Origin of the sequence: Pseudomonas sp. NBRC 100443, assembly GCF_030268185.1 — a bacterium.
GTDB classification, from domain to species: Bacteria; Pseudomonadota; Gammaproteobacteria; order Pseudomonadales; family Pseudomonadaceae; genus Pseudomonas; species Pseudomonas citronellolis.
In genome coordinates this window covers 1-57,355 of sequence record NZ_BSQE01000032.1, presented here as the reverse complement: position 1 = coordinate 57,355, position 57,355 = coordinate 1, and the positions used below count along the sequence as shown (strand labels likewise).

Genomic DNA, 57,355 nt, shown 5'->3' with positions numbered 1-57,355 from the left:
CGCGCGCCTTCGACGTTCAGTTCGTAGACCAGTTCTTCCATGCCGTAGTCGGCCTGGGACACCTGGGTGGCGTTGAAGGTGTTGGTCTCGAGGATGTCGGCGCCGGCGTCCAGGTAGGCTTTCTCGATGGCCTGGATGACGTCCGGGCGGCTGAGCAGCAGCAGGTCGTTGTTGCCCTTCACGTCGCTCGGCCAGTCGGCGAAGCGGGTGCCGCGGTAGTCCTCTTCCTGCAGCTTGTAGCTCTGGATCATGGTGCCCATACCGCCGTCGAGGATCAGGATGCGCTCCTTCAGGGCTTTCTGCAGGGCTTGCTGGCGGGCGGCACGATCGGACATGGGAACTACCTGGAAACGGCTGTGGCAAAGGGTCGCTGATGATAGCAAACCTGCAGGGGATTTGAGCCGACCGGGCTTTTACATGAGCGCAGTTCATGTTGTACCGGCCATCGGTTGGCCGCAAAAGCCCGCGGAGCCGCTAGAATCCGCCTATTCACGAGGTATGGAGCCCCCGATGTCCTTGCGCGCATCCTTCGCGTTGACCATTGCGTTCATGCTGCTTTCAGCCGTTGCCCAGGCAGCCGGCATTTCCTACAGCAAGGACATACAGCCGATCTTCACCGACAAGTGCGTGGCCTGCCACGCCTGCTACGACTCGCCGTGCCAGCTCAACCTGAGCGCCGCCGAGGGCGCCCAGCGCGGCGCCAACAAGCTGCCGGTGTACGACGGCACCCGCACCAAGGCCCAGGAAACCACGCGCCTGTTCCTCGACGCACACGGCGCCGACGCCTGGCGGCGCAAGGACTTCTGGTCGGTGCTGGACGCCCGCGGCGGCCAGGCGGCGCTGATGCAGCGCATGCTCGATCTCGGCCAGGCCCACCCGCTGGTGCCCAACGCGAAGATCCCCGAGGGCCTGGACCTGTCGATCAACCGCAGCAACCAGTGCCCGACGCCGGACAGCATCGACGAGTTCGTGCAGAAGAACCCGCGCAGCGGCATGCCCTTCGCCGTCACCGGCCTCAGCGCCCAGCAGTACGCCACCCTGAAGCAATGGCTGGCCGAGGGCGCGCCGGTGGACGAGCAGGCCTGGCAGCCCGGCGCCGGCGAGGCGCGGCAGATCGCCGAGTGGGAGCGCTTCCTGAACCAGCCCGGCGCCCGCGAGAGCCTGGTTTCGCGCTGGCTCTACGAGCACCTGTTCCTCGCCCACCTGTACTTCGAAGAGCAGGGCGCGCCGGGGCACTTCTTCCAGTTGGTGCGCTCGCGCACGCCCAGCGGCCAGCCCATCGACCCCATCGCCACGCGGCGGCCCAACGACGACCCCGGCGCGGCCTTCTACTACCGCCTGTGGCCGATCCAGGGCGTGATCGTGCACAAGACGCACATCACCTACCCGCTGAGCCCCGCGAAGCTGGCGCATACCCGCGAGCTGTTCTTCGCCGGCGCCTGGGCGGCCGACAAGGTGCCCGGCTACGGCCTGCAGCACCGCGCCAACCCCTTCGAGACCTTCGCCGCCATCCCGGCGCGGGCGCGCTACCAGTTCATGCTGGACAACGCCGAGTACTTCGTCCGCACCTTCATCCGCGGCCCGGTGTGCCGCGGGCAGATCGCCACCGACGTGATCCGCGACAACTTCTGGGCGATCTTCCAGGACCCGGCCCACGACCTCTACGTCACCGATCCGGCGTACCGGGCCAAGGCCACGCCGCTGCTGGGCCTGCCCGGGCAGATCGACGACATGCCCCAGATGCTCCAGCAATGGACCAGCTACCGCGACAAGCGCAACGAATACGAGGCGCTGCGCCTGGACGCCTACGAAGAGGCCGCGGCGCCGACCTGGGCGGACATCTGGCGCGGCAACGACAACGCGCTGCTGTCGATCTTCCGCCAGTACGACAGCGCCTCGGTGCGCAAGGGCCTGATCGGCGGCGTCCCGCAGACGCTGTGGTGGATGGACTACCCGCTGCTGGAGCGCACCTACTACCAGCTGGTGGTCAACTTCGACGTCTACGGCAACGTCTCGCACCAGGCGCAGACGCGCCTGTACTTCGACCTGATCCGCAATGGCGCCGAGCAGAACTTCCTGCGCCTGATGCCGGTGGCCGCGCGCAAGCACCTGCTCGACGACTGGTACCAGAACAGCGGCCGGCTGAAGATGTGGCTGGACTACCAGAACCTCGACAACGACGCGCCCAGCGGCCTGGACCTGCCGGAGAAGGGCGCCAAGAACGCCTTCGCCGTGCAGTTGCTGAGCCGCTACGCCAGCCTCGATGCGCGGCCCGACCCGATCAACCTGTGCCAGGACGGCGGCTGCTACCGGCGCAACGTCCCACGCCCGCTGCAGGACGCCGAGCAGGCCTTCAGCCGCCTGGTCAGCCGCCCGGCGGCGGGGCTCAAGGTGATCGAGCAGTTCCCCGAGGCGACCATCCTGCGCGTCGAGCTGCCCGGCGGAAAACGCGAGATCTACACGGCGCTGCGTAACCGCGCGCACAGCAACGTCGCCTTCATGCTCGGCGAGTCGCTGCGCTACCAGCCGGGGCTGGACACCCTGACCATCTACCCGGGCGTGCTCTCCAGCTACCCGAACTTCATGTTCGACCTCAAGGCGGAGGAGGCCGGCGACTTCGTCTCGGCGCTGGAGCAGGTGCAGAGCCAGGAGAGTTTCGACAAGGTGGTGGAGCGCTGGGGCATCCGCCGCAGCAACCCGCAGTTCTGGCGCTACTTCCACGACCTCGACGCCTACCTGCGCGAGACCGAGCCGGTGGAGGCGGGCATACTCGACATGAATCGCTATGAAAATCTTTGAGGCGGCTGCAGGCGGCAGGCAAGAGCGCTTTGGAGCCTGCGGCCTGAAGCCTGAAGCCTGAAGCCTGAAGCCTGAAGCCTGAAGCCGCTACTTGCGAACTATTCCTACTAAATTGGTAGGGCTTTATCCGGGGCGGGCGAATGGCGTAAACTGCCCCTACGTTTGCGAGGAGTTGCCATGAGCGCCATCACCATTACCGAAGCTGCCCAGGATTACCTGGCCGAACTGCTGGTCAAGCAGGACACCCCCGGGATCGGCATTCGCATCTTCATCACCCAGCCGGGCACCCAGTACGCGGAAACCTGCATCGCCTACTGCAAGCCGGGCGAGCAGAAGCCGGAAGACACCCCGATCGGCCTGAAGGACTTCACCGCCTGGGTCGACGGCATCAGCGAGCCCTTCCTGGAAGACGCCGTGGTCGACTACGCCACCGACCGCATGGGCGGCCAACTGACCATCAAGGCGCCGAACGCCAAGGTGCCGATGGTCAACGAGGACAGCCCGATCACCGAACGCATCAACTACTACCTGCAGACCGAGATCAACCCCGGCCTGGCCAGCCATGGCGGCCAGGTGAGCCTGGTCGAGGTGGTCGAGGACAACATCGCCGTGCTGCGCTTCGGCGGCGGCTGCCAAGGCTGCGGCATGGTCGACATGACCCTCAAGGACGGCGTCGAGAAGACCCTGATCGAACGCATCCCGGAACTGAAGGGCGTGCGCGACGTCACCGACCACAGCAACAAGGAAAACGCCTACTACTGAGTGGTGGGTGTTTCGGCAAAACAGCCGCCCTTCGGGGCGGCTTTTTGTGGTTCTACCTGGAGCGGGCCCTGCCCGCGAAATCGCGCGCAGGGCGCGCTCCTACAATGGGAATGGCGCGGGTGGGGCAGCGTAGGAGCGGATCTCATCCTCGAATCGCGCCGGGATGGCCGGCTATCGCGGACAAGGTCCGCTCCTACGGAGAGGAATACCGTGGCTCCCGGCGACCTGTAGGAGCGGGCCCTGCCCGCGATTCGCGCGCAGGGCGCGCTCCTACAATGGGAATGGCGCGGGTGGGGCGGCGGATCTTATCCGCGAATCGCGCCGGGATGGCCGGCTATCGCGGACAAGGTCCGCTCCTACGGGGGGAGGAATACCGTGGCTCAGGCGCTGGCCGGCTGGCGTCGGCGCGCTGGCCAGAGCAACGCCAGGGCCAGCAGCAATACCGGCCACACCAGCAGGTTCACCGCGCTCCAGCCCAGGCTGGTGATCAGCGCGCCGGAGCTGAACGACATCAGCGCCGCCATTAGGCTGTTGCCTTGCTCCATCAGCCCCTGCGCCTGGCCGCGCTCGTCCGCGCCGTGGCCTTCGCCGAGCAGGGTGGTGCCGGCCACCAGCAGCAGGTTCCAGCCCATGCCCAGCAGCAGCGAGCTGGCCAGGAAGTGGCCGTGGTCCAGGCCGGCCAGGGTCACGGCTGCGCTGGCCGCCAGCAGGGCGATGCCGAGCAGGGCCACGCGGCGGCTGCCCAGGCGGTCCACCAGCGGGCCGGCGACGAAGGCCGGGAGGAACATGCCGAGGATGTGCCACTGGATCACGCTCGCCGAGCTTTCCAGGGACAGCCCGCAGAACTGCATGGCCAGCGGCGTGGCGTTCATGATCAGGATCATCAGCCCGTGGCCGGCGGCGGTGCAGGCCATGGCCGCGCGCACCAGCGGCCGGCCGAGCAGCGCGCGCATCGCTGCGATGCCGCCGTGCGGTGGGCGAGGCGCAGCGCCTTCGCGCAGGCGCGCCATCAGCAGCAGGCCGACGAGCGCCAACGCGGCGATGGCCAGGTAGGCGCCGACGAAGGGCGTGGGCAGCGCCTCGCGGGCCCACAGCGCCAGGCTCGGGGCGAGCAGGGCGGCCAGCACGCCGCCGCCGATCACGTAGGCGCTGGCGCGGCCCTTCTCGGCCTCGCCCACCGCCTCCAGGGCGGCGAAGCGGTAGTACATCGCCGAGGCCTGGTAGGCGCCGATGGGCAGGGCGCCCAGGCACAGCAGCCAGAACGAGCCCAGTTGCACGCCCAGGGCGCAGGTCAGCCCGCCGAGCACGCCGCCGGCGGCGCCGAGCATCAGCCCGGGGCGGCGGCCATGGCGCTGCATGAACAGCGATAGCGGCTGCACCGCCAGCAGGTTGCCCAGCACCAGCAGGGCCAGGGGCAGGGTGGCCAGGCCGTTGAGCGGCGCCAGTTGCGCGCCGATCAGCGAGGTCAGGGTGATGCCGATCAGCGAGCACGACCAGTACAGCGCCTGGCCGAGGAACAGCAGGCGCAGCGCGCCGTTGCGCAATAGCAGCATGTCCGCGCCCTCAGTTCCGGCAGCCGCCGGGCTTGAGCACCCGCTGCGTCGAGGCCGGGTGGCGCAGCAGCGCCTCGCTCGGGCGCCGTGGCCGTTGCAGCAGCTCGCCGGCGCAGTTCGGGCACTGGCCGCCGAGCACGCCTTCGGCGCAGTCGTGGCAGAAGGTGCATTCGAAGGTGCAGATGCGCGCGTCCGTGCTATCGGCCGGCAGGTCGCGGTCGCAACATTCGCAGTTGGGGCGCAGTTCGAGCATGGCGAAGTCCTTCTGGCTGGGGATCAGGCGTCGGTGAGCTGGCCGAAGCGTTCGGCATATTCCTGGGGGCTCACCGCCAGGTGCTTGTGGAAAGTGCGTCGCAGGTTCTCCGGGTGGCCGAAGCCGCACAGCCGGGCCACGGTGGCGATCGACGCCCGGGCGTCCTGCAGCAGGGCGCGGGCGGCCTCCAGGCGAACCTTCTCCACGTAGCGGCCGGGCGCCACGCCCAGCTCATTGATGAACACCCGCGACAGGGTGCGCGGGCTCATGCAGGCCTGTTCGGCCAGGGCCTCCAGCGACAGGTCGGCGCCGAGGTTGGCCGGGATCCACTCCAGCAACGCGGCCAGGCGCGGCGCGCGCACCGGCTCGGGCGTCAGCCAGGCGCTGAACTGCGCCTGGCCGCCGGGGCGCCTGAGGAACATCACCAGGCGCCGGGCCACGGCCAGGGCCAGCGGGCGGCCGAGGTCGGCCTCCACCAGCGCCAGGGCCAGGTCGATGCCGGCGGTGACTCCGGCGGAGGTGAACACGTGGTCGTCGCCGTCGCGGCGGCTGGGGTCGTAGGTGTGCAGGCGGTCGCCCTGCACGTGGACTGCGGGGTGGCATTCGCGCAGGGTGTCGACGTCGGCCCAGTGGGTGGTGGCGCTGCGCCCGTCGAGTACCCCGGCGGCGGCCAGCAGCAGGGCGCCGGAGCACACCGAGCCGAGGCGCCGCATCTGGCCTTCGGCGGCGCTTAGCCATGCCAGCAGCGCGGGGTTGGCGCACTGCGCCTCCACGCCCAGGCCGCCGGGTACCAGCAGGGTGTCGAGGCTGGCGGCGTCGGTATCGGCCCAGGCGGCGTCGGCGCAGATGCGCAGGCCGGCGGAGGTGGCTACGGGGCCTTCGTTTTCGCCCAGCACCAGCAGTTCGTAGGGCGCCGGTAGGCCCTGGCGCTGGCGCTCGACGTTGGCCGAGGCGAACACCTGCAGCGGGCCGGTGACGTCCAGGCTCATGACGTCGGGGTAGATCAGGCAGGCGATGCGGCGGATGGCGGGCATGGCGGGCGGCTCCGGGGTTTGCCGGGAGTGTGCGCCGGGAGGGGAGTGGCGGCAATGTCATGGATCCCACGGATCTTGCCAATCGCTCGGTGGCTTTTCGTAGGAGCGAGCTTGCTCGCGAACGAGGCTTCCAGGAACTCCGTCGCCAGGCCTGAGAGCGCCCTCTCCCTAACCCTCTCCCTGAAGGGAGAGGGGACCGTTCGGAGTGTGGGGATATTTCTGAGTCAGCCGGATGTTTTGGTATCCGGCTGAAACCACACATTCAGCCAGCATGGACTAGCCCCCTCTCCCTTCAGGGAGAGGGTTGGGGAGAGGGGACGGAGTTCAGCCGGGCTCCGAAATAACCGGGAAACTCTGTTCGCGAGCAAGCTCGCTCCTACAACAGCCCTCGCCCAAAACGCCCCGCCGGAAATAAAAAACGCCGTTTCCCTCCCCGAGGAAAACGGCGCTTTTCAAGCTCCGGGCCGCAAGGCCCTGGGCCTCACTCCGGCATATGCCATTCCTGCAGGTCATAGCCTTCGCGGTTCAGCTCTTCGCGGGCCTGGGTCAGCAGGTCGGCCAGGCGCGCCGGGTCGGAGTATTCGGTGCAGGGGATGCGCGTCAGGCCCAGCAGGCGGGTGCCGGTGCGGTCGAGGACGGACAGGTCGAGGCTGCCGTCGCCGCCGGACTGGTCGATCCAGGTGACGCAGTGGAAGGGTTGGAAGGCTCGTCCGGTGATCAGCAGAGCCTCGTTGAAACGAAGGGTCGCGTTCATGGTGGTTACACTCTCTGCGCAGGTCATCCATTGCTCTGTTAAGGGGACGGCGCTTCACTGATCCGTCCGATCTGTACAGCCCATTGACACCGCGAGCCGCGCAAAAAGTCACAACGCCTGTCGCTTTTGTGCACAAGGTTGTCGCATTGGAAACCGGAAAATTGCCGGCAATCTTCCGGGAAACCGCCGGTAAATGGCTCTGCCACGCGGCTTTCATCGAACTTGCGGGGTGCGCCGTTGCGTCGCAGGGGCTGCGTGCCCTTGGGCCGGCTTTTCCACGGCCAATTCGTGACAGCCGGGGCAGGGCGCCGCAAGATAGGGGCTTTGCATCCGCTTTTGCCTGAGGAGGTTTCATGGAGATTCGCTGCGACTTCGACAGCGGCAACATCCAGGTGCTGGATGCCAGCGACCCGCAGGACGTGCGCCTGGCCCTGCGCCCGGACCTGAACAGTCCGCACTTCCAGTGGTTTCACTTCTGCGCCGACGGCCTGACCCCGGGCCAGCGCTACACCTTCGACCTGACCAACGCCGGGCACTCCAGCTACACCGGCGGCTGGCCGGGCTACCGCGCGCTGGCTTCCTACGACCAGCGCGACTGGTTCCGTGTGGACAGCAGCTACGACGGCCAGTCCCTGCGCTTCAGCCTTGAGGCCGAGCAGCCCCGGGCCTGGTTCGCCTACTTCGAGCCCTACAGCCGCGAGCGCCACGCTGCGCTGGTGCGCCAGGCCATCGAGCAGGCCGGCGCCGAGCTGGTGGCCACCGGGCGCAGCATCGAGGGCCGCGACATCCCGTTGCTGCGCATCCGCCGCAACCCGCAGGCCACGCGCAAGCTGTGGCTGATCGCCCAGCAGCACCCCGGCGAGCACATGGCCGAATGGTTCATGGAGGGTCTGATCGAGCGCCTGCAGCAGAAGGATGCGGAACTCGACTACCTGCTGCAGCACGCCGAGCTGTACCTGGTGCCGAACATGAACCCCGACGGCGCCTTCCGCGGCCACCTGCGCACCAACGCCGCCGGCACCGACCTCAACCGCGCCTGGGCCTCGCCCAGCGCCGAGAGCAGCCCGGAAGTGCTGTTCGTCCAGGCGCACATGCGCCAGCAGGGCGTCGACCTGTTCCTCGACATCCACGGCGACGAGGAAATCCCCTACGTGTTCGCCGCCGGCTGCGAAGGCAACCCCGGCTACAGCGAGCGCCAGGCCTACCTCGAAACGGAGTTCCGCAAGCGCCTGGAGGAACGCGGCGAGTTCCAGAGCCTGCACGGCTACCCGCGCAGCGCGCCGGGCAAGGCCAACATGACGCTGGCCTGCAACCATGTCGGTGAAACCTACCAGTGCCTGGCGCTGACTCTGGAGATGCCGTTCAAGGACCACGACCTGGCCCCGGATGCCCGCACCGGCTGGAGCGGCGCGCGCGCCAAGCGTTTGGCCGGCGCGGTGCTCTCGACGCTGTCGAGCCTGGTGGAAGAACTGCGCTGACTGGAATCTTCGCCGCCGCGTGCCAGTCTAAAGCTGTGAGGAACTTGCATGCGGAGGTGTCCATGTACAGGACGCGCAAGCTGTTGACCCCCCAGGAGATCGAGGACCTGCAGGAACGCATGGAGGCCATGGAGGAACTGGACTTCCGCGAACGCCGCGAAGTCCGCAAGAACCGCACGGGCGACCATCGCCCGCGCCTGGCCGCAGCGCCGGCCTGACCGGCGCGCCGCGCACCCGGCCGCCGGCCGGGTGCGTATAGGGCGTCTGCCCTGGCAGCCGTGGCGGGGGCACGTGGCCGGGGAGGGCGGACACCCGCGCTGCCATTAAGTTGCCAGTACGCGGATTATTAATCTCGCTGTCATAAAGCGTACATATTCACGGCATTAAATCATCACGTCTTCTAACCAACCGGGGACTTCCCGGACTTCCTCCCATATTGAGGTATTGACGTGATGCTGCTCAGCAAAACCCGCTTGTCCGTCCTGCTGGCTTCCATGGCCCTGACCGGCCTGGCCCATGCCACTGATGTCACCGGCGCCGGCTCCAGCTTCGTTTACCCGGTGCTGTCGAAGTGGTCCCAGGAATACAGCAAGTCTTCCAGCAATCGCATCAACTACCAGTCCATCGGCTCCGGCGGCGGCATCGCCCAGATCAAGGCCGCCACCGTCGACTTCGGCGCCTCCGACGCCCCGCTGTCGGCCGACGACCTGAAAGCGGCCGGCCTGGGCCAGTTCCCCAGCGTGATCGGCGGCATCGTGCCGGTGGTCAACCTGGACGGCGTCGAGCCGGGCAAGCTGCACCTGGACGGTGAAACCCTGGCCAAGATCTTCCTCGGCAGCATCACCGACTGGAACGACCCGGCCATCGCCGCGCTGAACCCCGAGCTGAAGCTGCCGGCCACCAAGATCACCGTGGTGCGCCGTTCCGACGGTTCGGGCACCTCCTACAACTTCACCAACTACTTGTCCAAGGTCAGCCCGGAGTGGAAGGACAAGATCGGCTTCGGCACCACCGTACCCTGGCCGGTCGGCATGGGCGGCAAGGGCAACGAAGGCGTCTCCGCCTACGTCAAGCAGATCAAGAACTCCATCGGCTACGTCGAGTACGCCTACGCCCTGCAGAACAAGATGGCCTACGCCTCGCTGAAGAACGCCGCCGGCAAGTTCGTGCAGCCCAACACCAAGAGCTTCCAGGCTGCCGCCGACACCGCCGACTGGGCCAACGCCAAGGACTTCAACCTGCTGATGACCAACGCCCCGGGCGACACCGCGTGGCCGATCACCGCCACCACCTGGATCATCATGTACAAGCAACCGAAGAACGCGGAACAGGCCCAGGCCGCCTTCCACTTCTTCAAGTGGTCCCTGGAGAACGGCCAGCAGCAGGCCGCCGCCCTGGACTACGTGGCGCTGCCGGAGTCCCTGGTCAAGCGCATCGAAGGCTACTGGAAGTCGGACTTCGCCCGCTGATCGGGTGAATGACCAGGACCGCCGCCCGGAACCCCGTGCGGCGGTTCGCTTGCTTGGATGAACCGATGTCTACCGAATCCTCACCGTCCCTCGCCATGCCCAACCTGAAGGCCGCCGAAGCCGAAGACCGCGCCCAGCGCGACCAGCGCCACGACCGCTGGTTCCGCAACGCCATGTTCGGCTCCGCGCTGCTGGTGCTGTTGCTGCTCGCCGGCGTCGCCGGCTCCACCCTGTGGGGCGGCAGCCTGGCCTTCTCGCACTTCGGCCTGGACTTCCTCACCAGCACCGAATGGGATGCGGTGAACAACAAATTCGGCGCCCTGGTACCGATCTACGGGACCCTGGTCACCTCCTTCCTGGCGCTGCTGATCGCCGTACCGGTCAGCTTCGGCATCGCCATCTTCCTCACCGAGCTGGCGCCGCCGTGGCTGCGCATGCCGGTGGCCGCGGCCGTCGAGCTGCTGGCCGGGATCCCCTCGATCATCTACGGCATGTGGGGCCTGTTCGTCTTCGGCCCGTTCATGGCCCAGCACATCGCTCCCTGGCTGAACGACTACCTGGGCGCGCTGCCGCTGATCGGCGGCCTGTTCCAGGGCCCGCCGCTGGGCATCGGCATGCTCAGCGCCGGCATCGTCCTGGCGATCATGATCATCCCCTTCATCACCTCGGTGATGAACGAAGTGTTCAACAGCGTACCGACCACCCTGAAGGAATCGGCCTACGCCCTGGGCAACACCACCTGGGAAGTGGTCTGGGACATCGTCCTGCCTTACACCCGCTCGGCGGTGGTCGGCGGCATCTTCCTCGGCCTCGGCCGCGCCCTGGGCGAGACCATGGCGGTGACCTTCGTGCTGGGCAACTCGCAGCACTTCTCCGCCTCGCTGCTGATGCCCAGCAGCTCCATCGCCTCGGTGATCGCCAACGAGTTCAACGAGGCCTACACCGACCTGCACCGCTCCTCGCTGATCGCCCTGGGCTTCCTGCTCTTCGTGGTCACCTTCATCGTTCTCGCCGCCGCTCGCCTGATGCTGCTGCGCCTGGCCCAGAAGGAGGGCAAGTGACATGGCCGGCAACGAAAGCCTGTATCGCACCCGCGCGCTGAAGAACCGCGCCGCCATGCTGCTCAGCTGCGGCGCCACCCTGTTCGGCCTGATGTGGCTGGCGTGGATCCTGCTGACCACCATCAGCCACGGCATCGAGGCGCTGAACCTCAACCTGTTCACCAAGATGACGCCGCCGCCGGGAGCCGAGGGCGGCCTGGCCAACGCCTTCTACGGCAGCGTGCTGATGAGCGCGCTGGCGCTGCTGATCGGCACCCCCATCGGCCTGATGGCCGGCATCTGGCTGGCCGAATACGCCCGCCACACCCGCATGGGCACCGTGGTGCGCTTCATCAACGACATCCTGCTGTCGGCGCCGTCCATCGTCCTGGGCCTGTTCGTCTACACCAGCGTGATCCTGCCGCTGAACTACCTCACCGACCACCGCGTGGGCTTCTCCGCCATCGCCGGCGCCCTGGCCCTGGCCCTGCTGGTGATCCCGGTGGTGGTGCGGACCACCGACGAGATGCTTCAACTGCAGCCGACCACCATGCGCGAAGCCGCGCTGGCCCTGGGCGTGCCGCAATGGAAGCTGACCCTGCAGATCGTCCTGCGCGCCGCCCGCGCCGGGGTGATCACCGGCATCCTCCTGGCCCTGGCGCGCATCACCGGCGAAACCGCGCCGCTGCTGTTCACCGCCTTCGGCAACCAGTTCTGGAGCAGCGACCTGCTCAAGCCCATGGCCAGCGTGCCCGTCGTGGTCTTCCAGTACGCCATGAGCCCCTTCAGCGACTGGAACGCCCTGGCCTGGGCCGGCGCCCTGGTGCTGACCCTGTTCGTACTGCTGCTCAGCCTCACCTCCCGTCTCATCCTTCTGCGCAATAGGGCATCCTGATGACTGCCATGACCACCGCCATCGCCGCCGAACGCACCAAGATCCGCGTTCGCGACCTGGAGTTCTTCTACGGCGAGCACCGTTCGCTCAAGTCCATCAACATGGACATCCCGGAGAAGTGCATCACCGCCATCATCGGCCCGTCCGGCTGCGGCAAGTCGACCCTGCTGCGCATCTTCAACCGCATCTACTCCCTGTACCCGAAGCAGGAAGCGCGCGGCGAGGTGCTGCTCAACGGCGAGAACATCCTCGCCCCCGGTTACTCCATGAACCGCCTGCGCAGCCAGGTGGGCATGGTGTTCCAGAAGCCGGTGCCGTTCCCGATGACCATCTACGAGAACATCGCCTACGCGGTGCGCCACCATGAAAAGGTCAGCCGCCGCGAGATGGACGACCGCGTCGAGCAGGCACTGCGCGGCGCGGCCCTGTGGGACGAGGTGAAGGACAAGCTGAACGCTAGCGCCCAGGGCCTTTCCGGCGGCCAGCAGCAGCGCCTGTGCATCGCCCGCACCATCGCACTCAAGCCCCAGGTGCTGCTGCTCGACGAGCCGACCTCGGCGCTGGACCCGATCTCCACCGGGCGCATCGAGCAACTGATCACCGAGCTCAAGCAGGAGTTCACCGTGGTCATCGTCACCCACAACATGCAGCAGGCGGCGCGTTGCTCGGACTACACCGCCTTCATGTTCCTGGGCGACCTGATCGAGTTCGGCGACACCGACACCCTGTTCACCAAGCCGGCCAAGGAGCAGACCGAGGACTACATCACCGGTCGCTTCGGCTGAGCCCCAGCGCTCCCCCGACGCCCGCCACGGTGCACGCCGCGGCGGGCGTTTTCATTGCGGCGCCGGCAAAGCCTTGCCGCAGCCTGGCAGGCGTTTGCCTTTCGTAGCAGCGAGCTTGCTCGCGAACCGCACGGCAACGCTGCAACCGGGAACGCCCGTTCGCTAGCAAGCTCGCTCCTACAGGGGAGGGCGGCGCCGTCATGACCGCCGGCCGGCATCCTGGCGTGTTTCTTGCCCGATACAGGCTCCCCCCTTTGGCACGGGAGACCTGCCCATGAACATCATCGACGGCCTGAGCGGCATCGGCCTGGCGACCAAGCTGGTGCGCGGCGTGGTCGCCGGCGCCAGCGAGTTCGCCAGCTACCTGGCCAACGCCAGCAGCGCAAGCGCGACGACGAGCGGTACGAGCGAGGCGCCCTCCGGCGCGGTAGCATCCTCCGGCGGCGCCGCGCAGAGTGGCGGCGGCCCCCTGGACGAATTCCTCGCCTACATGAAGCTCAGCCCCGGCGAAAAGCTGCGGCACAGCGTCATGCAGGACATGGACGTCACCCAGGAACAGCTCGACGCCATGCCCGCCGAGGACCGCGAGCGCATCGAGAACGAAATAGCCCAGCGCATCAGGGAAAAGATCACGCAGCAGGCCGACTCCGGCAGCCAGCCGGTCGCACCCACTGCCACTCCGGTGGCCCTGAAGCAGATGTATGGCGTCGAACGAACCCAGCCCAGCCTCGACCTCCTCGGCTGACCCGCCCCGGCCGGCCCTCGCGCCGGCCTCAAGCCTTGTATCGGAACCGATACGGGACGCTACCCGATGCTGGCTGCATCGCTGAACTCCCTTGCCTAGACTGCGGTCTTCCGCAGTGAACCCACGTTTGTGCACATGTCTTCCATGCAATCCCACAGCAGACTCATCAGCCACGTTCCCCGGCACCTGATCCAGCAGGCCGTAGCGAAGAAGGTCGGGCGCGGCTGGCGCGCCGACTTCAACGTCGCGGTGTGGCTGCACCTGGCCACCGCCGGCGACGCCCAGGTGACGCTGAAAGTCAGCTACCAGGACGGCGAGACCGTCCGCGAGCAACTGATCGACCGCGGCCGCGTCGGCTTCAACCAGCGCATCCTGCTGTGCGGCATCGCGCGCCTGGAATACAACCAGGCCATCGAATCCATGAGCCTGTCGCTGCTGTGCGAGGAACCCATCCAGACGCTGATGGTGGACGAGTTGTTCGTCCAGGCGGTGGAATTGCAGCGCGACGGCGAGCGCAGCCGCAAGGGGCGCCGTTGAAGATTCATCCCAAGGAGTGATACGCCGGGGCTGGCCGATGCGTTGAAATGATCCTGCCCGTCAACTTCCACCGGATGGCCCATGAGCTTCGACCCTTCGCACCTGCAGTCCTACACCGAATACCGTGGCATCGAGATTCCCTTTCTCGACCACCTGAAGTTCCGCTACCAGCCGGCCGGCGCCAGCGAGCACGACGGCCACCTGGTGCTGCGCGTGGAGCGCGAGCACCTCAACGGCTGGCGCAACGCCCACGGCGGCGTGCTCATGAGCCTGCTCGACGTGGCCATGGCCCTGGCCTGCAGCCATGTCGACGAGGAAGGCCGCGGCTGCGTGACCGTCGAAATGAAGACCAGCTTCCTGCGCCCCGGCGGCGACGTCGGCGAAGTGCTCGAAGCCTTCGGCCAGGTCCGCCACCGCACCCGCTCCATCGCCTTCTGCGAGGCCGAAGTCCGCAACGCCGCGGGCGAAACCGTGGCCACCGCCAGCGGCACCTTCAAATACCAGAACAAACAGCGCCCGGTGATCGACGCCTGAGCCTGCGACCCGGAATGACTGTAGGAGCGGACCCTGCCCGCAGCTGGGAAATCGCAGTGTTCCCCCCGTAGGAGCGGACTCCGTCCGCGATCCCTCCCATGGCACCCTGCCATCCCCAACCGCTCTGGCCCGCAGTTTTTCGTGTTCTCGAAAGGTCTTTTGTCATGATTCTGTCATCAGTCGTAACTACATTTTTCTGTCATGAAAATGTCACGCCTGAGTGACGGAGCCAGTGACGGCCCATACCGACCTTGCGAGTGCTGACCCATGCTGCTCAACGACAAGACCCTGCCCCAGCGCATCCGCCAGGAGGCGCTCGACGACCGCGACGAGGAACTCGAGCTCGACTGGCAGGAGCTCTACGACCTCGACGGCCTGCGCGCCGACACCCTGGAAAACTTCGAACAACTCCTGGCCCGCCAGCGCTACTTCGGCGAACTGTTCCGCCTGCAGGGCGAACTGGTGAAGTTGCAGAACTGGGTGGTCAAGACCGGGCACAAGCTGGTGGTGCTCTTCGAAGGCCGCGACGCCGCGGGCAAGGGCGGGGTGATAAAGCGCATCACCCAGCGCCTCAACCCCCGCGTGTGCCGGGTGGCCGCGTTGCCGGCGCCGAACGACCGCGAGCGCACCCAGTGGTACTTCCAGCGCTACGTCTCGCACCTGCCGGCGGCGGGGGAGATCGTGCTGTTCGACCGCAGCTGGTACAACCGCGCCGGCGTCGAACGGGTGATGGGCTTCTGCAATGACGAGCAGTACGAGGAATTCTTCCGCAGCGTGCCGGAGTTCGAGCGCATGTTGGCGCGCTCGGGCATCCAGTTGATCAAGTACTGGTTCTCGATCACCGACGAGGAACAGCACCTGCGCTTCCTCAGCCGCATCCACGACCCGCTCAAGCAATGGAAGCTCAGCCCCATGGACCTGGAATCGCGGCGCCGCTGGGAGGCCTACACCAAGGCCAAGGAAACCATGCTCGAACGCACCCACATCGCCGAGGCGCCCTGGTGGGTGGTGCAGGCGGATGACAAGAGGCGCGCGCGGCTGAACTGCATCCACCACCTGCTCGGCCAGGTGCCCTACGAAGAAGTGGCGCACAAGCCCATCGAACTGCCGGCGCGCCAGCGCCACGCCGACTACGTGCGCATCCCCACGCCGGCGGAAATGCTGGTGCCGGAGCAGTATTGAGTCCAGGCCTGGCGTAGGGCGCATAACGCCTCTGGCGTTATCCGCCGTTTGACCTCGGCCACCGTCCACTCGGCATCGAACCTGGCATTACCACCCCGACCAGCGGCCCCCCACCCAGGCGACGACCTGCGCCTTCCCGTAATAAATGTGTGGCTATGCTTGGGCCCATGGACATCCGGATCGAACAGACCGATGGTGATCCGCCCGCATGGAAGGTCTTCCTGGGGACGTTCTTCATCGTATGCGCCAGTGAAGACGAAGCCTCAGCCTGCGCCGAGGCCGCGCGTCGCTACGCCAGCGCCAACCCCGCCATCCACTGCGACCTGCCCAGCCCGCCGGCGGCCGTGGCGCCGTTGCGCGCCGGCTGCCGCCCACCCAGCGGCACCGAACTGGAGGCCTGGGAGCTGCGCTGGCCGGAGCGCTACCTGGGCACCTGAGCGCCAACGCCAGGCAAACGCCCTCTGAATCCCGGCCTGCCGCCAAAGCCCCGCCCGTCACCTGCCCAGGCCACACTCTTGCCGGAGACGGGCGGATTTCCGACAGTTCTGCCTCGCCCTTGCCGTAGCTGATTTCCGCAATTGCGCCGAGCGTTGTGGGACTTGACCCCAGGGGTTCGCCGCGTGAGCCGGCGGTCAAGTTCTGCGCGGCGCGCCACCCCTAAGATCGCCCCCACGCGCCGGACCAGGCCTTGCCGTGCACCGGTCGCACCCACGACAAGAACAACCAATGGGGGACCACCACCATGCAGATTCGAAGCGGCGGCTGGACGGCCCGGCAGCGCTGGCGCATCCAGATCTTCGCCATCACCTGGCTGGCCTACGCCGCCTTCTACTTCACTCGCAAGGCCTTCTCCGTAGCCAAGCTCGGCATCGGCGAAGACCCCGGCTTCGCCCTCGACAAGGCGGCCATGGCCGACCTGGACGCCCTTTACCTCGCCGCCTACGCCGTGGGCCAGTTCGTCTGGGGCAGCTTCGCCGACCGCTTCGGCCCGCGCGTGGTGGTGGGCGGCGGGCTGTTCGTCTCGGCCCTGGCGGCGCTGGCCATGGGCACCTTCGCCACCGTGCCGATCTTCGCCACCTGCATGGTCGTCCAGGGCCTGGCGCAGTCCACCGGCTGGTCGGGGCTGTGCAAGAACATGGGCGGCTTCTTCTCCACCGCCGAGCGCGGCCGCGCCATGGGCTACTGGAGCACCTGCTACGCCTTCGGCGGCCTGGTGGCCACGCCCTTCGTCGGCTGGTGCGCCTACCAGCTCAGCAACGACTGGCAGGTGGCCTTCAGCGCCTCCGCCGGCGTGGTGCTGGCCGTGGGCTGCCTGTTCCTGCTGCTGCAACGCAACCGCCCGGAAGACGTCGGTCTGCCGCCAGCGGACGACGAACAGGAAGCGCAGGCGCAAGCCACCACCGGCCTGTGGGACGCGTTGCGCCAGGTGCTGCGCAACCGCACCGTGCTGGTTCTGGGGCTGGCCTACTTTCTGCTCAAGCCGGCGCGCTACGCCATCCTGTTCTGGGGCCCGGTGATCATCTACGAACGCATGCCGGAAATCGGCAAGGTCGCCGCCGCCGTCGTCCCCACCGCCTTCGAGGTCGCCGGCCTGCTCGGGCCCATCCTCATCGGCCTGGCCTCGGACCGGCTGTTCGGCGCCCGGCGCATGCCTGCCTGCGTGCTCAGCCTGCTGGCTCTGGCGGCGTGCCTGGCGCTGTTCACCCCGGTGCTGCTCAGCGGCAACCTGTACCTGGTGGTGGGGCTGCTGTTCCTGATGGGCGTCACCCTCTACGGTCCCGACTCGATGATCAGCGGCGCCGCCGCCATCGACTTCGGCACCCGCCAGGCCGCCGGCACCGCCACTGGCTTCGTCAACGGCTGCGGTTCGGTGGGGGCGATCCTCGGCGGCCTGCTGCCCGGCTATTTCGACACCTTCTCGGTGTTCATCCTCTTCACCTGCGCCGCGCTGACCGCCTGCCTGCTGCTGGTGCCGTTCTGGCACAGCCTCCCGCAGGGGAGGGCAGGCGCCGCACCCGCCACCGCCCTGCAAGCCCGCTGAGCCACCACCGGGCCGCCCGCGGCCCGGCCAGCATTCCCGACTAAACAAGGAGAACGCCCATGGCCCTCGCACTCTTCGACCTGGACGACACCCTCATCGACGGCGACTGCGCCAGCCTGTGGAGCCGGCACATGGCCGACCTGGGCTGGGTGGAAGGCGACGCCTTCGTCCGCCACGAACGGGCACTCATGGCCCTGTACGCCGAAGGCCGGCTGGCGATGGAAGACTACATGGCCTTCACCCTGGCCCCCCTGGTGGGGCACACCCCCGAGGCCGTCGCCGCAGCGGTCGAACCCTTCGTCACGGAAGTCATAGGCCCCTGCATCCGCTTCGACGCCATGGGTTGCCTGAACCAGCACCGCGAAGCCGGCGACCGCCTGCTGGTCATCTCCGCCTCGGCGCACTTCCTGGTCGCCAGCATCGCCGCCCGCCTGGGCGTGACCGAGGTCCTGGCCATCGACCTGGAACAGCACCAGGGCACCTACAGCGGCCGCACCCAGGGCACCCTGACCTACCGCGAAGGCAAGGTCACCCGCCTGCAAGCCTGGCTACAGGAGCAGGGCGAAAGCCTGGCCGGCGCCCACTTCTACTCCGACTCCCGCAATGACCTGCCACTGCTGTCCCTGGTCCAGAACCCCCGAGCAGTAAACCCCGACCCAGCCCTGCGCTACCACGCCGAAACCGCCGGCTGGCCGATCCTCGACTGGCGCTGAAATCACTTAAAAGCGGCTCTAGCGTTGCAGGCCGATGCCGCCCCTCCCGCCCACACCAAACGGCCCCCTCTCCCTTCAGGGCGGGGCGCGTAGCCGAGGGCTGGGGAGAGGGAGCGGAGTCCCCCCAAACACCGCAATCACCGGGAAACGCAAGCCCCTACAACCCAGCACGTCACACCGTACCCCTTGTAGGAGCGCGCCCTGCGCGCGAATCGCGGGCAGGGCCCGCTCCTACAGGTCGGCACCGTCCCTCCCCGCCACGCCGAACGGCCCCCTCTCCCTCTGGGAGAGGGCCGGGGTGAGGGCGCGGAGTCCCCCCAAACACCGCAATCACCGGCAAACACCACCCACAAGCAAGCCCCTACAACCCAGCACGTCACACCGCGCAGCGCGCCCTGCGCGCGAATCGCGGGCAAGACCCGCTTACGGCACGGCTTCTCGTAGGAGCGAGCTTGCTCGCGAACAAACGCGGTGCCATGCGGTTCGCGAGCAAGCTCGCTCCTACAAACAGCCCCCTACCTCAACCGCCGAGCCCATTCCCGCCAACCCGCCCGCGTCTCGGCAGAGCCCCGCACCACCCGCGGCAACTCCGCCATGTTCACCCACAACTGCCCCTGCCAATCCAGCACCCGCACACCCTGCCGCCCCCAACTCAGGCACAACTGCCGCGGCCCGCCATCACCGCCCTGACAACGCACCTTCGGCACCACCTGCGTACTGATCCACCGCCGCAACCCACCCAGATCGGCATGGGCGAAATGGAACAACAACGCATAAGCGCCGGACTCGCTGACCAACAGCCGCTCCAGGCTGCCGCCATCATCCAGGCGCAGCCACTGCGTGCATAACTGGTCATCTTCCAGGCGCCTGGCCAACCGTTCGCAGCTGGGATGGCCGATCAACCGGCGCAGGTCGTCCAGCACGAACCAGACCTGGTCGTCGAGCAGCAGGGCGCGGAGGGTGCGGTGCTTGTGGAAGAAGTAGAGCGGGGTGGGGAGGGTGGATTCGTCCATGGGAAAGGTCCTTCACTGATTGGATAGGACCGCCTCTTCCGCTGCTAAACGAAAATGGAGGCGGAACCGCACAGGGTTAGCAGACCGGAATCAGTGTACCGGCAGACCCGAAGGTCTCCCCATGCGGCCCGCCGTCAAGGCAAGTTCCGGGCGAATCTCATCGCCGGAAATCGCTGGGCGTTTCCGCACACTGATTGTTCAGGCTGCTAAACCCGGCTCCGTCGTTTTCACGGGGCGAATGGAGGGTAGGGGCGATAGAGGGAATGGTCAAGAGTTGGTGATCTTTTTATCTTCTGCTTATTGGTATCAGATTCGCCAAGTCTAATTAGTTTTACTGATTGATTCTGAATGAGTCAGGATAAAATGATGTCGCACCTATCATGTCGGTAACGAAAAGTAGCTCTGCAATCATCATGGTTATTGGGATTATATATCCTGCGTATAAATTGGCATAGGATACTGCATACATTGCAAGGCGTCTTATTCCTGTTATTTCATAATCATGCGTCATGTCTAGCTTTGCAAGCCAATAATCTTTGTCTGAGTGGTTTTCTGTGTCGGATATTATGCTTGAATATCGCTCGTTGTACTTGTTTGTTATTTCTTTTTCTGACTCTTTTCCTTCGGCGAATACTTCCCGGTCAAGTTGGCGAGACAGATCTTTAAGTTTGTCGCCGCATTCGTTTAACTTTTCTGATCTTACCTCGTATCCAGCTTTTGACATGGTTACTGAATAGACAAGAACCGAGACTGCAAGAAATATCTGCATCATATTTAGTACGGGTGCAGCAAAAAATAGCTTAACGCCGGAATTTTGTATTAGTGGTATAAGAATTAGCCCGAGTGATAGGATCGTGGTTGTGAAGAATGATATTTCACTCTTTCTTCGTAATCGAATTGATGCTCTGTATCTGCATTTTGCTGTTACCCTCATACCTAGAAGTAATTTTTCTGCAGGCGTTTTTTTGGGGCGTGAATTTTGAGGCTTTCCAATAAGCCAGTTCCATTGTTTCTTCATTTTTATTTTCTGAGAGGTTGTTTGTTTTGGCTGTTTTTCGAAATACTTGCAATTTCGCCGATAAATAAATATGTATGAATTACTGAGAGGCGAGCTTCATCGGGACTTACATCAATATGTACGCCTTTACAGGTTTTTTCATATATTGCGTCTAGCTTGGTTGCTAAGTGTTCCAGTTCAGACTCTAGGAGATAGTAACTCCCATCGCTTTCGCTTAGGTCAGATAAAAAAGCGAGGATGCGGTTCTTATATTGTTCTTCCCCAACTTTTCTGGGGTTTCCTTTTCTGTCAATCCAATCGTCATTCTGTGCTGTAAATAATGAGTCGGCTACATCCATTAGTAGCCTTCGACAGGACGTCAAGGCTGCGGACCAAGATTCGGAGGATTTTTCATTGACCCTGTCATTTATAGCCAGAATTTTCTCGGCAGCTTGAGGGCAGTAAGATCGAATAAAGTTATCGACCAAGACTCGAGCTCCTTCGAAGATGTTTTCTGCAAAGTCTCCTAGTTCAAGTGCTATGTGTGAGTCGGTAGCATAGTTGTGTATTGATGCTTTTAATGATGAGAAAAATGTTTTGCTGTTTGCGAAGCTTGCTCGTTGTTGGGCTTGTATTTTTAACTGTGTCGCAATGAATGCCTCGGTGGCATTTTTCTCTATAAAGTCCTTGATTTTGGTTGTGGGGGTTGCGTTGGATTTGAATGCATTTAAGAAGGCTTCATCTGACTCAAGGTCCGCTTCAAATGCGGGAAGGCTTTTTTTGTAGTATGTTAATTTTTCTAAGTCAATTCTTCCTCCCGATGCTGCGTATTTTTGGCAGCTGCCTAGCATGGTAAATGAGAAGTTGTCAGGATATCCTTTGATTTCTAGGTCTAACCAAGTTTGGGCGTCGGAGTCTCGCATTAGTCTTGCGAGTCTCTTGGCTTTCATTAATATTATGTCTATCTTGGTTGATGAGTTCTCTAAGTCATCGAGCAAGCTCTCGCTCACTCGTTTGGCTTCCTCTATTTGTCTGCTCATATAAGCCTCGAGTTTGGGGTAAAGAGAGTTGTCAAAAATCGAGCCTGTTCTTGGTTGGAGGAACTCACTCCCCACCCACCCCATTCCTCTCATGCCGATAAACACTCACCGCCTCATAAACCGCCTTCCTTAACCGGTTGATCCCACCAATCGGCCGATGCTCCGGCAGGGCGTGCCAGGGGTTGAAGGAGAGGTTGTCGCACATCAGGTTTTGGTCGCGGCTGTCGAAGTCCTGCGGGGGGATGCTGACCAGGGCGACGGTCTGGAAGGGGGAGTCCTTTTCTTTCCATTCCACGCTGGTGTCTTCGATGGGCATGTATTTGTTGGCGTCCTGTTTTTGCACCTGTAGCGCGAAGCAGGCTGGGACGCGGTCTATCGAGAGTTGCTGGTAGAGCGCGGTGCGCAGGAAGTTCGGCAGTTTTTCGTTGAGCTTGGGCAACTGGTAGTTGGGGCAGGCGCCTGGGGCGGGGACGGTGCGGAACTTGATGTTGTTCTGTTCGCCGAGCTTGTACGGGGCTATGCCGAAGTAGCTGGCCTGTAGCGGGCTGGCCGGGGCCGGGGCTAGGGTTTGCAGGGCGATCAGCAGGTGGCGGATTTCCCAGGTGTTGGGCTTCCAGCTGGGGAAGAAGGCGAGGACTTTCTGGCCGTTGGCCTGGGCGTTGAAGTTCTGCCGGTACTCGGCCACGTCGCGGACGAAGAACACCGGGTGGTTGAACATGACGAAGTCCTGCTCGCCGTCGTGGCCCTTGCCGGGCATCAGGTTGGCGCCGGGCACGTCGAGCAGCTTGATGGCCATGCCGCGGGCGTCGTTGGCGCTGTCCTGCTGCGGGTAGGCGTTGCCGTTGGAGAAGCGCACCCAGGCGTTCCACACCTTGCCCGGCTGGGCGAACACGCCCTGGCGCAGGTCGGCGGGCAGGTTGGGGTTGACGGTGACTTCGGCCTTCACGCAGCCGTGGGCCTTGGCGTGGGCGTCGCGTAGCACGCGGGTGTTGTCGCGGTGCTGTTCGACGATGCGGATGGCGTCTTCGATGATGGCCTGGGTCTGCTGGGCTTCGTCCGCGGGAATCTGTTCCTGGGTCGAGACCGGGCCGCTGAACTTGATGCTGTAGTACACCCAGCCGATGCCCAGGCCGACGAGGCCGAGCAGGGCCAGGCAGAGGATGGGCAGCGCCACCCATTTGCCGAGGAGGTTCCAGATCCGGGTGAGCAGTGCGCGCATGGGGGCGGTCCTTTGCGGGGGGCTTTCTTGGTTTTCTTCTGTGGAAGTCGAGTGTGTCGGGAGTTTTTGCCCTCTCCCTAACCCTCTCCCTGAAGGGAGAGGGGGCCGTATGGCGCGAGGCGGGGCTGCACCGTCAGCCGGTCAGCTCCGCTCGGGCATCACTCGCAGTTCGGGCCCGGGGTCCAGGGTGGGGTGGGTTCGTCGGTCAGGCGGCTTTCGTAGGTTGGGTTGCCCAGGACCTTCAGGTATTCCACCAGCGCCCAGCGTTCGTCCGGGCTCAGGGCGCGGCCGATGGCGCCGTCCTTGCGGCAGCCGTCGCGGAATTCGTGGCCGCGGTTGCTGTTGCCGGTGACGCTGGTCTTGTACAGGAAGCCGCCGGGGAAGCGTTCGGTGCGGTAGCCGACGAATTTCGGGTCGAAGTCGAAGGTGCCGACGTAGAACTGGGTGTCGCGCTCGGCCACCGGCGAGAGCAGCTGGAACAGGTTGGGCACCGAGCCGTTGTGCAGGAACGGCGGGGTGGCCCAGACGCCGTCCAGCGGGCGGGCCTTGTAGGCGGTCAGTTCGCGCACGCCGATCTCCAGGCCGTAGCCGTTCATGCGCTTCTGTTCCTCGGGGCCGATGTTGGCGTCCTTGTAGGCGCGCTGCTCGACGTAGGCGGTGATGTAGGCCAGGCCCTTGGCGGCGGAGAGTTTGGACAGGTCCAGCGGCTGGCTGGGCGGCGGCATCAGCACCACGTTGAGTTTGTTCAGCTCGTCGAGCTGCCATTTCAGCGGGGTGAGGTCGTAGGTGTGGTTGGCGATGTTGTCCGCGGTGGTCGGGTCGGTGCCGATCACTGTGGTGGGGATCATGCTCATCTTCCATTCCGGGTCGCGCGCGGGGGCCAGGCGCTGGTCCGGTTCCACCACGTGGGGGCCATGGCAGCGCTGGCAGTTCTCGCGGAACAGCGCGCGGCCCTGGGAGGCGCGCTTGAGGTCGATGGCGCCGAACACCTGCTCCGGCCAGGCCGGCGGCTTGAGGGTCTTGAGGCCTTCTTCCAGGGCATGCAGGTCCTGCACCCGCACGCTGGAGGCGTAGCGCGCGTCGCCCAGCACCGGCTGGCCGTCGGCGTCGAGCAGGCCGAGGGTGGCGCCCACGCCCAGGGCTTCGCCGATGTTGCGGGCCATGGGCTGCATGGCCGAGCCGTTCCACTGCACCCAGTCGAACTTCCAGATGTCCCACAGCTGCGGGTAGTTCACCGGGGCGTTGGCCACGCGGTAGTTGTCGGCGCTGATGTGGTCGCCGAACACGCCGTTGGCGATGCGCCCGAAGGCGTCGGCGCGGCCGGGGCCTTCCTCGGTGGGGTAGAGGCGCCGGCGGGTATCGTTCCAGGCGGTGCCCAGCAGGGTGCCGAGCACGTCCTTGAAGCCGGCGCGCAGTTCGGCCTTGGCATCCTTGTCGGGGTTTTTGCCCAGCACGTCTTCGGCGAAGCGGTCGAACTTCCAGGGGTTGATATAGGTGAACAGCATGCTCATGCCCAGCGCCTGGCCGAAGGCGCCGCCGCGCACGGTGGGCACGGTGGAGGCGATGGAGTGCATGGCCGCGCCGCCGTCGATGCGCACGGCCTGGCCGTTGTAGCGCAGCTCGCCGGTGTGGCAGGCGGAGCAGGTGATGTCGAGGTATTCCGGGCCGTTCTCGCCGTTGCGATGGCGGGCGAAGCCCACCGGCAGGTTGCCGGGGTTGTTCGGGTCGAGCTTGCGCTCCTTCGCCGGCTTGAGCTGCTCGGGGTCGATGAGGAAGCCGTAGCGGGCGAGGTTGGCCGGGTCGGCGAATTTCTCGCTGGAGAAGGGCTGGCGCAGATGGATGAACCAGTCGTAGAGCAGGCCCTTCACCTGGGTGCCCTGGGGCGTGTAGTAGTAGTGCTCGCGGGCCTGCTGGTCCCATTGCGGGAGGAGGTTGAGCTTGTCCGGCGCGGTGTACTGCGGCACGTTGGGATGGGCGACGTACCACAGCAGCACGCCACCCACGAGCAGGAGCAATAGGACGATAGCGAGTATGATCCGTCCGATTATGCGCATCGCAACTTCCTTGTTTCTTGAGGCCCGGGGCCATCGTTATGCCAATACCGGCACCGGTTGGCAAGGTGATGCCGCACACAAGCCAGGGTTTTTGCCTGCCACCATGCACCCCGTAGCAGGCACAGGCCAGGTCCGTCCGCGGTTTATCCGCCGTTTTGCAAGGGACATCACTGTCGGTGATGTCGAAAGGTGTGTCTTGAGTTCCAACCATTCCCTCGACGACGAATCGGTGGCCGCGCGGGTGCTGCGGCACTTCCGCGTGGCCCTGGACGAGCGCGGCTACAGCGCCGACGGCTCGCAGCAGTCCGCCATCGAGCACCTGGCCGACTGGCTGGACGGCTTTCTCGGCGGCCGCCGCTCCTGGCTGCGCAAGCCGCCCGCGGGCGTGTACCTGTGGGGCAGCGTCGGCCGCGGCAAAAGCTTCGTGATGGACTGCTTCTATGCCGCGGCGCCGCTGCAGGCCAAGCGCCGCGTGCACTTCCACGCCTTCCTGCAGGAGCTGCAGCAACGCATGATGGCCTTCGCCGGCCAGGCCGACCCCCTGGCGCGGGCGGCCCGCGACATAGCCGCGCAGACGCGGCTGCTGTGCTTCGACGAGTTCCACGTGCACGACATTGGCGACGCCATGCTGCTCGGGCGTATGCTCAAGGTGCTGGTGGAGGAGGGCGTGGGCATGGTCTGCACCTCCAACTACGAGCCCGAGGGCCTGTGCCCCAACCCGCTGTACCGCGAGCGCTTCCGCCCGGCCATCGAGCTGCTCGAGAAGCGCTTCGACGTGGTGCCGCTGGACGGCGGCGAGGACTACCGCCTGCGCGCCACGCCCCTGGAGAACTGGGGCAGCTACCTGTGGCCGGCGCGCGCCGACGACCTGGAACTGATCGGCGAGCGCCTGGGCCTGGACGAGCAGGCGCAGTTCGACCAGGTGCTGGACGTCAACCACCACCCGCTGCGCATCCACGCCCTGGAGGAGGGCCGCGCCTGGCTCGACTTCAGCGAGCTGTTCGAACGCCCGCGCTCGGCGGCCGACTACCTATGGCTGATCGAGCACTTCCCGCGCATGGCGGTCAGCGGCCTGGGCCCGCTGGGCGACTACCCGCCGGACGTGAGCATGCGCTTCCTCAACTTCATCGACATCGCCTACGACCGCCAGCTGCGCCTGCAGCTGTTCGCCAGCGTGTCGCTGGAGCGCCTGGCCGAAGGTGGCACCGCCATCGATTTCGGGCGGACCCTGAGCCGCTTGCGGCAGTTGAAGCTGGAGCCGTTGTAGGGGAATCGGGCCCGGCTTCGGCGGGGCGGGTGTGCCTGGTGTATCGGCGTACAACCGCGAACGGTTGTACGCCCTACGCACAGGTCGATCATGACGTAGGGCGAATAACCGTTCGCGGTTATCCGCCGCCTGACCTTGGCATGACCCACCTCGGACCCGGCCCGGACTGCCCTTCTGCAGGTGTGGGCGATTATCGCCCCATTTCATTTGCGATTATCGTCCGACGCTTCGATAATCGGCCGAATCTGCCGCCAACAGGACCTCGCCATGACCGACGAACATTCCGCCAGCCAGGCCACCCTGGCCCCGCCCATCGTCGCTTCGCCGGCCAAGCGCATCGAGGCCTTCACCGGCGACCCCAACTTCATGACCTCGCTGGCCCGCGGCCTGGCGGTGATCCATGCGTTCCAGGAGCGCAAGCGCCACCTGACCATCGCCCAGGTCAGCCACCGCACCGAGATTCCCCGCGCCGCCGTGCGCCGTTGCCTGCACACGCTGATGAAGCTGGGCTACGTGACCACCGACGGGCGCACCTATTCGCTGCTGCCCAAGGTGCTGACCCTCGGCCATGCCTACCTGTCCTCGACGCCGCTGGCGGTCACCGCGCAGCCGCTGCTGGACCGCGTCAGCGAGCAGTTGCGCGAGGCCTGCTCCATGGCCACCCTGGAGGGCGACGAGATTCTCTACATCGCCCGCTCGGCCACGCCGCAGCGGCTGATCTCGGTGGACCTCAGCGTGGGCAGCCGGCTGCCGGCCTACTGCACGTCCATGGGCCGCATCCTCCTGGCCGGGCTCGACGACCAGGCCCTGGAGGACTACCTGGCCCACGCCGATCTGCAGGTGAAGACCAGCCGCACCGTGTGCACCCCGGAGGGCCTGCGCGCGAGCATCGCCGAGATCCGCCGGCAGGGCTGGGTGATCATCGACCAGGAGCTGGAGATGGGCCTGCGCTCGGTGGCGGTGCCGCTGAAGGATTCCGCCGGCCAGGTGCTGGCGGCGCTGAACGTCGGCACCCACGTCGGCCGGGTGTCGCGCCAGGAGCTGGAGACGCGCTTCCTGCCAGTGCTGCTGGAGGCCAGCCGGGAGCTGAGCACGCGGCTGTTCCACTGAGCGCCAGGGTTTTGGTCGATAACCGCCCGCAATGGCGATTATCGAATTGAAGCTCTGACAGGCAATTCGTACTGTGGGCCGTCCGCCCGCGAGGGCATCGAATAACAACAATGAGTGACGGCCGCCGGTCCACGCCCCGGTGGCGCCCTCATTCCTGTCCGCCTGCAGGAATCGCCGCATGACCCGTTCCGCCACCCTGCCGTCCACCGGCACCCTGGACGTCCAGTCCTTCATCAATGCCCAGCCGCTGTCGGCATACCAGTACCGCATCGTCCTGCTGTGCTTCCTCATCGTCTTCCTCGACGGCCTCGACACCGCAGCCATGGGCTTCATCGCCCCGGCGCTGACCCAGGACTGGGGCATCGACCGCGCCAGCCTCGGCCCGGTGATGAGCGCCGCGCTGATCGGCATGGTCTTCGGCGCCCTGGGCTCCGGCCCGCTGGCCGACCGCTTCGGGCGCAAGGTCGTGCTGGTGGCCGCGGTGTTCCTGTTCGGCCTGTTCAGCGTGCTCTGCGCCTTCAGCGCCAACCTCGACCAGCTGCTGGTGCTGCGCCTGCTCACCGGCGTTGGCCTGGGCGCGGCCATGCCCAACGCCACCACGCTGCTCGCCGAGTACACCCCCGAGCGCCTCAAGTCGCTGCTGGTCACCAGCATGTTCTGCGGCTTCAACCTGGGCATGGCCGGCGGCGGCTTCATTTCCGCCAAGCTGATCCCGGCTTTCGGCTGGCACAGCCTGCTGCTGCTTGGCGGCGTGCTGCCGTTGGCGCTGGCCCTGGTGTTGCTGCTGTGGCTGCCGGAATCGGCGCGCTTCCTGGTGGTGCGCAACCGCGGCGATGCGCGCGTGCGCCGCGCCCTGGCGCCCATCGCCCCGGCCGAGGTGGCCATGGCCGGTGGCTTCAGCGTGCCGGAGCAGGGCAGCGCGCCCAGCGGCAACGTGCTCAAGGTGGTGTTCGCCGGCCGCTACAGCGCCGGCACCCTGCTGCTGTGGCTGACCTACTTCATGGGCCTGGTGATCGTCTACCTGCTCACCAGTTGGTTGCCCACCCTGATGCGCGACAGCGGCGCCAGCCTGGAGCAGGCGGCCTTCATCGGCGCGTTGTTCCAGCTCGGCGGGGTGCTCAGCTCGGTGGCCGTGGGCTGGGCCATGGACCGCTTCAACCCGCACAAGGTGATCGGCATCTTCTACTGCCTGGCCGGTGTCTTCGCCTACTGCGTGGGGCAGAGCCTGGGCACCCTCGGCCTGCTGGCGGGCCTGGTGCTGGCTGCGGGCATGTGTGTGAACGGTGCGCAGTCGGCCATGCCTTCGCTGGCGGCGCGCTTTTATCCGACCCAGGGGCGTGCCACCGGGGTGTCTTGGATGCTCGGCATTGGTCGCTTCGGTGCCATTCTCGGGGCCTGGATCGGGGCTACCCTGCTGGGGCTGGGGTGGAACTTCGAGCAGGTGCTCACTGCCCTGGTGGTGCCGGCGGCGATTGCCAGTGCGGCGGTGGTGATCAAGGGGGTGGTCAGCCACGCGGATGCGACTTGAAGCGCTGGGGCGTCGGCGCCCGGGAATGACGGCGGATAACGCCGTAGGCGTTATGCGCCCTACGAACTACGGCGTTATCCGCCGAATCGCGGACGGAGTCCGCTCCTACGGTTACAGGGAAGCACGGGCGTAGGAGCGGACTTTGTCCGCGATTGGATTCACCGACCACGCCGGACACCCTGGTGGCACGAATGGCCCCCTCTCCCGCTTGCGGGAGAGGGCTGGGGAGAGGGCGCTCTTACCCCTCAACCCCACAGCCACCAGCAAACCCCCTTCGCGAGCAAGCTCGCTCCTACGAAGAGCCGCCCCGAAAAACGATAACAGACGAGCGGTCACCCCCCACCTGCGAGCGGTAGCGAATGTATCGCAGATGAAAAATTAAGGACACATGCCGCCGCTAACGCCGGCTCGACAATAGGCCCATCGCATCCCGGCCCTCGGCCGGGGTTTCACGCAACTGTCGTTCGAGCGGTTCGGGCCATGAGCTTTGTCATTCACCCGCGCAGACCTGCGCCCAGGGAGGGGGCCGGCGGTCAGCGTGCCTTCACCCTGATCGAGTTGATGGTGGTCGTCGCCCTGGTGGCGATCTTCGCCAGCATCGCCGTGCCGGCCTTCGGTTCGCTGATCGAGTCCAGCCGGGTGAAGTCTTCCGCGTCGGCGCTCTATCGTCTGCTCCAGGCCGCCCGCGCCGATGCCGTGAGCACGCGCACCGCCACCAGCCTGTGCCAGAACGGCAGCGCCTACGAGTGGCTGCTGGTGCGCGCCGGCAGTTGCGCCTCGCTCGATTCCAGCCTGGTGTCGCAGCGCCTCAGCCTGCCGACCAGCATCGGTATCAGCAGCAGCGTCAGCGCACTGACCTTCCATGCCGACGGCAGCGCCGCGGTGGCCAGCCTGAGCCTCAGCGGCAGCAAGAGCGGCAGCAGCTACAGCATCAAGGTCGCCGCTTCGGGCTACATGAGCTTTGGCTCGGGGAGCAGCCAATGACGCGCCGTGGCCTGGCCGGCTTCAGCCTGATCGAAGTGCTGGTGGCGCTGCTGGTGATCTGCGTCGGCGTGCTGGGCATGCTCGCCATGCAGGGCAGGGCGATCGCCTATTCCCAGGACATGGCGGTGCGCGGCACGGCGGCGGCGCTGGCCGACGAGCTGATGGAGACCCTCCGCACCGACCTCTATTCCACCCAGGACGCCGGCACGCCGCTGACCCCGCCGGCCAGCTCCGACTACTACAAGGCCACCGGCAGCGCCTTCCCCGCGGCGCCGAGCAGTTGTGCCTCGCTCGCTTCGCTGAGCGCCTCGCAGCGCCTGGGCTGCTGGGCGCAGCGGGTGCAGCAGGCGCTGCCCGATGCCGCCAGCCTGATGAGCAGCGACTTCCACATCTGCCGCAGCAACGGCGCCAGCACCTGCAGCGGCACCGGCTCGGCCATCGAGATCCAGCTGGCCTGGCGGGTGAAGTCCGGCGAGTGCCTGGAGGCCAGCCCCGGCAGCGACCCGACCATCTGCCACTACGTGCTGCGCGAGGAGCCCTGAATGCCCGCCCATTCCCGCCGCCAGGCCGGCCTCTCGCTGGTCGAGCTGATGGTGGCCATGACCCTCGGCCTGTTCCTGATACTGGGCGTCACCCAGATGTACCTCGACGGCAGCACCCGCACCCGCTACTTCGCCGGCCAGTCCGAGAACCTCGACAACGCCCGCTACCTGCAGCAGGTACTGGACGCGCGCCTGTCCCGGGCCGGCTACCGGCGCCAGCCGTCGGCGCGCATGAGCACCGCCTTCCCGGCGCAGAGCAAGAACGGCTGCAGCTTCGCCGCCGGCCAGGCGCTGGTGCGGGTGGACGCCAACACCCTGTGCCTGCGCTACCAGCCGCGCGACGCCGCCGACACCGACTGCACCGGCGCCTCCCTGGCCAGCCTGCCAGGGCTGACCACGCCCTACGCGACCTTCAGCCCGAGCAACGACGTGGTGGAGAAGATCGGCCTGGCCGGCGGCCAGCTCAGCTGCAACGGCAGCGTGCTGGCCGACAACGTGGCGGCGGTGCACTTCGACTACGGCGTGGACACCGGCACCGACGAGAACGCCCGCCAGGTCGCCAAGTACGTCGCCAGCCCGGGCAGCGCGCAGACCGTGCGCAGCCTGCGCTACACGCTGCTGCTGGCCAGCAGCGGGAGCAACCTGACCGGCGGCATGAGCACCACCACCTGCGCCAACTGGACGACCCTGAGCGGCGGCAGCGCCTGCACCGACGGCGACGGCACCCTGCGGCGCATCGTCAGCGGCAGCAGCATGTTGAGGAACCTGATGCCATGACTATTTCTGTGCATGGGCGGCAGCGCGGCGCCGTGCTGTTCGTCGCCCTGGTGATGCTGCTGGTGCTGACCCTGCTGGCGGTCGGCGGCATGCGCGAGATGCAGCTGGAAGGGCGGATGACCGGCAACCGCCTGGAGCTGCAGCGGCTGACCAGCGCCGCCGAGTCGGCCCTGCGCGAAGGCGAGGGCAGGGTGAGCCAGAGCAGCCGCGCGCTGGAGGCCTGCTCGTCGTCCAGCCCCTGCTACACCGGCCTGGCCAGCAGCTATGCCGCGGACTTCTCCGGCGCCACGGCCTACACCGGGCTGGACGGCGCCACCAGCCTGCCACGCAACGCGCGCTGGTACCTGCGCTACATCGGCAACAGCTGCAAGGGCGGCTCCGGCGGCAGCGCCAACGCCTATCTGTCCAAGGGCCAGTCCGGCTGCACCTATTACTATGAAGTCAACGCCCAGGCCTACAAGGACAGCGCCAGCACCGGCTGCGCCGCCAATACCCTGTGCCTGCGCTCCAGCACCGCGCTGGTGATCCCATGAGGCCCGCAAGGAGGCTCCCTGCCATGAAACCGCTGCGCGCGCTGGCGCTGTTCCTGCTGTCCTGCCTGCTGTGCGCCGGCACCCGGGCCTCGGTGCTGGCGCAGACGCCGCTGTTCGTCAGCAACATCGCCCCGCCGATGAACATGCTGGTGGTCGGCCGCGACCAGAAGCTCTACTTCCCGGCCTACAACGACGCCTCGGACATCGACGGCGACGGCCAACTGGACATCTACTACAAGCCGAGCATCGACTACACCGGCTATTTCGACTCGTACAAATGCTATTCCTACGACGACAGCAACGGTGTGTTCGTCCCTGCATCCACAACCAGCACCAAGAAGTGCAGCGGGAAGTGGAGTGGCGACTTCCTCAACTACCTGACCATGTCGCGCATCGACGTGCTGCGCAAGGTGCTCTACGGCGGCTATCGCTCCACCGACAGCGCCACCGCCACGGTGCTGGAGCGCACCTTCATTCCCAACGACGCGCACAGCTGGGGCAAGGAGTACCAGAGCGTCACTCGCGACGGCTACAACATCGCCGACTACGCGCCGCTGACCGCGCCTGGCAGCGGCAAATACATCCTCTTCGCCAACACCTCGCGGCCGGACAGCACCTCGCGGCCGGACAGCGGCGATGCGACGCTGACGGGCTATACCAGTACCGCAGTACCCAAGCTGCGGATCATCAAGAACACTAGCTACCGCATCTGGCAGTGGGTCTCGCGAGAGGATCCCCAGGCGACCAACACCATTGCAACCCCCGATCTTGATCTTACCGTGCGGGTCCAAGCCTGCGTCAGCGCCTCGTTGAAGGAGAGCAACTGCGTACAGTACGGCAGCGTCTACAAGCCCACCGGGGTACTGCACGACTACGGCGCCTCGAACAAGATGTACTTCGGCCTGATGACCGGCACCTACACCAACAACCTGCGTGGCGGCGTGCTGCGCAAGGCGCCGGCCAGCTTCGGCGACGAATACACCGCCAGCAACGGGCGCTTCCTCACCGACTCCACCTCTGGCACCGGCTGCCTGAACTCGCGCTGCTACGTGAACAACAGCGGCATAGTCGCCAACCTCGACCGCCTGGTGTATTACCAGCGCTGCACGTCGGGTAATGGCGACAGCCCACTGAAGAACGGCAACTGCCCCGACTGGGGTAATCCTCTAGGAGAGATGGCATACGAAACGCTGCGCTATTACGCGGGAAAGAAGAATGGTAAGCAGCTCACTCCCAACTACGCTGCCGGCACAGTCGACACGACTCTGGGACTGTCCAACGAAGGCACCTGGGTCGACCCTTACTCGACCTATCCGTCGTGCACCAAGCCGTTTATGACGCTGATGAGTGACGTCAACCCCAGTTACGACTCGGACGTGCCCGGCAGCACCCTGGGCAGCGACATGAAGCCTACCGACGATATTGGATTCGATTTCGCCAGTATCGGCTCTACGCTATGGAGCAAGGAGGGCCTCGGCAGTGGAGTGAAGATCAATGTTGGTGAGTCAGATAAAACTAACGACTCAGCCCCTACTGCCAAGACCGCCACGAGTTTCTCGACCATTCGCGGCTTGGCCGAGGAACCTACCCGCCAAGGTAGTTACAGCACTGCCGCGATGAGCTACTTCGGTAGTCAGACGGCGCTAACCACCGCCGGCTCGAACAAGGTGCAGAGCTTCTCCATCGCACTGTCCTCGACGCTGCCCAACATCAAGATAACCACCAGTAAAGGCACCCTCAAACTGGTGCCTTTCAGCATGAATGTGACTAAAGGCATAGTCAGCCAGATCACTGGTTTCTATATCGACACCCTGACCAAAGACAGTAGCGGCAACATCACTTTCCGCGTGGTCTATGACGACTCAGCCCAGGGCAACGACTACGACATGGACGCTATTGTCCTCTACGAGGTGACGGCCAACAGCGACGGTACGGTGACGGTCAAGACCACTACCGAGTATTCGGTGGCCGGGGACGAGTCGCACATGGGCTACACCATGGCCGGTACCACCAAGGACGGTATCTATCTGGAAGTGGCAGGTGGCGTAGGCGGGCTTTCCGGTAAGGCATCTTCAATGGCTACGCGATTCAAGCTTGATACGCCCATCGGCGTTGATGCTAACGGTTGTAACAATAATGGCTCAGCCAGCACCAGTTGCGCGCGTCTGCCTGGAAAGGCAGGTAGCAATGTCGATCTCTCGGCCGGAACTTCGAACACCCGCACCTTCACGCCATCCACCTCCACCGCCGTCACCACCCTGCAGGACCCCCTGTGGTACGCCGCCAAGTACGGCAAGAGCGACCTCAGCACCTGGGATACCGACGGCGACGGCACCCCGGACAACTACTTCCTGGTGAGCAACCCGAGCAAGCTGGCCAGCCAGCTGAAGTCGGCCTTCGACGACATCCTCCAGCTCAACGCCTCGGTCACCGCGGTGGCGGTGGACTCGCAGTCGCTGGACGACGGCGACTACGTCTACAGCACCAACTTCAGCTCCAGCGACTGGACCGGCGACCTGATCAAGAAACAGAAGATCAAGACCACCTCCAGCAGCGGCGCCACCAGCACGACCACCACCACCCTGTGGAAGGCCTCGGCGCAGTTGCCCAGCAGCCGCAACATCTACTTCGCCAAGAACGGCAGCCTGACCTCGTTCACCTGGGCCAACCTCAGCAGCGCCCAGCAGACCGCGCTCAACCGCACCGCCGCCGGCGTGGTCGACAGCAAGGGCTCGACCCGCGTGGACTTCCTGCGCGGCAGCAACACCAGCTTCCGCAGCCGTTCCTCGCTGCTCGGCGACATCGTCAACTCCTCGCCGGTGCTGGTCAGCGGCGCCGACTACATCACCGCGCGGGCCGACGCCCTGGAAGGCAGCACCAGCTACGCCGCCTACGCCAGCGAGCAGGCCGCCAAGCCGGCGGCGGTCTACGTCGGCGCCAACGACGGCATGTTGCACGCCTTCAACGCCAGCACCGGGGCCGAGCTGTTCGCCTTCATCCCCAGCGCGGTGATCGCCAACCTGAACATCCTCACCGCCAGCGACTACGGCCAGGACGAAGGCACCGAGCACCGCTACTTCGTCGACGGCACCCCGGTGGTGGCCGACGTCTACTACGGCTCGGCCTGGCACAAGGTGCTGCTCGGCAGCCTCGGCGCCGGCGGCCGCGAGGTGTTCGCCCTGGACATCACCGACCCGGCCTCGCCGAGCCTGCTCTGGGAGTTCACCAGCGACAACGACGCCAGCCTCGGCTACACCGCCGCCAAGCCCAGTATCGCCCGCCTGCACGACGGCAAGTGGGTGGCCCTGGTGCCCAACGGCTACGAGAGCGGCAGCAACAGCGCCTCGCTGCTGATCATCGACATCCAGAGCGGCACCTTGCTGAAGAAGATCACCGCCACCCCCAGCCTGACCACCACCGACACTGGCGCGCTCGACAGCCTGGCCAACGGCCTGTCGCGGCTCTACGTGGCCGACGTGAACAGCGACGGCATCGCCGACTACGCCTACGCCGGCGACCTGCTGGGCGACCTCTGGCGCTTCGACCTGATCGACACCAGCGCCAGCAGCCCGCTCACAGCCGGCGCCGCCGACGCCAAGTTCGCCGTGGCCTTCGGCGGCAACCCGCTGTACGTGGCGCGCAACGCCAGCAGCGTGCGCCAGCCGATCACCGCGGCGCCGAGCCTGGTCGAACACCCCAGCGGCACCGGCTACATCGTCGCCTTCGGCAGCGGCCGCTACCTGACCACCTCGGACAAGACCTCCACCGCCACCCAGAGCGTCTACGGCATCTGGGACCGCAAGACCGCCGGCGAGGCCACCAGCGCTTCGCTGACCGCGGCCAGGACGCGCAGCGACCTGCAACAGCAGACGCTGACCGCCGGCACCACCGACGGCACCACCACCTATACCCTGAGCGAGAGCGACGTCGCCTGGTACGACAGCAGCGGCAACACCGCCGACGCCAACGTCGCCACCTGGGGCTGGTACTTCGACTTCCCGCGCACTGGCGAGCGGCTGATCTACGACATGACGCTGTACGGCTCCAGCCTGATCTTCGCCAGCTCCACGCCGCAGACCGGCACCTGCGCCGCGGGGTTGTCCGGCACCGTCTACGCGGTGGACCCGGAGAGCGGCGGCAAGACCGACTACAACGTCTTCGACCTGAACAGCGACGGCACCTACGAGTCGATATCCGGCTTCGTCACCGACGGCGGCGACATCACCCTGTCCGGCGGCTACACCTGGGGCAACTCCGAAAATACCCTCGACGGCGTGGCCACCAACACCGGCACGGTCAGCGGCCGGCGCAGCTGGCAGGTGCTGCCGAGCGATTCCAACTGAAAGGGCCAGCGATGAAACCTGCACAGCGAAGCCGCGGCTTCACCCTGATAGAAATGATGATCGTCGTGGTCATCCTGGCGATACTCGCGGCCATCGCGCTGCCCAGCTACCAGAAGTACGTGCTGCGCAGCCACCGCGCCGAAGGCCAGGCGCTGCTCAGCGAGGCCGCGGCGCGGCAGGAGCGCTACTTCGCGCAGAACAACAGCTACGCCAGCAGCGCCGCGGCGCTGAACATGACCAGCTACGTCGCCGGCCTGCAGTACTACGGCCTGGCCATCTCCAACGTCAGCGCCTCGACCTACACCCTGACCGCCACGGCCACCGGCAGCCAGGCCAGGGACAGCGAATGCCTGACGCTCACCCTCGACCAGGCCGGCACCCGCGGCGCCACCGGCACCGGCACGGCCAGCAGTTGCTGGCAATGAGCCGGGGCGAAAGCGTGCGATAAGCGAACACTGCGCCACAGGTCGAATTGCGCCGCCCGCCTTCCGGCCTTTAGGGTGGCCGGACGGCAGGCGGGCCAGCCGTCCCCGATCCGGGGTGGCCCGCACGACCGTCCATCTCTGCCGGGCCCCGCCATCCCGGCCCCGGCATAGACTGGACGGGCACGAGCCGCGACGAAGAGCGCGGACGACAACAACAAAAGTGAGTGCCTGTATGCAGAACCTGCTGAGCGAGCGCAGCCGGGTATTCGAGCGAGCCGACCCCTACGCGGTGTCCGGCTACGTCAACCAGCACGTCGGCAACCACGCCCTGCGCATGCCCGCCCACGGTCGCCCCGAGGCCAGCCTCAACCACCGCAAGTTCGCCAGCCTCGACCTCTGCCGCATCCGCTACGGCGCCGCCGTGCGCGTCACCTCGCCGGCGCTGGAGACCATCTACCACCTGCAGGTACTGCTGCACGGCCACTGCCTGTGGCGCGGCCAGGGCCGGGAACACTACCTGGAGCCCGGCGAACTGTTGCTGATCAACCCGGACGACCCGGTCGACCTGACCTACTCGGACGACTGCGAGAAATTCATCATCAAGATTCCCACCGCGGTGCTCGAAGGCATCTGCGCCGAACAGCGCTGGGCCCACCCGCGCCAGGGCCCGCGCTTCACCGAGAGCCGCTACCGCCTGGGCGAGCTGGAAGGCTTCGTCAACCTGCTGGGCATGGTCTGCATGGAAGCCGAATCCAGCCAGCGCCTGCCGCGCATCGAGGAGCACTACCAGCAGATCGTCGCCAGCAAGCTGCTGACGCTGCTGCAGACCAACGTCAGCCGCGAATGCCTGGCCGCGCCCATGGCCTGCTTCGAGCGCATCGACGACTACATAGGGCGCAACCTGCGGCAGGACATCGACATCGAGGAACTGGCCCGCCAGGCGAAGATGAGCCTGCGCTCGCTCTACGCCCTGTTCGAACGCCACGCCAGCGCCACCCCGCGCCAGTACATCCGCCGGCGCAAGCTCGAACGCATCCGCGCCTGCCTCGCCGACCCCAGCTGCAACGTACGCAGCGTCACCGAACTGGCGCTGGACTACGGCTTCCTGCACCTGGGGCGCTTCTCCGAAAGCTACCGCCAGCAGTTCGGCGAACTGCCCTCGGAAACCCTCAAGCGCCGCGGCTGAGCCCGGGCGACCAGCACATTCCTGTCCCTCTGCGTAGGGCGCATAACGCCTACGGCGGATAACCGCGAACGGTTATCCGCCCTGCACCTGAGTGCTTTTCGTAGGATGGCGTTGAGCGAAGCGATACCCATCAGCGCAACCGCATGGGTTTCGCAAGCTCAACCCATCCTACGAAAAGCCACGCTCGCTCATGCCCTACGGATTTCCAGGGAAATCTCCGCGCGCCCCCGCAAGCGCCCCGAAACACCCCGCAACCCCGCCTGCAAAAACCGGATAACGCTCTGCACAAAGCGGATATTGCCCCCGCCCACCCAGCCCTAACCTGAGCCTGCCTGAACAATAACAACGGAGGCCCCGGCCATGACCCTGGGTATCGACTACTTGCGTTCCCTGCTTGAAGAAGACCCCGCCAAGGGCGTCTACCGCTGCAAGCGCGAAATGTTCACCGACCCGCGCCTGTTCGAACTGGAGATGAAGCACATCTTCGAAGGCAACTGGGTCTACCTCGCCCACGAAAGCCAGATTCCCGAGAAGAACGACTTCCTGACGACCCTGATCGGCCGCCAGTCGATCTTCATCGCGCGCAACAAGGAGGGCGTGCTCAACGCCTTCATCAACGCCTGCAGCCACAAGGGCGCCATGCTCTGCCGGCACAAGTCGGGCAACCGCTCCAGCTACACCTGCCCGTTCCACGGCTGGACCTTCAACAACTCCGGCAAGCTGCTCAAGGTCAAGGACCCGGCCGAGGCCGGCTACCCGTCGAGCTTCAACTGCGAAGGCTCCCACGACCTCACCAAGGTCGCCCGCTTCGAGTCCTACCGCGGCTTCCTCTTCGGCAGCCTCAACCCCGACGTGCGCCCGCTGGTGGAGCACCTGGGCGAGTCGGCGAAGATCATCGACATGATCGTCGACCAGTCCCCCGAGGGTCTGGAGGTGCTGCGCGGATCGAGCAGCTACATCTACGAAGGCAACTGGAAGCTCACCGCCGAGAACGGCGCCGACGGCTACCACGTCAGCTCCGTGCACTGGAACTACGCCGCCACCCAGAACCAGCGCAAGCAGCGCGAGGCCGGTGAGGAAGTGAAGACCATGAGCGCCGGCGGCTGGGCCAAGCACGGCGGCGGCTTCTACTCCTTCGAGCATGGCCACATGCTGCTCTGGACGCGCTGGGCCAACCCCGAGGACCGCCCGGCCTTCGAGCGCCGCGAACAGCTCGCCGCCGACTTCGGCCAGGCCCGCGCCGACTGGATGATCCAGAACTCGCGCAACCTCTGCCTGTACCCCAACGTCTACCTGATGGACCAGTTCAGCTCGCAGATCCGCATCGCCCGGCCGATCGACGTCAACCGCACCGAGATCACCATCTACTGCATCGCGCCCAAGGGCGAGAGTGCCGAGGCCCGCGCCCAGCGCATCCGCCAGTACGAGGACTTCTTCAACGTCAGCGGCATGGCCACCCCGGACGACCTGGAGGAGTTCCGCTCCTGCCAGCAGGCCTACCAGGGCAGCGCCGAAGGCTGGAACGACATGTCCCGCGGGGCCGCGCACTGGATCGACGGCGCCGACGCCGCCGCGCAGGAAATCGACCTGCACCCGCAACTGTCCGGCGTGCGCACCGAGGACGAAGGCCTGTTCGTGCTGCAGCACAAGTACTGGCTGCAGGCGATGAGCGAAGCCCTGGCCGCCGAAGAAGCCAAGCGCATTCCGCTCGAGGAGGCCGTGTGATGAGCCGCTACGAAAGCATCCGCGACTTCCTCTACCGCGAAGCCCGCTACCTCGACGACAAGGACTGGGACGCCTGGCTGGAGCTGTACGCCAGCGACGCCAGCTTCTGGATGCCGGCCTGGGACGACCGCGACGAGCTGACCCAGGACCCGCAGCGGGAAATCTCGCTGATCTGGTACGGCAACCGCGGCGGCCTGGAAGACCGCGTGTTCCGCATCAAGACCGAACGCTCCAGCGCGACCATGCCGGACACCCGCACCTCGCACAACATCAGCAACATCGAGGTGCTGGGCGAGGAAGACGGCATCTGCCAGGTGCGCTTCAACTGGCACACCCTGAGCTTCCGCTACAAGACCACCGACAGCTACTTCGGCACCAGCTTCTACACCCTCGACCTGCGCGGCGAGAACCCGCTGATCAAGGCGAAGAAGGTGGTGCTGAAGAACGACTACGTCCGCCAGGTCATCGACATCTACCACATCTGAGGTGGCCGCCATGAGCTATTCGATCGCACTGAACTTCGAAGACGGCGTCACCCGCTTCATCGACGCCAACCCCGGCGAAACCGTCGCCGATGCGGCCTATCGCCAGGGCGTGAACATCCCGCTGGACTGCCGCGACGGCGCCTGCGGCACCTGCAAGTGCTTCGCCGAAGCCGGCCGCTACGACCTGGGCCAGGACTACATCGAGGATGCGCTGAGCGAAGAGGAAGCCGGGCAGGGCTACGTGCTGACCTGCCAGATGCGCGCCGAAAGCGACTGCGTGGTGCGCGTGCCGGCGTCCTCGGACGTCTGCAAGACCCAGCAGGCCAGCTACCAGGCGGCCATCAGCGAGGTGCGCCAGCTGTCCGAGAGCACCATCGCCTTGTCGGTCAAGGGCGAGTCCCTGAGCAAGCTGGCCTTCCTGCCGGGGCAGTACGTCAACCTGCAGGTGCCGGGCAGCGGCCAGAGCCGCGCCTACTCCTTCAGCTCGCTGCAGAAGGGCGGCGAGGTCAGCTTCCTGATCCGCAACGTGCCCGGCGGGCTGATGAGCAGCTTCCTCACCAGCCTGGCCAAGGCCGGCGACAGCCTGGAACTGGCCGGCCCGCTGGGCAGCTTCTACCTGCGCGACATCAGGCGCCCCTTGCTGCTGCTGGCCGGCGGCACGGGCCTGGCGCCCTTCACCGCGATGCTGGAGAAGATCGCCGAGCAGGGCAGCGAACACCCGCTGCACCTGATCTACGGGGTGACCAACGACTTCGACCTGGTGGAGCTGGACAAGCTCGAAGCCTTCGCCGCGCGCATTCCCAACTTCAGCTTCAGCGCCTGCGTGGCCAACCCCGAGAGCAGCTACCCGCACAAGGGCTACGTCACCCAGCACATCACGCCTGCGCACCTCAACGAAGGCGAGGTGGACATCTACCTGTGCGGCCCGCCGCCGATGGTCGAGGCGGTGAGCGCGTACATCCGCGAGCAGGGGATTACGCCGGCGAATTTCTACTACGAGAAGTTTGCGGCCAGTGCGGCTTGAACGGGTGGCTAAGAGCCCCTCTCCCTAACCCTCTCCCTGAAGGGAGAGGGGACTGTCCGTACCACGGCGGAGTTCGATGTTAGCCGGCTGTCACGAAGCACCGATATTGGCCCGAGCATCGAACTCAGCCGGGGAGCACGAATAGCTCCCTCTCCCTTCAGGGAGAGGGCGGGGGGAGAGGGTAGCCGCCCCACGCACCCACTTCCCGGAACGCACTCCTTACGGAGATATGCCATGAACAGATTCCCCCACAAAGTCGCCCTGGTCACCGGCGCCGCCCAGGGCATCGGCCGCCGTGTCGCCGAGCGCCTGGCGCAAGAGGGCGCCCGCCTGGTCGCCGTGGACCGCTCCGAACTGGTCCACGAACTGCAGGACGAACTCGGCCAACACGCCGAAGTGTTGACCCTCACCGCCGACCTGGAGCAATTCGCCGAAGCCCAGCGCGTGGTCAACGAAGCCGTGCAACGCTTCGGCCGCCTGGACATCCTGGTCAACAACGTCGGCGGCACCATCTGGGCCAAGCCCTTCGAGCACTACGCCGAGCACGAGATCGAGGCCGAGGTGCGGCGCTCGCTGTTCCCCACCCTATGGTGCTGCCGCGCTGCCCTGGTGCCGATGTTGGAGCAGGGCGCCGGGGCCATCGTCAACGTCTCCTCCATCGCCACCCGCGGCGTCAACCGCGTGCCCTACGGCGCGGCCAAGGGCGGGGTGAACGCGCTGACCGCCTGCCTGGCCTTCGAGACCGCCGAGCGCGGCGTGCGAGTGAATGCCACCGCGCCGGGCGGCACCGAGGCGCCGCCGCGGCGCATCCCGCGCAACGCCGCCGAGCAGAGCCCGCAGGAGAAGGTCTGGTACCAGCAGATCGTCGACCAGACCGTGAACAGCAGCCTGATGAAGCGCTACGGCAGCATCGACGAACAGGTCGGCGCCATCCTTTTCCTGGCCTCCAACGAAGCCTCCTACATCACCGGCGTGACCCTGCCGGTAGGCGGTGGCGACCTGGGCTGAAAACCCGACCCGAACCAACCCGTAGGATGGCGTTGAGCGCAGCGATACCCATCACCCGAGGCGATGGGTATCGCCTCCGGCCCAACGCCATCCCACGCAAAGACGGACCGCCCACGACGCGGCCCCAACGGCTTCTCGCACAACAACAAAAAAGAGAGTGATGCCATGCGGAAAATCGACGTACACGACGTCATCGACAACGCGCGCTTCGGCCGCTTCCACTGGATGGTCATGGCCTGGTGCGCCTTGCTGCTGATCTTCGACGGCTACGACCTGTTCATCTACGGCGTGGTGCTGCCGGTGCTGATGAAGGAGTGGGGCCTGACCCCGCTGCAGGCCGGCGCCCTGGGCAGCTACGCGCTGTTCGGCATGATGGCCGGGGCGCTGTTCTTCGGCCCGCTGGCCGACAAGGTCGGGCGCAAGAAGGGCATCGCCATCTGCTTCGTGCTCTTCTCCGGCTTCACCGTGGTCAACGGCTTCGCCAGCAACCCCACGCAGTTCGGCATCTGCCGCTTCATGGCCGGCCTCGGCATCGGCGGGCTGATGCCCAACGTGGTGGCGCTGATGAACGAATACGCGCCGAAGAAACTGCGCAGCACCCTGGTGGCGGTGATGTTCAGCGGCTACTCGCTGGGCGGCATGCTCTCCGCCGGCGTGGGCATCTACATGCTGCCGCGCTTCGGCTGGGAGGCGATGTTCTTCGCCGCGCTGCTGCCGCTGCTGATGCTGCCGCTGATCCTCTGGCAACTGCCGGAGTCGGTGGGCTTCCTGCTGCGCCAGGGGCGTACCGAACAGGCCCGCGCCATCCTTCGCCGCATTTCCCCGGAAACCACCCTGGAGGCCGCCGCCGAGCTGCACCTGGGCGAGAGCAAGCCGCAGGGCGCGCCGGTGCTCGAGCTGTTCCGCGAGGGCCGCGCGCTGCGCACCCTGATGCTCTGGGTGGCGTTCTTCTGCTGCCTGCTGATGGTCTACGCGCTCAGCTCCTGGCTGCCGAAGCTGATGGCCAACGCCGGCTACAGCCTGGGTTCGAGCCTGTCGTTCCTGCTGGCGCTGAACTTCGGCGGCATGTTCGGGGCCATCTTCGGCGGCTGGCTGGGCGACCGCTTCAACCTGCCCAGGGTGGTGGCGCTGTTCTTCGTCGCCGCCGCCGTTTCCATCACCCTGCTGGGCTTCAACACGCCGATGCCGGTGCTCTACCTGCTGATCGGCATCGCCGGGGCCACCACCATCGGCACGCAGATCCTGCTCTACGCCAGCGCCGCGCAGTTCTACGGCCTGGCCATCCGCTCCACGGGCCTGGGCTGGGCCTCGGGCATCGGCCGCAACGGCGCCATCGTCGGCCCGCTGCTGGGCGGCTCGCTGCTGGCCATCGAGCTGCCGCTGCACCTGAACTTCATGGCCTTCGCGATCCCCGGCGCGCTGGCGGCCCTGGCCATGTACCTGGTCAGCCGCAGCGAGCGGGTGCTCGCGCCCCTGGCCGAAGCCCGGGCCTGAACCGACAACGCAAGGGCGGGGCCGGCCACTCCGGCGCCCGCCGCAGGCTTCCGCGCTGACGGGAGCCAAGGAGGGAACAGCATGCAACGCAGAGATTTCATGACCGGTGCCGCGGCCTTGTCCGCCGGCTTGCTGCTCGGCAGGAACGCGCTGGCCGCCAGCGTGAAGCAAGGGCAGGCGGCGCTCGCGCTGCCGGATGCGCCGCTGTGGCAGTGGCAGGCCAGCGAGCTGGCCGCCGGCATCGCCAGCGGCGCCATCAGCAGCCGGGAGGCGGTGGAAAGCTGCCTCGGGCGCATCGCCGAGGCCAACCCCGGGCTCAAGGCGGTGGTCCACGAGATGCGCGACGAGGCCCTGCGCGCGGCGCAGCGCGCCGACCAGCGGCGGGGTAGCGACGCGCTGCCGCCGTTGCACGGGGTGCCGGTCACCGTCAAGGTCAACCAGAACGTCGCCGGCCAGCCCAACACCAACGGGATTCTGGCGCGCCGCGACAACATCGCCGCCGACAACAGCCCGGTGGTGCAGAACCTGCTGGACAACGGCGCGGTCATCATCGGCCTGACCAGCACGCCGGAGTTCTCCTTCCGCTGGTACACCGAAAGCCCGCTGTACGGCCGCACGCTCAACCCCTGGCGCGCCGACATCACCCCGGGCGGCTCCAGCGGCGGCGCGGCCTCGGCCGTGGCCGCGGGCATGTGCCCGATCGCCCACGGCAACGACATCGCCGGCTCCATCCGCTACCCGGCCTATGCCTGCGGCGTGGTCGGCCTGCGCCCCAGCGTCGGGCGCATTCCCACCGGGCTCGGCCTGGGCTTCGCCGGGCAGCAGATCGCCACCCAGGGGCCGCTGGCGCGCAGCGTGGCCGATGCGCGCCTGGCCTTCCTGGCGATGGCCAGCAGCGGCGGCGCCGACCCCAACTGGGTGAGCCCCGTGGCGGCGCCCGAGGCGCGCGAGAAGCGGGTGGTCGGCCTGGTCAACGAACTGCCCGGCATTCCCCTCGACGCTTCGGTGCGGGACAACCTGGCGGCGGTGGCGAAGATGCTCGAGGACGCCGGCTACCGCGTCGAGCCGGTAAGCCTGCCGGACCACGAGCTGGCCACCCAGACCTGGCTGCGCATCGTCATGACCGAGATCCGCCTGCAGCTGCTGCCGGTCATGCAGCGCGAGGGCAGCGAGGCGCTGCAGGCGGCCGTGCAGGGCATGCTGGAGGCGACGCCGGAGACCGGCCTGGACGAATACGTCGCCGCGCTGGCCACCCGCAACAACCTGCGGGTGAAGTGGCGCGCGCTGTTCCAGCGCTACGACGCGCTGATCGCCCCGGTGTCCGCCAGCGCGCCGCTGCCCTGGGGCCTGGATGCCCAGGGCGGCGAGGCCATGGCACAGATCATGCGCCAGCAGGCGATCCTCATGAGCGTCGCGCTCAGCGGCCTGCCGGCGCTCAGCGTGCCCAGCGGCCTGCAGGGCGAGCGCCTGCCGGCCGGCGTGCAGGTCATCGCCGACCACTACCGCGAGGACCGCTGCTTCCAGGTGGCCGCGGTGATCGAGGCGGCGGCGCGGATGCCGCGCGCCTACCAGACCGGGCCCGCCTGAGCGCCCATGCCAGACGACAACAACAATGAAGAGGCATGACCCGATGCACATAAGCGAAACCCGGGCCCGGCGCTTCGCCGGCCCCCTGGCGCTGCTGGCGCCCTTCACCGCCGAACTGGCCCTGGCCGATGAGCGCCGCCTGTTCGAAGACAGCTCGCTGGTGCTGAACACCCGCCACTGGTACTCCCATGAAATCGCCCGCAAGGACAGCTACTTCCGGGTGCCCGACGACGAGGGCGGGCGCCCGGTGCGCGACCGCGTGGCCTGGCTGCAGGGCCTGAAGCTCGACTACCGGTCCGGCTACAGCCAGGGCGAGCAGGGCCTGGGCATGGACTTCTCGCTGTACGGCGCGGTGGCCCTGGAGCGCAGCCGCGAAGCGGTGGCCGGCGGCAGCACCCGCCTGCTGGCAGAGCGCGACGGCGAGGTGGTGGACCAGTGGGGCAAGGTAGGCATCGCCGCGCTCAAGCTGAAAGCCGGCGCCACCGAGGCGAAGCTTGGCCGCCAGCAGATCCGCACGCCGGTGATGAGCTACGCCGACACCCGCACCCTGCCGGCCTCCTTCGATGGCTTCTCGCTGGAGAGCCATGACCTGCCCGGGCTGACCTTCAAAGCCGGGCACTTCCAGCGCGCCACGCCGCGCACCGGCGCCGGCAGCCAGGACCTGAGCCTGACCTTCACTACGCGCCTGGTGGAAAGCGACTGGATCGCCTATGCCGGCGGCGATTACCGCCTCGGCGAGCGGGGCCGGGCCAGCCTCTACCTGTCGCGCTTCGACGACGTCTGGGACCGCACCTACGCCGGCTGGGCGCAGCGCTACCGCCTGGGCGAGCTGGACCTGGGCCTGCGCCTGGACTTCTACGACACCCGCTCCAGCGGCCGCGAGAACGCCGGGCGCATCGGCCAGCAAGCCTACGGCGCGAGCGTCGCGCCGGGCTACGCCAACCACACGTTGAAGCTGGCCTTCCAGCAGATCGATGGCGACGAGTACTTCGACTTCCCCGCCGAGTCCAACGCCTTCGACCTGCCCAACGCCATGCTCTCGTACTACAACGGGCCCAACGAGCGCTCCTTCCAGGTCAGCTACGGCACCGACTGGACGCCCTACGGCCTGCCGGGGTTCAAGAGCCTGTTCTGGTACGTCAAGGGCTGGGGCATCGACGGCAGCGGCTACGACGGCGGCCCCCGCGCGGCCTACAACTCGGTGCTGGGGCAGAAGGGCGAGAGCCACTACGAGGTCGGCGGCCTGCTCAGCTACGCCGTGCAATCCGGGCCGCTGCGCGGCGTCGGCCTGTCGACCGGCTACATCTGGCACCGCGCCAGCGCGGGGCAGATCGAGGGCAACCTGGAGGAGTTCCGCCTGATCATCGACGCGCCCCTGAGGCTGCTCTGAGTGGCCCGCTCAGCGGTTGACCTGCTCGATCAGCGCCAGGCAGCGCTGGACCATGGCGCTGACGTCGCCGGCGCGGCGGCTGAGGACGATCGGCGACACCGCCTCGGGTTCCAGCACGGCGACGTAGCCGATGTCCGGGCGGTGCTGCTGCTGCACCGAGGCCGGCACCAGGGCCACGCCCAGGCCGGCGGCGACCAGGCCGATGGCGGTCTGCAGCTCGTTGGCCCACTGCGCCACGCGGATGCCCAGGCCATGGTTGGCGAACAGCGCCAGCACGTGGTCGGCATAGCTCGGCCGCGGGTTGGCCGGGTACAGCACGAAGGGCTCGCGGGACAGCCGCTGCAGGCTCACCGGCGCGCCCAGCAGCGGGTGCCCGGTGGGCAGCACCGCCACCAGCGGGTCCTCGCGCAGCACCTGCTGGTGGATGGCCGGGTCGTCGAAGCGCATGCGCCCGAAGCCGATGTCGATGCGCCCGCTCTTCAGCGCCTCGACCTGCTGTAGGGTGGTCATCTCCTGCAGGCCCAGCTCCAGTTCGGCGTCGCTGCGCAGCTCGCGGATCAGCTCCGGCAGCACCGCGTAGAGCGTCGAAGGCGCGAAGCCGATGCCCAGCCACTGGCGCTGGCCCAGGCCGATGCGCCGGGTGTTGTCGCAGATGTTCTGCAGCTGTTCCAGCAGGGTGCCGCTCTGCTCGTAGAAGAAGCGCCCGGCCTCGGTCAGGCGCAGCGGCCGGCCGCGCTCCAGCAGCTCGACGCCGAGCAGCTCCTCCAGCTGCTGGATCTGCCGGCTCAGCGGCGGCTGGGCGATGTGCAGGCGCTCGGCGGCGCGGGTGAAGTTGAGGGTTTCGGCGACCGCCTGGAAGTACCGCAGGTGTCGAAGCTCCATGATACCTCCAGGGTATGGAACGAGAGGGCAATGATATTGGACTGCTCGCCACCGCTGGCGCAATCCTTCGGTGTGCAACAAAAGACCTGGAAGGTATCGGCCGCACCAGACGGCCGGGCCTCGACAAGCAGCCTAGCGTGATATGGAACCCGAGATGACCCAAGCCCTGATCGAACGCCTCGAAGCGATCATCGTCGACCTGCCGACCATCCGCCCGCACAAGCTGGCGATGCACACCATGCAGCAGCAGACCCTGGTGATCCTGCGCCTGCGCTGCAGCGACGGCATCGAAGGCCTCGGCGAGGCCACCACTATCGGTGGCCTGGCCTATGGCAACGAAAGCCCGGAAAGCATCAAGGCCAACCTGGAAGCGCACTTCGCGCCGCTGCTGATCGGCCAGGACGCCTGCAACATCAACGCCACCATGCAGCGCCTGGACAAGGCCATCAAGGGCAACACCTTCGCCCGCTCGGCGGTGGAAACCGCGCTGCTCGACGCCCAGGGCAAGCGCCTGGGCCTGGCCGTCAGCGAACTGCTCGGCGGCCGCGTGCGCGACGGCCTGGAAGTGGCCTGGACGCTGGCCAGCGGCGACACCGCCCGCGACATCGAGGAAGCCGAGCGCATGCTCGACCTGCGCCGCCACCGCATCTTCAAGCTGAAGATCGGCGCCAATGCGCTGGAGCAGGACCTCAAGCACGTGGTGGCGATCAAGCGCGCCCTGGGCGAGCGCGCCAGCGTGCGCGTGGACGTCAACCAGTACTGGGACGAATCCCAGGCCATCCGCGGCTGCCAGGTGCTCGGCGAGAACGGCATCGACCTCGTCGAGCAGCCCATCTCGCGGATCAACCGCGCCGGCCAGGTGCGCCTGAACCTGCGCAGCCCGGCGCCGATCATGGCCGACGAATCCATCGAGAGCGTCGAGGACGCCTTCAGCCTGGCCGCCGACGGCGCCGCCAGCATCTTCGCCCTGAAGATCGCCAAGAACGGCGGCCCGCGCGCCGTGCTGCGCACCGCGCAGATCGCCGAGGCGGCCGGCATCGCCCTGTACGGCGGGACCATGCTCGAAGGCGCCATCGGCACCCTGGCCTCGGCCCACGCCTTCCTCACCCTCAGGCAGCTGACCTGGCACACCGAACTGTTCGGCCCGCTGCTGCTGACCGAGGAGATCGTCAGCGAGCCGCCGGTGTACCGCGACTTCCAACTGCTGGTGCCCAACGCCCCGGGCCTCGGCCTGAGCCTGGACGAGGAGCGCCTCAAGCGCTTCCGCCGCCCCTGAATTAGAGAGAGGAGAAGCCCCATGCTGTTCCACGTGAAGATGACGGTGAAACTGCCCGTCGACATGGACCCGGCCCGCGCCGCCCAGCTCAAGGCCGACGAGAAGGAACTGGCCCAGCGCCTGCAACGCGAGGGCAAGTGGCGCCACCTGTGGCGCATCGCCGGGCACTACGCCAACTACAGCGTCTTCGACGTCGCCAGCGTCGAGGAACTGCACGACACCCTGATGCAACTGCCGCTGTTCCCCTACATGGACATCGAGGTCGACGGGCTCTGCCGCCATCCGTCCTCCATCCATGCCGACGACCGCTGAGCCCTGAACCCCAACGACGAAACCCTTGTATAAGAACAAGACGAGGTGAACATCATGACCGTGAAGATTTCCCAGACTGCCGAGATCCAGAAGTTCTTCGAAGAAGCCGCCGGCTACGGCAACGACAATGGCAGCCCACGCCTTAAGCAGATCGTCCTGCGCGTGCTGCAGGACACCGCGAAGATCATCGAGGACCTGGAAGTCACCGACGACGAATTCTGGACCGCCGTGGACTACCTGAACCGCCTGGGCGGCCGCGGCGAAGCCGGCCTGCTGGTGGCGGGCCTGGGCATCGAGCACTTCATCGACCTGCTCAACGACGCCAAGGACGCGCAGATCGGCAAGACCGGCGGCACCCCGCGCACCATCGAAGGCCCGCTGTACGTGGCCGGCGCGCCCATCGTCGAGGGCGAGGCGCGCATGGACGACGGCAGCGAAGACGGCGTGGCCACCGTGATGTTCCTCGAAGGCCAGGTGCTGGACCTGGACGGCAAGCCCATCGCCGGCGCCACCGTCGACCTGTGGCACGCCAACACCAAGGGCAACTACTCCTACTTCGACCAGAGCCAGAGCGAGTACAACCTGCGCCGCCGCATCATCACCGACGCCGAGGGCCGCTACCGCGCCCGCAGCATCGTCCCCAGCGGCTACGGCTGCGACCCGCAGGGCCCGACCCAGGAATGCCTGGACCAGCTCGGCCGCCACGGCCAGCGCCCGGCGCACATCCACTTCTTCATCTCGGCGCCGGGCTACCGCCACCTGACCACCCAGATCAACCTGTCCGGCGACCAGTACCTGTGGGACGACTTCGCCTACGCCACCCGCGACGGCCTGGTCGGCGAAGTGAAGTTCGCCGAGAACGTCCGCGGCATCGACGGCCGCGTGGCCGAGCTGGAATTCAGCTTCCAGCTGCAGAAGGCCGCCAGCGCCGAAGACGAACAGCGCAGCCAGCGCCCGCGCGCGCTGCAGGTGCAGGGCGCCTGAGGCGCTGTCCACTGGGTTCCCGCCTGCGCGGAGATCCAGAAACAGCGTAGGAGCAACTGTCTTGCGCCGAAGCGCTCTTCGTAGGATGGGTTGAGCTTGCGATACCCATCGGACCCTGGCGATGGGTATCGCTTAGCTCAACGCCATCCTACGAAAAGCCGTGCTTCCTGGAACCGTAGGACCTTGTCCGCGATAGCCGGAACCAACGGCGCGAATCGCGGATGAGATCCGCTACGGTGTTACCCCTAGGCATCGTCCCGAGCCGGCTTGCCGGCACGGCGAAGCCTTGCGTGCAGAACAAGAAAAAGTGAGGCGCCATGAAAGACCTCATCCGCGACTTCTCGCTGTCCGCCCTGGTGGCCGGGTTGATCGCCACCCTGATTTCCTATGCCGGCCCCCTGGTGATCATCTTCCAGGCGGCCAAGAGCGCCGGCCTGCCGGACATCGCCGTATCGTCCTGGGTGTGGGCGATCTCCATCGGCAGCGGCGTGCTCGGCATCCTCCTCAGCCTGCGCTACAAGGTGCCGCTGGTGATCGCCTGGTCGGCGCCCGGCTCGGCGCTGCTGGTGGCGCTGCTGCCGGGCATCAGCCTGAACGAGGCGGTGGGCGCCTACCTGGCGTCGAGCCTGATCATCTTCCTGGTGGGCATCTCCGGCGCTTTCGACCGCGTGGTCGGCAAGCTGCCGCCGGCCATCTCCGCGGCCATGTTGGCCGGTATCCTGTTCAGCTTCGGCACCCAGCTGTTCGTCTCGCTGCAGGCCAAGCCGGCGCTGGTACTGGCCATGTTCGTCGCCTACCTGCTGGGCAAGCGCCTGGCGCCGCGCTATGCGGTGGCCCTGGTGCTGCTGGTGGGCTGTGCCATGGCCATCGGCGGCGGCGAGCTGAACGCCTCGGCGCTGGTGATCGGCCTGGCCACGCCGCAATGGATCGCCCCTGAATTCAGCCTCCATGCGCTACTCAACATCGCCCTGCCGCTGGTGGTGGTAGCGCTCACCGGGCAGTTCGTGCCGGGCATCGCCGTGCTGCGCAACGACGGCTACCAGACCCCGGCGCGCCCGCTGATCGCCAGCAGCGCCCTGGGCACCCTGCTGCTGGCGCCCTTCGGCTGCCACGGCCTGAACCTCGCCGCCATCACCGCGGCCATCTGCACCGGCCGCGAGGCCCACGAAGACCCGGCGCGGCGCTATGTCGCCGGGGTGGTGGGCGGCGTCGCCTACCTGCTGCTGGGGCTGTTCGGCGCCACCCTGGTGTCGCTGTTCAGCGCCTTCCCCCGCGAACTGATCGCCGCGCTGGCGGGCCTTGCGCTGTTCGGTGCCATCGGCGGGGCCCTGGCCGGCGCTATGGGCGTACCCGAGGACCGCGAGGCGGCGCTGATCACCTTCCTGGTCACCGCTTCGGGCATGTCCTTCCTCGGCCTGTCGGCGGCCTTCTGGGGCCTGATCTTCGGCCTGGCCGCGCACCTGCTGCTGGTGCGCCGCCGCGCTGTTCAACGCGAGGCGCGCGCCGTGCGCGCCTGACCACCGGGCAACGGCAAGCGGGCGCCCGGCCGGGGCGCCCGCCCAAGGCAACACGGCAGCGGAAGCAGGGCAGGGCGGCTGATCGAAGCGGACAGCCCCGGGCCCCCGTCGCCGGTACATGACTCCCCGCCCTGCGCCAAGCCGCGGCCCTCCGGTCGCTCGGCAGGGGATCGCACAACCATAAGAACAAGAGAAAACCATGAGCAATCGCGTATGCGTGACCGCCGTCGCGCTGGGCATCGGCGTGGCCGCCGCCCAGCCGGCGGCCGCGGCCGAAGGGTTGATCGAAGGTGCCAGCGCCACCCTGCAGGCACGCAACTACTACTTCAGCCGCGACTTCTCCGACATCGTCGGGCCCAACCGGCAGTCCAAAGCGGAGGAGTGGGCCCAGGGCTTCATCCTCGACTTCCGTTCCGGCTACACCCCAGGGCCCATCGGCTTCGGCCTGGACGCCATCGGCGTATTGGGCCTGAAGCTGGACAGCAGCCCCGACCGCACCAACAGCGGCCTGCTGCCGGTGGGCGGCGACGGCCGCGCGCCGGACGACTACAGCCGCCTGGGCGTGGCCGGCAAGATGAAGTTCTCCAAGACCGAGCTGAAAATCGGCGAGCTGCAGCCCAACCTGCCGGTGCTGGTGTTCAGCGACATCCGCCTGCTGCCGCCCAGCTACCAGGGCACCTCGCTGACTTCCAGCGAAATCCCCGGGCTGACCTTGCAGGCCGGGCACCTCACCTCCACCCACCTGCGCAACGAGGGCGGCGACGAGAAGATGCTCGCCATGCTCAGCTACCAGCCGCAGCGCCAGGCCGAGAGCGACGCCTTCAACTACGCGGGCGGCGATTACGACTTCAACGCCAAGCGCACCCGCGTCAGCGCCTGGTATGGCCAGTTGGAAGACATCTACAAGCAGCGCTTCCTCGGCCTCAAGCACGCCCAGCCGCTGGGCGACTGGGTGCTGGGCGCCAACCTCGGCTACTTCGACGCCAGCGAGGACGGCAAGCACCTGCTCGGCGACATCGACAACCGCGCCTTCTACTCGCTGTTCTCGGCCAGGCATGGCGGGCACACCTTCTACCTTGGCTACCAGGGCATGTTCGGCGACAGCGCCTTCCCTCGGGTGTTCGCCAACGTCTCGCCGCTGGGCAACGAGGTGCCGACCTACGAGTTCGCCTCCACCGACGAGCGCTCCTGGCAGGCGCGCTACGACTACGACTTCGTCGCCCTCGGCGTGCCCGGCCTGACCACCACCCTGCGCTACATCAGCGGCGACAACGTCGACACCGGGCTGGGCTTCGAGGGCAAGGACCGCGAGCGCGACCTGGACATCGGCTACACCGTGCAGAGCGGCCCGGTGGCCGGGCTCAACCTGCGCGTGCGCAACGTCATGGCGCGCTCCAACTACCGCAGCGACATCGACGAGAACCGCCTGATCCTCAGCTACACCTGGAAGCTGTTCTGAACCCCTCCGAGGGCGCTCGGCCCCCTGTCCGCCCCGGCTACCGGGGCGGATGGAGGAGGGCGCCCGAGGGTATTTCCGGTATTCCTGTAAGGGATACCTGAGAGCGCTTTTTTGATTATCCGCTTATAGGCGGCCTCCCTAGACTCGGCGAAAAACAAGCCCATGCAGGAGGTCGCCGTGTCCCATTCCTTGCTCCGCCACTACATCGCCGGAGCTTTCGTAGCCAGCAGCCGCACCTTCGACAACGTCTCCCCGGTGGATGGCCGCGTCCTCGGCCAGGTCTGCGAGGCCGGCGAGGTGGAGGTCGATGCCGCGGTCAGCGCCGCCGCGCAGGCGCAGAACGGCCCCTGGGCCAGCTACAGCGCCGCCCAGCGTGCCGAGCTGCTGGAACGCATCGCCGACGGCATCGAGCGGCGCTTCGAAGACTTCGTCGCCGCCGAGGTGGCCGACACCGGCCGCCCCGTGCACCAGGCCCGCAGCCTCGACGTGGCCCGTGGCGTGCAGAACTTCCGCACCTTTGCCGACCTGGTGCGCCAGGGCGGCAGCGAATTCTTCGAGATGCGCACAGGCGACGGCAGCGACGTGTTCAGCTACACGGTGCGCAAGCCCCATGGCGTGGTGGCGATCATCTCGCCGTGGAACCTGCCGCTGCTGCTGCTCACCTGGAAGGTCGCGCCGGCCCTGGCCTGCGGCAACTCGGTGGTGGTCAAGCCCTCGGAAGACACGCCCTCCAGCGCTACCCTGCTGGCCGAGGTGATGCACGAGGTGGGCGTGCCCGCCGGGGCCTTCAACCTGGTCCACGGCTTCGGGCCGAACTCCGCCGGCGAGTTCCTCACCCGCCACCCGGAAGTCGACGCCATCACCTTCACCGGCGAGTCGCGCACCGGCTCGACCATCATGCGCGCCGCCGCCGAAGGCGTGCGCGAAGTCTCCTTCGAACTGGGCGGCAAGAACGCCGCGGTGGTCTTCGCCGACTGCGACTTCGACGCCGCCGTGGCCGGGGTGCTGCGTTCCAGCTTCACCAACTCCGGGCAGGTCTGCCTGTGCTCCGAGCGCGTCTACGTCGAGCGGCCGATCTACGAACGCTTCGTCGCCGCGCTCAAGGCGGGCGCCGAGAAACTGAAGATCGGCTACCCCGACGAAGACGGCGTGAACATGGGCTCGCTGATCTCCCACAAGCACCGCGACAAGGTACTGGGCTATTTCCAGCTGGCCCGCGAGGAGGGCGCCACGGTGGTCAGCGGCGGCGGCGTGCCGAAGTTCGGCGATGCGCGCGACAACGGCGCCTTCGTCCAGCCGACCATCTGGACCGGCCTCGCCGACGACGCCCGCTGCATGCGCGAGGAAGTCTTCGGCCCGGTCTGCCACATCGCGCCCTTCGACAGCGACGAGGAAGTGCTGCGCCGCGTCAACGACTCCGCCTACGGCCTGGCCGCCTCGCTGTGGACCCGCGACCTGGGCCGTGCGCACCGCGTCTCGCGGCGCATCCACGTGGGCATGGTGTGGGTCAACACCTGGTTCCTGCGCGATTTGCGCACGCCCTTCGGCGGCGCCCGGCTGTCCGGCCTGGGCCGCGAGGGCGGCCGCCACTCGCTGGATTTCTATTCCGAACTCACCACCATCTGCGTCAACCCCTGAGGCCAGGAGAAGCCCATGCATCCAGCCATCGCCGAAGCCGCCGCGCGCCTGCGCCAGGCCCGTGAACAGGGCCAGCCGTGCGCGCCGGTGCGCGACCTCGTCCAGCAGGCCGCCAACGAACAGGGGGCCGCTGCCCTCGATCTGGCCTACGCCGTACAGCAACGCAACAACGTCGCCGACATCGCCGCCGGCTGGCGCCCGGTGGGCCACAAGATCGGCCTGACCTCCCGCGCCGTGCAGCGCCAGCTGGGCGTCGACCAACCGGACTTCGGCCGCCTGTTCGCCCAGATGGCCCGCGGCGACGGCCAGCCCATCGCCTGGACGGACTGCCAGCAGCCCAAGGTGGAGGCGGAAATCGCCCTGGTCCTGGAACACGACCTGTGCCACGAGCGCCACACCCTGGCCGACATCATCCGCGCCACCGCCTTCGCCCTGCCGGCCATCGAGGTCGTCGGCAGCCGCGTCGCCAACTGGGACATCAGCCTGCTCGACACCGTGGCCGACAACGCCTCCTCCGGGCTCTTCGTCCTCGGCAGCCGCCCGGTGCGCCTGGACCGGCTGGACCTGGTGAACTGCGGCATGAGCCTGAGCCTGCGCGGCGAGCCGGTATCCGTCGGCGCCGGCGCCGCCTGCCTGGACAACCCGCTGAACGCCGCGCTCTGGCTGGCCGACACCATGGCCCGCCTGGGCGAGCCGCTGCGCGCCGGCGACCTGGTGCTCACCGGCGCCCTGGGGCCGATGGTGGCGGTGCGCCCGGGCGATGTATTCAGCGCCGAAATCCAGGGGTTGGGGCGCGTTACTGCGGCCTTCCAGGGCTAAGAGCCGAAAAAAGCGCTGAAGGCTGGAGGCTGAACGACAAGCGATCCCTGCCACGGCGGAGGTCGGTGCTCTTTCGTCCAGCCTCTAGCCTCCAGCGCTCTTAATCGAGCTCTTTGCTCTTGATCGAATGCTTTTCGAGGGGTGTTTATGAGTAAGAAGAGAAAAGCCGCCATCATCGGTTCCGGCAACATCGGCACCGACCTGATGATCAAGATCCTGCGCAACGCGCAGCATCTGGAAATGGCCGCCATGGTCGGTATCGACCCGGCCTCCGACGGTCTGGCCCGCGCCGCCCGCATGGGCGTGGCGACCACCCACGAGGGTGTCGAAGGGCTGGTGAAACTGCCGGTGTTCGCCGACATCGACTTTGTTTTCGATGCCACTTCCGCCAGCGCCCACGTGAAGAACGACGCCTTCCTGCTCGGCGTTAAGCCCGGGCTGCGGATGATCGACCTGACCCCGGCCGCGATCGGTCCCTATTGCGTGCCGGTGGTCAACCTGGAGCAGCACCTCACGGCCAGCAACGTGAACATGGTGACCTGCGGTGGGCAGGCGACCATTCCGATGGTGGCTGCCGTGTCCCGTGTGGCCAAGGTCCACTACGCGGAAATCATCGCTTCCATCGCTTCGAAATCCGCCGGTCCCGGCACCCGCGCCAATATCGACGAGTTCACCGAGACCACTTCGAAAGCCATTGAAGTGATCGGCGGCGCGGCGAAGGGCAAGGCGATCATCATCATGAACCCGGCCGAGCCGCCGCTGATCATGCGTGACACCGTGTACGTGCTGAGCGAAGCGGTGGACCCCTCCAAGGTCGAGGCCAGCATCGAGGAAATGGCCGCCGCCGTGCAGGCCTACGTCCCCGGCTATCGCCTGAAGCAGAAGGTCCAGTTCGACCTGGTGACCGACCTGAACATCCCCGGCCACGGCAGTTTCAGCGGCCTGAAGACCTCGGTCTTCCTCGAAGTCGAAGGCGCCGCCCACTACCTGCCGGCCTACGCCGGCAACCTCGACATCATGACCTCCGCCGCGCTGGCCACCGCCGAGCGCATGGCACAGGCAATGGAGGCTTCGGCATGAGCCAGAAACTCTATATCTCCGACGTGACGCTGCGCGATGGCATGCATGCGATTCGTCACCAGTACAGCCTGGAAGACGTGCGGGCCATCGCCGCCGCCCTCGACCTCGCCAAGGTGGACTCCATCGAAGTGGCCCATGGCGATGGCCTGCAAGGCTCGTCTTTCAACTATGGCTTTGGCGCCCATACCGATCTGGAGTGGATCGAAGCCGCGGCCGATGTGGTGAAGCACGCCAAGATCGCCACGCTGCTACTGCCAGGTATCGGCACCATCCATGACCTAAAGGCTGCCTTCAACGCCGGCGCCCGCGTGGTACGCGTGGCGACCCACTGCACCGAGGCCGACGTCTCCAAGCAGCACATCGAATACGCCCGCGAACTCGGTATGGACACCGTGGGCTTCCTGATGATGAGCCACATGCAAAGCCCTGAAGGCTTAGCCCAACAGGCCAAGCTGATGGAAAGCTACGGCGCCACCTGCATCTACGTGGTCGACTCCGGTGGTGCGATGAACATGGACGATATCCGCGCGCGCTTCCGTGCGGTGAAGGCTGCTCTGAAGCCGGAAACCGAAACCGGCATCCACGCCCACCACAACCTCAGCCTCGGTGTAGCGAATTCCATCGCCGCGGTGGAGGAGGGCTGCAACCGCATCGACGCCAGCCTGGCGGGTATGGGCGCGGGAGCAGGAAACGCGCCGCTGGAAGTCTTCATTGCCGCTGCGGACAAGCTCGGCTGGCACCACGGCACCGACCTCTACGCGCTGATGGATGCGGCGGACGACCTGGTGCGCCCCCTGCAGGACCGCCCGGTGCGCGTCGACCGCGAAACCCTCGCCCTGGGCTATGCCGGCGTCTACTCCAGCTTCCTGCGCCACGCCGAAGTGGCCTCGGCCAAGTACGGAATCAAGGCGGTGGACATCCTCGTCGAGCTGGGCAAACGCCGCATGGTCGGCGGCCAGGAAGACATGATCGTCGACGTGGCCCTGGACCTGCTGGCCGCCCGCGCCTGACCTCGACCTCGACTGTAGGAGCAGGCCCTGCCTGCGATTCGCGCGCAGGGCGCGCTCCTACAGGGGAACGACG

52 protein-coding genes (1 of these 52 cut by a window edge) are annotated in these 57,355 nt (G+C 66.7%); 41 read left to right on the top strand and 11 right to left on the bottom strand.

The window, feature by feature from the left end; genetic code table 11:
- Positions 1-335, bottom strand: the 5' portion of a protein-coding gene (gene metH, locus QSJ95_RS29760) for a methionine synthase (RefSeq protein ID WP_285647253.1). Its footprint begins 3,358 nt before the window's first position; only the first 335 of its 3,693 coding nucleotides appear in the window; the start codon lies at positions 333-335; its stop codon lies beyond the left edge, outside the window.
- Positions 336-510: 175 nt separating this feature from the next.
- On the opposite strand from metH, the gene QSJ95_RS29755 reads away from it, so the two are divergent.
- Both QSJ95_RS29755 and nfuA read left to right on the top strand, forming a co-directional pair.
- Positions 511-2,799 carry a fatty acid cis/trans isomerase gene (locus QSJ95_RS29755; RefSeq protein ID WP_285647252.1) on the top strand — a complete coding sequence of 763 codons (2,289 nt, stop codon included), beginning with the start codon at positions 511-513 and terminating at the stop codon, positions 2,797-2,799.
- Positions 2,800-2,976: 177 nt separating this feature from the next.
- Positions 2,977-3,561, top strand: a complete 585-nt coding sequence (gene nfuA, locus QSJ95_RS29750) for a Fe-S biogenesis protein NfuA (RefSeq protein WP_043316265.1) — start codon at positions 2,977-2,979, stop codon at positions 3,559-3,561.
- A gap of 380 nt (positions 3,562-3,941) precedes the next feature.
- Here nfuA and QSJ95_RS29745 read toward each other — a convergent pair whose 3' ends face one another.
- The 4 genes from QSJ95_RS29745 to QSJ95_RS29730 form a co-directional block, all read right to left on the bottom strand.
- Positions 3,942-5,111 (bottom strand): MFS transporter, encoded by a 1,170-nt coding sequence (locus QSJ95_RS29745; protein ID WP_285647264.1) that lies wholly within the window; start codon positions 5,109-5,111, stop codon positions 3,942-3,944.
- Between the two features lie 13 nt (positions 5,112-5,124).
- On the bottom strand, positions 5,125-5,367 hold the full coding sequence (locus QSJ95_RS29740; RefSeq protein ID WP_285647249.1) for a DUF1272 domain-containing protein: 243 nt from the start codon (positions 5,365-5,367) through the stop codon (positions 5,125-5,127).
- Positions 5,368-5,390: 23 nt separating this feature from the next.
- Complete coding sequence (locus QSJ95_RS29735; RefSeq protein WP_285647247.1) at positions 5,391-6,401, bottom strand: GlxA family transcriptional regulator; 1,011 nt, start codon at positions 6,399-6,401, stop codon at positions 5,391-5,393.
- Between the two features lie 481 nt (positions 6,402-6,882).
- Entirely contained in the window at positions 6,883-7,155 is a 273-nt protein-coding gene (locus tag QSJ95_RS29730) for a DUF1652 domain-containing protein (protein WP_009619255.1), read from the bottom strand.
- A gap of 353 nt (positions 7,156-7,508) precedes the next feature.
- Here QSJ95_RS29730 and QSJ95_RS29725 point away from each other — a divergent pair, with 353 nt between their 5' ends.
- The 13 genes from QSJ95_RS29725 (at position 7,509) to QSJ95_RS29665 (ending at position 18,574) form a co-directional block, all read left to right on the top strand.
- Positions 7,509-8,633 (top strand): M14 family metallopeptidase, encoded by a 1,125-nt coding sequence (locus QSJ95_RS29725; protein ID WP_285647244.1) that lies wholly within the window; start codon positions 7,509-7,511, stop codon positions 8,631-8,633.
- Positions 8,634-8,695: 62 nt separating this feature from the next.
- Entirely contained in the window at positions 8,696-8,851 is a 156-nt protein-coding gene (locus QSJ95_RS29720) for a hypothetical protein (protein ID WP_009619258.1), read from the top strand.
- Between the two features lie 234 nt (positions 8,852-9,085).
- A complete protein-coding gene (pstS, locus tag QSJ95_RS29715; protein WP_009619259.1) occupies positions 9,086-10,102 on the top strand; it encodes a phosphate ABC transporter substrate-binding protein PstS in 1,017 nt (338 codons plus the stop codon).
- A gap of 95 nt (positions 10,103-10,197) precedes the next feature.
- Positions 10,198-11,163, top strand: a complete 966-nt coding sequence (gene pstC / locus QSJ95_RS29710) for a phosphate ABC transporter permease subunit PstC (RefSeq protein ID WP_371263856.1) — start codon at positions 10,198-10,200, stop codon at positions 11,161-11,163.
- A gap of 1 nt (position 11,164) precedes the next feature.
- Positions 11,165-12,037, top strand: coding sequence for a phosphate ABC transporter permease PstA (gene pstA / locus QSJ95_RS29705; RefSeq protein ID WP_009619261.1), 873 nt, complete (start codon positions 11,165-11,167; stop codon positions 12,035-12,037).
- Positions 12,037-12,822, top strand: coding sequence for a phosphate ABC transporter ATP-binding protein PstB (gene pstB, locus QSJ95_RS29700; RefSeq protein WP_009619262.1), 786 nt, complete (start codon positions 12,037-12,039; stop codon positions 12,820-12,822). Before pstA ends, pstB begins: the two co-directional genes overlap by 1 nt.
- 274 nt (positions 12,823-13,096) lie before the next feature.
- Positions 13,097-13,567, top strand: a complete 471-nt coding sequence (locus QSJ95_RS29695) for a hypothetical protein (protein WP_009619263.1) — start codon at positions 13,097-13,099, stop codon at positions 13,565-13,567.
- 135 nt (positions 13,568-13,702) lie between these two features.
- A complete protein-coding gene (locus tag QSJ95_RS29690; RefSeq protein ID WP_225617133.1) occupies positions 13,703-14,104 on the top strand; it encodes a hypothetical protein in 402 nt (133 codons plus the stop codon).
- An 81-nt stretch (positions 14,105-14,185) separates the two neighbouring features.
- Positions 14,186-14,638, top strand: a complete 453-nt coding sequence (locus QSJ95_RS29685; protein ID WP_285647240.1) for a PaaI family thioesterase — start codon at positions 14,186-14,188, stop codon at positions 14,636-14,638.
- A 267-nt stretch (positions 14,639-14,905) separates the two neighbouring features.
- Positions 14,906-15,820, top strand: a complete 915-nt coding sequence (gene ppk2, locus QSJ95_RS29680) for a polyphosphate kinase 2 (RefSeq protein WP_285647239.1) — start codon at positions 14,906-14,908, stop codon at positions 15,818-15,820.
- 167 nt (positions 15,821-15,987) lie between these two features.
- Positions 15,988-16,257 carry a hypothetical protein gene (locus tag QSJ95_RS29675; protein WP_009619271.1) on the top strand — a complete coding sequence of 90 codons (270 nt, stop codon included), beginning with the start codon at positions 15,988-15,990 and terminating at the stop codon, positions 16,255-16,257.
- Between the two features lie 305 nt (positions 16,258-16,562).
- Entirely contained in the window at positions 16,563-17,861 is a 1,299-nt protein-coding gene (locus tag QSJ95_RS29670; RefSeq protein ID WP_069866164.1) for an MFS transporter, read from the top strand.
- A 59-nt stretch (positions 17,862-17,920) separates the two neighbouring features.
- Complete coding sequence (locus tag QSJ95_RS29665) at positions 17,921-18,574, top strand: HAD family hydrolase (protein WP_069866162.1); 654 nt, start codon at positions 17,921-17,923, stop codon at positions 18,572-18,574.
- A 515-nt stretch (positions 18,575-19,089) separates the two neighbouring features.
- Here the strand turns inward: QSJ95_RS29665 and QSJ95_RS29660 are convergent.
- The 5 genes from QSJ95_RS29660 to QSJ95_RS29640 form a co-directional block, all read right to left on the bottom strand.
- A complete protein-coding gene (locus QSJ95_RS29660) occupies positions 19,090-19,587 on the bottom strand; it encodes a BRO-N domain-containing protein (protein ID WP_285647236.1) in 498 nt (165 codons plus the stop codon).
- 331 nt (positions 19,588-19,918) lie between these two features.
- Positions 19,919-20,605 carry an SLATT domain-containing protein gene (locus QSJ95_RS29655; RefSeq protein ID WP_285647235.1) on the bottom strand — a complete coding sequence of 229 codons (687 nt, stop codon included), beginning with the start codon at positions 20,603-20,605 and terminating at the stop codon, positions 19,919-19,921.
- Between the two features lie 2 nt (positions 20,606-20,607).
- Positions 20,608-21,624 (bottom strand): AbiTii domain-containing protein, encoded by a 1,017-nt coding sequence (locus QSJ95_RS29650; RefSeq protein ID WP_285647234.1) that lies wholly within the window; start codon positions 21,622-21,624, stop codon positions 20,608-20,610.
- A gap of 64 nt (positions 21,625-21,688) precedes the next feature.
- Positions 21,689-22,843 (bottom strand): catalase family protein, encoded by a 1,155-nt coding sequence (locus QSJ95_RS29645; protein WP_285647233.1) that lies wholly within the window; start codon positions 22,841-22,843, stop codon positions 21,689-21,691.
- 158 nt (positions 22,844-23,001) lie between these two features.
- Positions 23,002-24,897: a c-type cytochrome gene (locus QSJ95_RS29640; RefSeq protein ID WP_285647231.1), complete on the bottom strand. Its 1,896-nt coding sequence runs from the start codon at positions 24,895-24,897 to the stop codon at positions 23,002-23,004.
- Positions 24,898-25,093: 196 nt separating this feature from the next.
- On the opposite strand from QSJ95_RS29640, the gene zapE reads away from it, so the two are divergent.
- The 17 genes from zapE to QSJ95_RS29555 all read left to right on the top strand — a co-directional run bounded on the left by zapE (position 25,094) and on the right by QSJ95_RS29555 (position 46,305).
- Complete coding sequence (gene zapE / locus QSJ95_RS29635; RefSeq protein ID WP_285647230.1) at positions 25,094-26,164, top strand: cell division protein ZapE; 1,071 nt, start codon at positions 25,094-25,096, stop codon at positions 26,162-26,164.
- Positions 26,165-26,431: 267 nt separating this feature from the next.
- Positions 26,432-27,274, top strand: coding sequence for an IclR family transcriptional regulator domain-containing protein (locus QSJ95_RS29630; protein ID WP_043266799.1), 843 nt, complete (start codon positions 26,432-26,434; stop codon positions 27,272-27,274).
- Positions 27,275-27,452: 178 nt separating this feature from the next.
- The gene (gene pcaK / locus QSJ95_RS29625; RefSeq protein WP_285647228.1) at positions 27,453-28,802 is read left to right on the top strand and encodes a 4-hydroxybenzoate transporter PcaK; all 1,350 of its coding nucleotides are present in this window, start codon (positions 27,453-27,455) and stop codon (positions 28,800-28,802) included.
- A 480-nt stretch (positions 28,803-29,282) separates the two neighbouring features.
- Positions 29,283-29,786, top strand: coding sequence for a GspH/FimT family pseudopilin (locus QSJ95_RS29620; protein ID WP_082657066.1), 504 nt, complete (start codon positions 29,283-29,285; stop codon positions 29,784-29,786).
- Positions 29,783-30,328: a type IV pilus modification protein PilV gene (gene pilV, locus QSJ95_RS29615; protein ID WP_064583599.1), complete on the top strand. Its 546-nt coding sequence runs from the start codon at positions 29,783-29,785 to the stop codon at positions 30,326-30,328. The genes QSJ95_RS29620 and pilV overlap by 4 nt, the downstream gene beginning before the upstream one ends.
- Positions 30,329-31,105, top strand: coding sequence for a PilW family protein (locus tag QSJ95_RS29610; RefSeq protein WP_285647223.1), 777 nt, complete (start codon positions 30,329-30,331; stop codon positions 31,103-31,105).
- Entirely contained in the window at positions 31,102-31,638 is a 537-nt protein-coding gene (locus QSJ95_RS29605; RefSeq protein ID WP_061561304.1) for a pilus assembly PilX family protein, read from the top strand. The genes QSJ95_RS29610 and QSJ95_RS29605 overlap by 4 nt, the downstream gene beginning before the upstream one ends.
- A gap of 23 nt (positions 31,639-31,661) precedes the next feature.
- Positions 31,662-35,981, top strand: a complete 4,320-nt coding sequence (locus tag QSJ95_RS29600) for a pilus assembly protein (protein ID WP_285647220.1) — start codon at positions 31,662-31,664, stop codon at positions 35,979-35,981.
- Positions 35,982-35,992: 11 nt separating this feature from the next.
- Positions 35,993-36,406, top strand: a complete 414-nt coding sequence (locus QSJ95_RS29595) for a type IV pilin protein (protein WP_043266788.1) — start codon at positions 35,993-35,995, stop codon at positions 36,404-36,406.
- 232 nt (positions 36,407-36,638) lie between these two features.
- A complete protein-coding gene (locus QSJ95_RS29590; protein WP_009619292.1) occupies positions 36,639-37,592 on the top strand; it encodes an AraC family transcriptional regulator in 954 nt (317 codons plus the stop codon).
- A 360-nt stretch (positions 37,593-37,952) separates the two neighbouring features.
- Complete coding sequence (gene benA / locus QSJ95_RS29585) at positions 37,953-39,317, top strand: benzoate 1,2-dioxygenase large subunit (RefSeq protein WP_285647212.1); 1,365 nt, start codon at positions 37,953-37,955, stop codon at positions 39,315-39,317.
- A complete protein-coding gene (benB, locus tag QSJ95_RS29580) occupies positions 39,317-39,802 on the top strand; it encodes a benzoate 1,2-dioxygenase small subunit (protein ID WP_370310840.1) in 486 nt (161 codons plus the stop codon). The genes benA and benB overlap by 1 nt, the downstream gene beginning before the upstream one ends.
- A 10-nt stretch (positions 39,803-39,812) precedes the next feature.
- A complete protein-coding gene (benC, locus tag QSJ95_RS29575; RefSeq protein ID WP_285647208.1) occupies positions 39,813-40,826 on the top strand; it encodes a benzoate 1,2-dioxygenase electron transfer component BenC in 1,014 nt (337 codons plus the stop codon).
- Positions 40,827-41,060: 234 nt separating this feature from the next.
- Positions 41,061-41,834, top strand: a complete 774-nt coding sequence (locus QSJ95_RS29570; RefSeq protein ID WP_285647204.1) for a 1,6-dihydroxycyclohexa-2,4-diene-1-carboxylate dehydrogenase — start codon at positions 41,061-41,063, stop codon at positions 41,832-41,834.
- A 165-nt stretch (positions 41,835-41,999) separates the two neighbouring features.
- Positions 42,000-43,328, top strand: coding sequence for an MFS transporter (locus QSJ95_RS29565; protein ID WP_285647203.1), 1,329 nt, complete (start codon positions 42,000-42,002; stop codon positions 43,326-43,328).
- Between the two features lie 81 nt (positions 43,329-43,409).
- On the top strand, positions 43,410-44,915 hold the full coding sequence (locus tag QSJ95_RS29560; protein WP_285647202.1) for an amidase: 1,506 nt from the start codon (positions 43,410-43,412) through the stop codon (positions 44,913-44,915).
- Between the two features lie 43 nt (positions 44,916-44,958).
- On the top strand, positions 44,959-46,305 hold the full coding sequence (locus tag QSJ95_RS29555; RefSeq protein ID WP_285647200.1) for an OprD family outer membrane porin: 1,347 nt from the start codon (positions 44,959-44,961) through the stop codon (positions 46,303-46,305).
- Between the two features lie 9 nt (positions 46,306-46,314).
- Here the strand turns inward: QSJ95_RS29555 and QSJ95_RS29550 are convergent, their stop codons facing one another.
- Positions 46,315-47,187 (bottom strand): LysR family transcriptional regulator, encoded by an 873-nt coding sequence (locus tag QSJ95_RS29550; RefSeq protein ID WP_253407091.1) that lies wholly within the window; start codon positions 47,185-47,187, stop codon positions 46,315-46,317.
- Positions 47,188-47,341: 154 nt separating this feature from the next.
- On the opposite strand from QSJ95_RS29550, the gene QSJ95_RS29545 reads away from it, so the two are divergent.
- The 9 genes from QSJ95_RS29545 to mhpE all read left to right on the top strand — a co-directional run bounded on the left by QSJ95_RS29545 (position 47,342) and on the right by mhpE (position 57,282).
- Positions 47,342-48,463, top strand: coding sequence for a muconate cycloisomerase family protein (locus QSJ95_RS29545; protein WP_285647196.1), 1,122 nt, complete (start codon positions 47,342-47,344; stop codon positions 48,461-48,463).
- Between the two features lie 21 nt (positions 48,464-48,484).
- Positions 48,485-48,775, top strand: a complete 291-nt coding sequence (gene catC / locus QSJ95_RS29540) for a muconolactone Delta-isomerase (RefSeq protein WP_009619311.1) — start codon at positions 48,485-48,487, stop codon at positions 48,773-48,775.
- Positions 48,776-48,829: 54 nt separating this feature from the next.
- Entirely contained in the window at positions 48,830-49,759 is a 930-nt protein-coding gene (gene catA / locus QSJ95_RS29535) for a catechol 1,2-dioxygenase (protein WP_043267893.1), read from the top strand.
- 317 nt (positions 49,760-50,076) lie between these two features.
- Entirely contained in the window at positions 50,077-51,276 is a 1,200-nt protein-coding gene (locus tag QSJ95_RS29530) for a benzoate/H(+) symporter BenE family transporter (RefSeq protein ID WP_285647192.1), read from the top strand.
- 199 nt (positions 51,277-51,475) lie between these two features.
- Positions 51,476-52,735, top strand: coding sequence for an OprD family porin (locus QSJ95_RS29525; protein WP_064583586.1), 1,260 nt, complete (start codon positions 51,476-51,478; stop codon positions 52,733-52,735).
- Positions 52,736-52,912: 177 nt separating this feature from the next.
- On the top strand, positions 52,913-54,373 hold the full coding sequence (locus QSJ95_RS29520; protein WP_009619320.1) for a 2-hydroxymuconic semialdehyde dehydrogenase: 1,461 nt from the start codon (positions 52,913-52,915) through the stop codon (positions 54,371-54,373).
- A 15-nt stretch (positions 54,374-54,388) separates the two neighbouring features.
- Positions 54,389-55,192 carry a 2-keto-4-pentenoate hydratase gene (locus tag QSJ95_RS29515; protein ID WP_285647190.1) on the top strand — a complete coding sequence of 268 codons (804 nt, stop codon included), beginning with the start codon at positions 54,389-54,391 and terminating at the stop codon, positions 55,190-55,192.
- Positions 55,193-55,339: 147 nt separating this feature from the next.
- On the top strand, positions 55,340-56,272 hold the full coding sequence (locus QSJ95_RS29510; RefSeq protein ID WP_009619324.1) for an acetaldehyde dehydrogenase (acetylating): 933 nt from the start codon (positions 55,340-55,342) through the stop codon (positions 56,270-56,272).
- Positions 56,269-57,282 (top strand): 4-hydroxy-2-oxovalerate aldolase, encoded by a 1,014-nt coding sequence (mhpE, locus tag QSJ95_RS29505; RefSeq protein WP_285647189.1) that lies wholly within the window; start codon positions 56,269-56,271, stop codon positions 57,280-57,282. Before QSJ95_RS29510 ends, mhpE begins: the two co-directional genes overlap by 4 nt.
- Positions 57,283-57,355: the final 73 nt, after the last annotated feature.

Coding starts and splice junctions, on each gene's coding strand:
- QSJ95_RS29755 (WP_285647252.1), top strand. CDS start 511: ATGTCCTTGCGCGCATCCTTCGCGTTGACCATTGCGTTCATGCTGCTT.
- nfuA (WP_043316265.1), top strand. CDS start 2,977: ATGAGCGCCATCACCATTACCGAAGCTGCCCAGGATTACCTGGCCGAA.
- QSJ95_RS29740 (WP_285647249.1), bottom strand. CDS start 5,367: ATGCTCGAACTGCGCCCCAACTGCGAATGTTGCGACCGCGACCTGCCG.
- QSJ95_RS29735 (WP_285647247.1), bottom strand. CDS start 6,401: ATGCCCGCCATCCGCCGCATCGCCTGCCTGATCTACCCCGACGTCATG.
- QSJ95_RS29730 (WP_009619255.1), bottom strand. CDS start 7,155: ATGAACGCGACCCTTCGTTTCAACGAGGCTCTGCTGATCACCGGACGA.
- QSJ95_RS29725 (WP_285647244.1), top strand. CDS start 7,509: ATGGAGATTCGCTGCGACTTCGACAGCGGCAACATCCAGGTGCTGGAT.
- QSJ95_RS29720 (WP_009619258.1), top strand. CDS start 8,696: ATGTACAGGACGCGCAAGCTGTTGACCCCCCAGGAGATCGAGGACCTG.
- pstS (WP_009619259.1), top strand. CDS start 9,086: ATGCTGCTCAGCAAAACCCGCTTGTCCGTCCTGCTGGCTTCCATGGCC.
- pstC (WP_371263856.1), top strand. CDS start 10,198: ATGCCCAACCTGAAGGCCGCCGAAGCCGAAGACCGCGCCCAGCGCGAC.
- pstA (WP_009619261.1), top strand. CDS start 11,165: ATGGCCGGCAACGAAAGCCTGTATCGCACCCGCGCGCTGAAGAACCGC.
- pstB (WP_009619262.1), top strand. CDS start 12,037: ATGACTGCCATGACCACCGCCATCGCCGCCGAACGCACCAAGATCCGC.
- QSJ95_RS29695 (WP_009619263.1), top strand. CDS start 13,097: ATGAACATCATCGACGGCCTGAGCGGCATCGGCCTGGCGACCAAGCTG.
- QSJ95_RS29690 (WP_225617133.1), top strand. CDS start 13,703: ATGTCTTCCATGCAATCCCACAGCAGACTCATCAGCCACGTTCCCCGG.
- QSJ95_RS29685 (WP_285647240.1), top strand. CDS start 14,186: ATGAGCTTCGACCCTTCGCACCTGCAGTCCTACACCGAATACCGTGGC.
- ppk2 (WP_285647239.1), top strand. CDS start 14,906: ATGCTGCTCAACGACAAGACCCTGCCCCAGCGCATCCGCCAGGAGGCG.
- QSJ95_RS29675 (WP_009619271.1), top strand. CDS start 15,988: ATGGACATCCGGATCGAACAGACCGATGGTGATCCGCCCGCATGGAAG.
- QSJ95_RS29670 (WP_069866164.1), top strand. CDS start 16,563: ATGCAGATTCGAAGCGGCGGCTGGACGGCCCGGCAGCGCTGGCGCATC.
- QSJ95_RS29665 (WP_069866162.1), top strand. CDS start 17,921: ATGGCCCTCGCACTCTTCGACCTGGACGACACCCTCATCGACGGCGAC.
- QSJ95_RS29660 (WP_285647236.1), bottom strand. CDS start 19,587: ATGGACGAATCCACCCTCCCCACCCCGCTCTACTTCTTCCACAAGCAC.
- QSJ95_RS29655 (WP_285647235.1), bottom strand. CDS start 20,605: ATGAAGAAACAATGGAACTGGCTTATTGGAAAGCCTCAAAATTCACGC.
- QSJ95_RS29650 (WP_285647234.1), bottom strand. CDS start 21,624: ATGAGCAGACAAATAGAGGAAGCCAAACGAGTGAGCGAGAGCTTGCTC.
- QSJ95_RS29645 (WP_285647233.1), bottom strand. CDS start 22,843: ATGCGCGCACTGCTCACCCGGATCTGGAACCTCCTCGGCAAATGGGTG.
- QSJ95_RS29640 (WP_285647231.1), bottom strand. CDS start 24,897: ATGCGCATAATCGGACGGATCATACTCGCTATCGTCCTATTGCTCCTG.
- QSJ95_RS29630 (WP_043266799.1), top strand. CDS start 26,432: ATGACCGACGAACATTCCGCCAGCCAGGCCACCCTGGCCCCGCCCATC.
- pcaK (WP_285647228.1), top strand. CDS start 27,453: ATGACCCGTTCCGCCACCCTGCCGTCCACCGGCACCCTGGACGTCCAG.
- QSJ95_RS29620 (WP_082657066.1), top strand. CDS start 29,283: ATGAGCTTTGTCATTCACCCGCGCAGACCTGCGCCCAGGGAGGGGGCC.
- pilV (WP_064583599.1), top strand. CDS start 29,783: ATGACGCGCCGTGGCCTGGCCGGCTTCAGCCTGATCGAAGTGCTGGTG.
- QSJ95_RS29610 (WP_285647223.1), top strand. CDS start 30,329: ATGCCCGCCCATTCCCGCCGCCAGGCCGGCCTCTCGCTGGTCGAGCTG.
- QSJ95_RS29605 (WP_061561304.1), top strand. CDS start 31,102: ATGACTATTTCTGTGCATGGGCGGCAGCGCGGCGCCGTGCTGTTCGTC.
- QSJ95_RS29600 (WP_285647220.1), top strand. CDS start 31,662: ATGAAACCGCTGCGCGCGCTGGCGCTGTTCCTGCTGTCCTGCCTGCTG.
- QSJ95_RS29595 (WP_043266788.1), top strand. CDS start 35,993: ATGAAACCTGCACAGCGAAGCCGCGGCTTCACCCTGATAGAAATGATG.
- QSJ95_RS29590 (WP_009619292.1), top strand. CDS start 36,639: ATGCAGAACCTGCTGAGCGAGCGCAGCCGGGTATTCGAGCGAGCCGAC.
- benA (WP_285647212.1), top strand. CDS start 37,953: ATGACCCTGGGTATCGACTACTTGCGTTCCCTGCTTGAAGAAGACCCC.
- benB (WP_370310840.1), top strand. CDS start 39,317: ATGAGCCGCTACGAAAGCATCCGCGACTTCCTCTACCGCGAAGCCCGC.
- benC (WP_285647208.1), top strand. CDS start 39,813: ATGAGCTATTCGATCGCACTGAACTTCGAAGACGGCGTCACCCGCTTC.
- QSJ95_RS29570 (WP_285647204.1), top strand. CDS start 41,061: ATGAACAGATTCCCCCACAAAGTCGCCCTGGTCACCGGCGCCGCCCAG.
- QSJ95_RS29565 (WP_285647203.1), top strand. CDS start 42,000: ATGCGGAAAATCGACGTACACGACGTCATCGACAACGCGCGCTTCGGC.
- QSJ95_RS29560 (WP_285647202.1), top strand. CDS start 43,410: ATGCAACGCAGAGATTTCATGACCGGTGCCGCGGCCTTGTCCGCCGGC.
- QSJ95_RS29555 (WP_285647200.1), top strand. CDS start 44,959: ATGCACATAAGCGAAACCCGGGCCCGGCGCTTCGCCGGCCCCCTGGCG.
- QSJ95_RS29550 (WP_253407091.1), bottom strand. CDS start 47,187: ATGGAGCTTCGACACCTGCGGTACTTCCAGGCGGTCGCCGAAACCCTC.
- QSJ95_RS29545 (WP_285647196.1), top strand. CDS start 47,342: ATGACCCAAGCCCTGATCGAACGCCTCGAAGCGATCATCGTCGACCTG.
- catC (WP_009619311.1), top strand. CDS start 48,485: ATGCTGTTCCACGTGAAGATGACGGTGAAACTGCCCGTCGACATGGAC.
- catA (WP_043267893.1), top strand. CDS start 48,830: ATGACCGTGAAGATTTCCCAGACTGCCGAGATCCAGAAGTTCTTCGAA.
- QSJ95_RS29530 (WP_285647192.1), top strand. CDS start 50,077: ATGAAAGACCTCATCCGCGACTTCTCGCTGTCCGCCCTGGTGGCCGGG.
- QSJ95_RS29525 (WP_064583586.1), top strand. CDS start 51,476: ATGAGCAATCGCGTATGCGTGACCGCCGTCGCGCTGGGCATCGGCGTG.
- QSJ95_RS29515 (WP_285647190.1), top strand. CDS start 54,389: ATGCATCCAGCCATCGCCGAAGCCGCCGCGCGCCTGCGCCAGGCCCGT.
- QSJ95_RS29510 (WP_009619324.1), top strand. CDS start 55,340: ATGAGTAAGAAGAGAAAAGCCGCCATCATCGGTTCCGGCAACATCGGC.
- mhpE (WP_285647189.1), top strand. CDS start 56,269: ATGAGCCAGAAACTCTATATCTCCGACGTGACGCTGCGCGATGGCATG.